This is a genomic window from Sinorhizobium sp. 8-89 (genome assembly GCF_030124325.1).
In the GTDB taxonomy this organism is placed as follows: domain Bacteria; phylum Pseudomonadota; class Alphaproteobacteria; order Rhizobiales; family Rhizobiaceae; genus Sinorhizobium.
The window spans coordinates 741154-798824 of record NZ_JASKLR010000001.1; the positions used below are offsets into that span (position 1 = coordinate 741154).

The 57671-nt window shown below is 60.8% G+C and carries 51 protein-coding genes, 3 tRNA genes and 1 pseudogene (2 of these 55 only partly in view); 43 read left to right on the top strand and 12 right to left on the bottom strand.

Annotated elements, in window-relative coordinates; genetic code table 11:
- Window positions 1–388, top strand: partial view of a COX15/CtaA family protein gene (locus QN219_RS03615; protein WP_283998013.1) — the end only. It extends 716 nt beyond the left edge of the window; the window shows 388 of its 1104 coding nt (coding positions 717–1104); its start codon lies beyond the left edge, outside the window; its stop codon occupies window positions 386–388.
- Window positions 389–456: 68 nt separating this feature from the next.
- Here the strand turns inward: QN219_RS03615 and argC are convergent, their stop codons facing one another.
- The 3 genes from argC to QN219_RS03630 form a co-directional block, all read right to left on the bottom strand.
- Window positions 457–1389, bottom strand: a complete 933-nt coding sequence (gene argC / locus QN219_RS03620; protein ID WP_283975949.1) for an N-acetyl-gamma-glutamyl-phosphate reductase — start codon at window positions 1387–1389, stop codon at window positions 457–459.
- A 190-nt stretch (window positions 1390–1579) separates the two neighbouring features.
- A complete protein-coding gene (speB, locus tag QN219_RS03625; protein ID WP_283998016.1) occupies window positions 1580–2536 on the bottom strand; it encodes an agmatinase in 957 nt (318 codons plus the stop codon).
- A gap of 194 nt (window positions 2537–2730) precedes the next feature.
- A complete protein-coding gene (locus tag QN219_RS03630; protein ID WP_283998017.1) occupies window positions 2731–3522 on the bottom strand; it encodes a phenylalanine 4-monooxygenase in 792 nt (263 codons plus the stop codon).
- A gap of 112 nt (window positions 3523–3634) precedes the next feature.
- On the opposite strand from QN219_RS03630, the gene QN219_RS03635 reads away from it, so the two are divergent.
- Complete coding sequence (locus QN219_RS03635; RefSeq protein WP_173510292.1) at window positions 3635–4108, top strand: Lrp/AsnC family transcriptional regulator; 474 nt, start codon at window positions 3635–3637, stop codon at window positions 4106–4108.
- Between the two features lie 70 nt (window positions 4109–4178).
- Here the strand turns inward: QN219_RS03635 and rpsI are convergent, their stop codons facing one another.
- The 3 genes from rpsI to QN219_RS03650 form a co-directional block, all read right to left on the bottom strand.
- Complete coding sequence (gene rpsI, locus QN219_RS03640) at window positions 4179–4646, bottom strand: 30S ribosomal protein S9 (protein ID WP_173510291.1); 468 nt, start codon at window positions 4644–4646, stop codon at window positions 4179–4181.
- A gap of 2 nt (window positions 4647–4648) precedes the next feature.
- A complete protein-coding gene (gene rplM, locus QN219_RS03645) occupies window positions 4649–5113 on the bottom strand; it encodes a 50S ribosomal protein L13 (RefSeq protein WP_173510290.1) in 465 nt (154 codons plus the stop codon).
- Between the two features lie 226 nt (window positions 5114–5339).
- A complete protein-coding gene (locus QN219_RS03650) occupies window positions 5340–5771 on the bottom strand; it encodes a PaaI family thioesterase (protein ID WP_269276637.1) in 432 nt (143 codons plus the stop codon).
- A gap of 135 nt (window positions 5772–5906) precedes the next feature.
- On the opposite strand from QN219_RS03650, the gene QN219_RS03655 reads away from it, so the two are divergent.
- Window positions 5907–6728 carry an enoyl-CoA hydratase gene (locus tag QN219_RS03655; RefSeq protein WP_283998019.1) on the top strand — a complete coding sequence of 274 codons (822 nt, stop codon included), beginning with the start codon at window positions 5907–5909 and terminating at the stop codon, window positions 6726–6728.
- Window positions 6729–6731: 3 nt separating this feature from the next.
- On the opposite strand, the gene QN219_RS03660 is transcribed toward QN219_RS03655, so the two are convergent.
- A complete protein-coding gene (locus tag QN219_RS03660) occupies window positions 6732–7568 on the bottom strand; it encodes an EamA family transporter (RefSeq protein ID WP_283998021.1) in 837 nt (278 codons plus the stop codon).
- A gap of 198 nt (window positions 7569–7766) precedes the next feature.
- On the opposite strand from QN219_RS03660, the gene QN219_RS03665 reads away from it, so the two are divergent.
- From QN219_RS03665 to QN219_RS03675, 3 genes are read left to right on the top strand one after another with little or no spacing between them, the layout of a single operon-like run.
- Window positions 7767–8195 carry a CoA-binding protein gene (locus QN219_RS03665; protein WP_283998023.1) on the top strand — a complete coding sequence of 143 codons (429 nt, stop codon included), beginning with the start codon at window positions 7767–7769 and terminating at the stop codon, window positions 8193–8195.
- A gap of 21 nt (window positions 8196–8216) precedes the next feature.
- On the top strand, window positions 8217–9500 hold the full coding sequence (locus tag QN219_RS03670; protein WP_283998024.1) for an O-acetylhomoserine aminocarboxypropyltransferase: 1284 nt from the start codon (window positions 8217–8219) through the stop codon (window positions 9498–9500).
- Between the two features lie 47 nt (window positions 9501–9547).
- Window positions 9548–9889 (top strand): cupin domain-containing protein, encoded by a 342-nt coding sequence (locus QN219_RS03675; protein ID WP_283998025.1) that lies wholly within the window; start codon window positions 9548–9550, stop codon window positions 9887–9889.
- A gap of 24 nt (window positions 9890–9913) precedes the next feature.
- Here QN219_RS03675 and QN219_RS03680 read toward each other — a convergent pair whose 3' ends face one another.
- A complete protein-coding gene (locus QN219_RS03680; protein ID WP_283998026.1) occupies window positions 9914–10372 on the bottom strand; it encodes a MarR family winged helix-turn-helix transcriptional regulator in 459 nt (152 codons plus the stop codon).
- Window positions 10373–10481: 109 nt separating this feature from the next.
- Between QN219_RS03680 and QN219_RS03685 the strand changes: the two are divergent.
- Window positions 10482–11304: pseudogene (locus QN219_RS03685) on the top strand (SDR family NAD(P)-dependent oxidoreductase).
- 5 nt (window positions 11305–11309) lie between these two features.
- On the opposite strand, the gene QN219_RS03690 reads toward QN219_RS03685, so the two are convergent.
- On the bottom strand, window positions 11310–12557 hold the full coding sequence (locus QN219_RS03690; RefSeq protein WP_283998028.1) for a cytochrome P450: 1248 nt from the start codon (window positions 12555–12557) through the stop codon (window positions 11310–11312).
- A 216-nt stretch (window positions 12558–12773) separates the two neighbouring features.
- Here QN219_RS03690 and QN219_RS03695 point away from each other — a divergent pair, with 216 nt between their 5' ends.
- From QN219_RS03695 to QN219_RS03725, 7 genes are all read left to right on the top strand, one after another.
- Window positions 12774–13631: an endonuclease/exonuclease/phosphatase family protein gene (locus tag QN219_RS03695; RefSeq protein WP_283998030.1), complete on the top strand. Its 858-nt coding sequence runs from the start codon at window positions 12774–12776 to the stop codon at window positions 13629–13631.
- A 19-nt stretch (window positions 13632–13650) separates the two neighbouring features.
- Complete coding sequence (locus tag QN219_RS03700) at window positions 13651–15210, top strand: phospholipase D family protein (RefSeq protein WP_283998031.1); 1560 nt, start codon at window positions 13651–13653, stop codon at window positions 15208–15210.
- Between the two features lie 251 nt (window positions 15211–15461).
- Window positions 15462–16094 carry an ATP-dependent Clp endopeptidase proteolytic subunit ClpP gene (clpP, locus tag QN219_RS03705; protein WP_283998033.1) on the top strand — a complete coding sequence of 211 codons (633 nt, stop codon included), beginning with the start codon at window positions 15462–15464 and terminating at the stop codon, window positions 16092–16094.
- 287 nt (window positions 16095–16381) lie between these two features.
- Window positions 16382–17659 (top strand): ATP-dependent Clp protease ATP-binding subunit ClpX, encoded by a 1278-nt coding sequence (gene clpX / locus QN219_RS03710; protein ID WP_136504267.1) that lies wholly within the window; start codon window positions 16382–16384, stop codon window positions 17657–17659.
- Between the two features lie 371 nt (window positions 17660–18030).
- Window positions 18031–20451 carry an endopeptidase La gene (lon, locus tag QN219_RS03715; RefSeq protein WP_283998034.1) on the top strand — a complete coding sequence of 807 codons (2421 nt, stop codon included), beginning with the start codon at window positions 18031–18033 and terminating at the stop codon, window positions 20449–20451.
- A 221-nt stretch (window positions 20452–20672) separates the two neighbouring features.
- Window positions 20673–20945 (top strand): DNA-binding protein HupB, encoded by a 273-nt coding sequence (gene hupB / locus QN219_RS03720; RefSeq protein ID WP_136504269.1) that lies wholly within the window; start codon window positions 20673–20675, stop codon window positions 20943–20945.
- Between the two features lie 315 nt (window positions 20946–21260).
- On the top strand, window positions 21261–23456 hold the full coding sequence (locus QN219_RS03725) for an esterase-like activity of phytase family protein (protein WP_283998035.1): 2196 nt from the start codon (window positions 21261–21263) through the stop codon (window positions 23454–23456).
- 88 nt (window positions 23457–23544) lie between these two features.
- On the opposite strand, the gene QN219_RS03730 is transcribed toward QN219_RS03725, so the two are convergent.
- Window positions 23545–24018, bottom strand: coding sequence for a MarR family transcriptional regulator (locus tag QN219_RS03730; protein ID WP_283998036.1), 474 nt, complete (start codon window positions 24016–24018; stop codon window positions 23545–23547).
- Window positions 24019–24353: 335 nt separating this feature from the next.
- Between QN219_RS03730 and QN219_RS03735 the strand changes: the two genes are divergently transcribed.
- From QN219_RS03735 to QN219_RS03745, 3 genes are all read left to right on the top strand, one after another.
- Entirely contained in the window at window positions 24354–25628 is a 1275-nt protein-coding gene (locus tag QN219_RS03735) for an exonuclease SbcCD subunit D (RefSeq protein WP_283998271.1), read from the top strand.
- Complete coding sequence (locus QN219_RS03740) at window positions 25628–29092, top strand: AAA family ATPase (protein ID WP_283998038.1); 3465 nt, start codon at window positions 25628–25630, stop codon at window positions 29090–29092. The genes QN219_RS03735 and QN219_RS03740 overlap by 1 nt, the downstream gene beginning before the upstream one ends.
- Window positions 29093–29153: 61 nt before the next feature.
- Window positions 29154–29552, top strand: a complete 399-nt coding sequence (locus QN219_RS03745; protein ID WP_283998039.1) for a cupin domain-containing protein — start codon at window positions 29154–29156, stop codon at window positions 29550–29552.
- A gap of 64 nt (window positions 29553–29616) precedes the next feature.
- Here the strand turns inward: QN219_RS03745 and QN219_RS03750 are convergent.
- Window positions 29617–29692 (bottom strand) — tRNA-Val (locus tag QN219_RS03750).
- Between the two features lie 450 nt (window positions 29693–30142).
- Here QN219_RS03750 and QN219_RS03755 point away from each other — a divergent pair.
- The 25 genes from QN219_RS03755 to QN219_RS03875 all read left to right on the top strand — a co-directional run bounded on the left by QN219_RS03755 (window position 30143) and on the right by QN219_RS03875 (window position 54285).
- A tRNA-Asp gene (locus tag QN219_RS03755) sits at window positions 30143–30219 on the top strand.
- 74 nt (window positions 30220–30293) lie between these two features.
- Window positions 30294–30370 (top strand) — tRNA-Asp (locus QN219_RS03760).
- Window positions 30371–30677: 307 nt separating this feature from the next.
- Window positions 30678–31043, top strand: coding sequence for an NADH-quinone oxidoreductase subunit A (locus QN219_RS03765; RefSeq protein ID WP_153436574.1), 366 nt, complete (start codon window positions 30678–30680; stop codon window positions 31041–31043).
- Window positions 31034–31612 (top strand): NADH-quinone oxidoreductase subunit B family protein, encoded by a 579-nt coding sequence (locus tag QN219_RS03770; RefSeq protein WP_153436575.1) that lies wholly within the window; start codon window positions 31034–31036, stop codon window positions 31610–31612. Before QN219_RS03765 ends, QN219_RS03770 begins: the two co-directional genes overlap by 10 nt.
- 19 nt (window positions 31613–31631) lie before the next feature.
- Window positions 31632–32237: an NADH-quinone oxidoreductase subunit C gene (locus QN219_RS03775; RefSeq protein ID WP_283998043.1), complete on the top strand. Its 606-nt coding sequence runs from the start codon at window positions 31632–31634 to the stop codon at window positions 32235–32237.
- Window positions 32238–32293: 56 nt separating this feature from the next.
- A complete protein-coding gene (locus QN219_RS03780) occupies window positions 32294–33484 on the top strand; it encodes an NADH-quinone oxidoreductase subunit D (protein ID WP_283998045.1) in 1191 nt (396 codons plus the stop codon).
- Entirely contained in the window at window positions 33484–33738 is a 255-nt protein-coding gene (locus QN219_RS03785; protein ID WP_173512536.1) for a hypothetical protein, read from the top strand. The genes QN219_RS03780 and QN219_RS03785 overlap by 1 nt, the downstream gene beginning before the upstream one ends.
- A 16-nt stretch (window positions 33739–33754) precedes the next feature.
- The gene (locus QN219_RS03790) at window positions 33755–34879 is read left to right on the top strand and encodes an NADH-quinone oxidoreductase subunit E (protein WP_283998047.1); all 1125 of its coding nucleotides are present in this window, start codon (window positions 33755–33757) and stop codon (window positions 34877–34879) included.
- Between the two features lie 11 nt (window positions 34880–34890).
- Complete coding sequence (gene nuoF / locus QN219_RS03795) at window positions 34891–36195, top strand: NADH-quinone oxidoreductase subunit NuoF (protein ID WP_283998048.1); 1305 nt, start codon at window positions 34891–34893, stop codon at window positions 36193–36195.
- Window positions 36196–36201: 6 nt separating this feature from the next.
- The gene (locus QN219_RS03800) at window positions 36202–36828 is read left to right on the top strand and encodes an NADH:ubiquinone oxidoreductase (protein WP_283998049.1); all 627 of its coding nucleotides are present in this window, start codon (window positions 36202–36204) and stop codon (window positions 36826–36828) included.
- 111 nt (window positions 36829–36939) lie between these two features.
- A complete protein-coding gene (nuoG, locus tag QN219_RS03805) occupies window positions 36940–39021 on the top strand; it encodes an NADH-quinone oxidoreductase subunit NuoG (protein WP_283998051.1) in 2082 nt (693 codons plus the stop codon).
- A gap of 20 nt (window positions 39022–39041) precedes the next feature.
- Window positions 39042–40085: an NADH-quinone oxidoreductase subunit NuoH gene (nuoH, locus tag QN219_RS03810; RefSeq protein WP_283998053.1), complete on the top strand. Its 1044-nt coding sequence runs from the start codon at window positions 39042–39044 to the stop codon at window positions 40083–40085.
- Window positions 40086–40149: 64 nt separating this feature from the next.
- The gene (gene nuoI, locus QN219_RS03815; RefSeq protein ID WP_136504284.1) at window positions 40150–40641 is read left to right on the top strand and encodes an NADH-quinone oxidoreductase subunit NuoI; all 492 of its coding nucleotides are present in this window, start codon (window positions 40150–40152) and stop codon (window positions 40639–40641) included.
- A 145-nt stretch (window positions 40642–40786) separates the two neighbouring features.
- Window positions 40787–41401, top strand: coding sequence for an NADH-quinone oxidoreductase subunit J (locus QN219_RS03820; RefSeq protein WP_283998273.1), 615 nt, complete (start codon window positions 40787–40789; stop codon window positions 41399–41401).
- Between the two features lie 28 nt (window positions 41402–41429).
- The gene (gene nuoK / locus QN219_RS03825; RefSeq protein ID WP_034803568.1) at window positions 41430–41738 is read left to right on the top strand and encodes an NADH-quinone oxidoreductase subunit NuoK; all 309 of its coding nucleotides are present in this window, start codon (window positions 41430–41432) and stop codon (window positions 41736–41738) included.
- A gap of 7 nt (window positions 41739–41745) precedes the next feature.
- Complete coding sequence (gene nuoL, locus QN219_RS03830; protein ID WP_283998055.1) at window positions 41746–43740, top strand: NADH-quinone oxidoreductase subunit L; 1995 nt, start codon at window positions 41746–41748, stop codon at window positions 43738–43740.
- A complete protein-coding gene (locus tag QN219_RS03835; RefSeq protein WP_283998056.1) occupies window positions 43740–45251 on the top strand; it encodes an NADH-quinone oxidoreductase subunit M in 1512 nt (503 codons plus the stop codon). The genes nuoL and QN219_RS03835 overlap by 1 nt, the downstream gene beginning before the upstream one ends.
- 19 nt (window positions 45252–45270) lie before the next feature.
- A complete protein-coding gene (nuoN, locus tag QN219_RS03840) occupies window positions 45271–46713 on the top strand; it encodes an NADH-quinone oxidoreductase subunit NuoN (RefSeq protein WP_283998057.1) in 1443 nt (480 codons plus the stop codon).
- The gene (locus tag QN219_RS03845; RefSeq protein ID WP_283998058.1) at window positions 46710–47477 is read left to right on the top strand and encodes a biotin--[acetyl-CoA-carboxylase] ligase; all 768 of its coding nucleotides are present in this window, start codon (window positions 46710–46712) and stop codon (window positions 47475–47477) included. The genes nuoN and QN219_RS03845 overlap by 4 nt, the downstream gene beginning before the upstream one ends.
- A 25-nt stretch (window positions 47478–47502) precedes the next feature.
- Window positions 47503–49170 (top strand): ribonuclease J, encoded by a 1668-nt coding sequence (locus QN219_RS03850; protein ID WP_283998060.1) that lies wholly within the window; start codon window positions 47503–47505, stop codon window positions 49168–49170.
- A 75-nt stretch (window positions 49171–49245) separates the two neighbouring features.
- On the top strand, window positions 49246–49650 hold the full coding sequence (gene mce, locus QN219_RS03855) for a methylmalonyl-CoA epimerase (protein WP_283998061.1): 405 nt from the start codon (window positions 49246–49248) through the stop codon (window positions 49648–49650).
- A gap of 131 nt (window positions 49651–49781) precedes the next feature.
- Window positions 49782–50051 (top strand): DUF1467 family protein, encoded by a 270-nt coding sequence (locus QN219_RS03860; protein ID WP_283975973.1) that lies wholly within the window; start codon window positions 49782–49784, stop codon window positions 50049–50051.
- An 874-nt stretch (window positions 50052–50925) separates the two neighbouring features.
- Complete coding sequence (gene proS, locus QN219_RS03865) at window positions 50926–52254, top strand: proline--tRNA ligase (RefSeq protein WP_283998063.1); 1329 nt, start codon at window positions 50926–50928, stop codon at window positions 52252–52254.
- A 16-nt stretch (window positions 52255–52270) separates the two neighbouring features.
- Entirely contained in the window at window positions 52271–53581 is a 1311-nt protein-coding gene (locus QN219_RS03870) for a lipoprotein-releasing ABC transporter permease subunit (protein ID WP_283998065.1), read from the top strand.
- A gap of 17 nt (window positions 53582–53598) precedes the next feature.
- Window positions 53599–54285 (top strand): ABC transporter ATP-binding protein, encoded by a 687-nt coding sequence (locus QN219_RS03875; protein WP_283998066.1) that lies wholly within the window; start codon window positions 53599–53601, stop codon window positions 54283–54285.
- A 66-nt stretch (window positions 54286–54351) separates the two neighbouring features.
- Here QN219_RS03875 and QN219_RS03880 read toward each other — a convergent pair whose 3' ends face one another.
- Window positions 54352–54819, bottom strand: a complete 468-nt coding sequence (locus QN219_RS03880; protein WP_283998068.1) for a DUF5680 domain-containing protein — start codon at window positions 54817–54819, stop codon at window positions 54352–54354.
- A gap of 668 nt (window positions 54820–55487) precedes the next feature.
- Between QN219_RS03880 and dnaE the strand changes: the two genes are divergently transcribed.
- On the top strand, window positions 55488–57671 hold the 5' portion of the coding sequence (gene dnaE / locus QN219_RS03885; protein WP_283998070.1) for a DNA polymerase III subunit alpha. It continues 1311 nt past the right edge of the window; the window shows 2184 of its 3495 coding nt (coding positions 1–2184); its start codon is at window positions 55488–55490; its stop codon lies off the right edge, out of view.

Below are 57671 nucleotides of genomic sequence, written 5' to 3' on the forward strand. Positions count from 1 at the left end.
CACCTGGCCGCTGATGGACGGCTCGATCGTCCCGCAAGGGCTGTTCGTGCAGCAGCCGGCCTGGATCAATCTCTTCGAGAATCCCAAGACCGTTCAATTCTTGCATCGTGCCGGCGCCTATTTGCTGTTCGCACTGGCACTGATGCACATGATTGCTTCGTTGCGGGCGGCGCCGGAAACGACGCATGCGCGCCGCTCGGTCGTTCTCTTCGCCTTGATGACGATCCAGGCGGTGATCGGCATCACCACCCTCGTGCTGCAGGTGCCGATCGGCTGGGGTGTGCTGCATCAGGCGGGTGCACTGGTCGTGCTCGGTTTCGCAATCGCGCATTGGCGAGGTTTCGTCGGCGAATATCCGAAATCGACGGCGATCGAACTCCGCGCCTGATGGGCCCTGAATGGTCAAAGAAAAACCCCCGGGCTGGAAAGTGCCGGGAGTTCTGTTTTTCTATCCTGTCAGGCTGAAAGCATCAGGTCCATGTTCTGGACCGCTGCGCCCGAGGCGCCCTTGCCGAGATTGTCGAGCACGGCGACGAGATTGACGTGCGTGCCGCCGCTCGTGCCGAAGACGAAGAGCTTCATCGTGTCCTTGCCGGCAAGCTCCGTCGCGTCGATACGCGCGAGTTGCGCGCTTTCGGCAAGTGGAGCGACCTCGACGATCGACTGACCGGCATAGTGCTCGACGAGCGCCGCATGAATGCTTTCAAGCGTCGCGCCGGCGGCGAGATCATCGAGATACAGCGGCACCTGCACGATCATGCCCTGCGGGAATTTACCAACCGACGGCGAGAAGATCGGAGCGCGTTCGAGCAGGCCATGCATCTTCATTTCCGGCACGTGCTTGTGCTTGAGCGTCAGCCCGTAGAGGAAATGCGGCGCGCTGATGTGGTCCGGGTTCTTCTCGTCCTCCATCTGCGCAATCATCTGCTTGCCGCCGCCGGTATAGCCGGAGACCGCATTGACGGTAACCGGGTAGCCGTCCGGCAGGATGCCGGCCTGGCGCAGCGGCCGGATCAGGCCGATGGCGCCGGTCGGATAGCAGCCTGGGTTGGCGACATGGCGCGCTTCGCGGATCTTGGCGGGCTGCGCCTTGTCCATTTCGGCGAAACCATAGGCCCAGTCGGGCGCGACACGATGCGCTGTCGACGTGTCGATGATACGTACCCGGTTGTTGCCGGCGACCATCGACACTGCCTCGCGCGAGGCGTCGTCAGGCAGGCACAGAATGGCGATGTCGGCATCGTTGAGCAGGTCTTCGCGCATCGCGGCGTTGCGGCGCTCCGCTTCCGGGATCGACAGCAGTTCGACATCCGTACGGCCGGCCATGCGGGTGCGGATCTGCAGCCCGGTGGTGCCGTGTTCGCCATCGATGAAGATCTTCGGTTTCATGATTTACCTGTTCCTGCAGACGGTTACGGAAATTTCCGGAATCAGTCTGACATAGAATTGAATCAGTTTCTTGCTGCATGTTTCCTTAAATCGTATCCCATTTTAAGGATAAAAACATGCAGCGATCAAAGTGCTACAGCGTCCTTTGCGCGTCTGATCAGACACGCGGCGCTGTAGCGGTCGCTGCGAATCAGCCGCGCCTTTCCGCGAGCCATTCGGCACGCAGGCCCAGCATATACATGGCGATGGTCGAGCCAGCAATGGCGGTCATGTCGGCGTGGTCATAGGCGGGCGCCACTTCGACTACGTCGCTCCCGGCGATGTAGAGAGCGCCGAGCTTCCGCAACACCGAGAGGATTTTCGCGCTGGACGGACCGCCGGCGACCGGTGTACCGGTGCCGGGCGCGTAGGCTGGGTCAAGGCAATCGATATCGAAGGTCAGGTAGGCGGCCTGGCTGCCGACATGCCGGACGATCGTATCGGCGATCTCCTCGGCGCGCATTTCCTCGATCTCGTAGCCATAGACGATTCTGATTCCGCAATCCTCGGGGGCGTGCGTCCTGATGCCGATCTGGATCGAACGCTCCACGTCGATTAAACCCTCTCGTGCGGCGCGGCCGACAAAGGAGCCATGGTCGAGGCGGCCTTTCTCGTCCGGCCAGGTATCCTGATGGGCATCGAACTGAACGAGGGCAAGGGGACCATGCAGGGCAGCGTGGGCCTTGAGGATGGGATAGGTGACGAAATGGTCGCCACCGAGCGTCAGCAGATAGGCGCCGGATTTCAGGATCTTCGCCGTCTCGCGCTCGATCGTCGCGGGCGTCTTGGCGTGGTTCCCGTAGTCGAGCAGGCAATCGCCATAGTCGATCGTCGCCATGTCGGCAAAGAGATCGCGCTCGAACGGATATTGCGGATCGTTGTCGAAGATGGCGGAGGCTCGGCGGATCGCTTGCGGCCCGAAGCGGGCACCGGGACGGTTGGAGGTCGCTGCGTCGAAGGGAATGCCCCAGACGACGGTGTCTACGCCTTTCAGTTGCTTGGTGTATTTCCGCCGCATGAAGGAAAGCATGCCGGCATGGGTCGGATCGGACGCCGCTGCCGTCAGTGATCTTGCCGTGATCGCGTGGTCGATTGTCTTGTTTGCCATGCCCGTCGCTCGCCAGATTGACGGGACGTTGGACAATCGATGCCGGCAAGGCAATAGCTTGCCGGCAAAATCATGTGCATTCTACAGCGCCGCTCGTCTTTAGACGCCCAAAGGACGCTGTAGCATTTTGAGTTGCTGCATGTTTTTGTCCATAACTCGGGTACGATTTAGGAAACATGCAGTAGGGTAGATCCTCAGGATGCCTTGGCCTCGAAGGTCGGCGCAAAATCACCAAGCCTCTTGGCTTCATTGATCCGAGCCGTGATGTCCTCCTCGATAATCGCTTCGAGCTGGGCGAAGCTGTCGATGACATAGTAGATCGGCTGGACGATATCGATGCGGTAGGGCGTGCGCAGAACACTCATCAGATCGAAGGGGCGGAATTCGCAGTCCATCGTCTCCATCGCATGGCGCGTCTCGCTCGTTGACGAGACGATCCCCGCGCCGTAGCAGCGCCGGCCCTTCGGTGTGTTGATCAGGCCGAACTCCACCGTGAACCAGAAGAAGCGGAACAGGTGCCACGAATAGTCCTTGCCGAGCTTGACCGCCTTTTGGCCGAAGCGTCGGACGAAGTTGGCGTAGCTCCGGTTGGTCAGCAGCGGGCAATGGCCGAAGACTTCGTGGAAGAGGTCCGGTTCCTCGATATAGTCGATGTGCTCCCGCCGGCGCATGAAAGTCGCAAGCGGGAACTTGCCCTGCGACAGGAGTTCGTAGAAGCGTGAAGGCGGAATGAGCGCTGGCACGCCCTCGACGCCGAAGCCCGTGGTTTCGGCGAGCCGCCGGTTGACGTCCTTGAGCTGTGGGACATGGTCCGGATTGAGGCCGAGAGTCCGCACGCCTTCGAGATATTCGTCGCATGCCTTATCGGCAAGCAGCTTCATTTGCCGCCGATAGAGTTCGCCCCAGACCGCATCCTCCTCCGGTGTGTAGAGATAGGTGCCGTCCGGTTCGGGCAGCTTCGCGGTGTAGGTGCTTTGCTTGGTCATGACGGCTCCTCATTCGTCAGAACAGATTGCTGTTGCAATTGTATCCCCAACGGGCTGAGTATTTGTTTCACAGTTGCCGGTTGCCGGCTTCCTGACGGGAGGAAATTTCGAAATGCCGTCAGATTTGAAGGAAACGTTCCAACCGTTGCGCCGATTGCTTCGCTTGATCCAGGCTGACGGCGGCCAGTCGCTCGCGGAGCTGGCGGAAAAGGCCGGGATGTCGCAAAGCTCGGCCTGGCGCCGGCTGCAGGAACTCGAGGCAGACGGCGTGATTCGCAAGCGTGTCGCGCTCCTCGATCCGGCAAAGCTGGACCTGAAGCTGTGCATCATCGCCCATGTGACGCTCGAGGATCACCATGACGAGGCGATCGCCTCTTTCTCGGCCGTGGTCAGGGACAGGCCGGAAATCATGGAATGCTACGCGCTCTCCGGCACGTTCGACTACATGCTGAAGATCCGCGCCGCCGACGTCGAGAGCTACGACGCATTCATGACGCGCTACCTGATGCGCAACCCGCATGTGCGAACGGTGGTGTCGAGCTTCGTGCTGAGGGAGCTCAAGTCGACCACGGAACTGCCGATCTGACTCTTTGAAATCAAGCAACGAAAAAGGCCGGGACATGCCCGGCCTTTGGATGTGCAGTAACTGCCAGCGATTAACGCTTAGAGAACTGGAACGAACGGCGTGCCTTTGCACGGCCGTACTTCTTGCGCTCGACCACGCGGCTGTCGCGGGTGAGAAAGCCACCGCGCTTCAGAACGGAGCGCAGGCCCGGTTCGAAGTAGGTGAGGGCCTTGGCGATGCCGTGGCGAACGGCACCGGCCTGGCCGGAGAGACCACCACCGGCAACGGTCGCGTCGATGTCGAACTGGCCGTCACGGGCAGCGGCGACGATCGGCTGCTGCAGGATCATCTGCAGAACCGGACGGGCGAAGTAAGCCACATAGGGCTTGCCGTTGATGGTGATCTTGCCGGAGCCAGGCTTGACCCAAACGCGGGCAACGGCATCCTTGCGCTTGCCGGTCGCGTAGGAGCGGCCCTGCGCGTCGACCTTCTTGACGTGAACCGGAGCAGCCGGTTCCGCGGTCGTGGCGATATCCTTGAGAGCGGAAAGGTCAGCCATTATCAGGCGCTCCTTGTGTTCTTGCTGTTCAGCTTGGCGACATCGAGGACGGTCGGCTGCTGTGCTTCATGCGGGTGGTTGGAGCCGGCGTAGACACGCAGGTTCTTCATCTGACGACGGCCGAGCGGGCCGCGCGGAACCATGCGCTCAACGGCCTTCTCGATGACGCGCTCCGGGAAGCGGCCTTCGATGATCTGGCGCGCGGTGCGCTCCTTGATCCCGCCGGGATAGCCGGTGTGCCAATAGTACTTCTTGTCGGTGTACTTCTTGCCGGTGAGGACGGCCTTCTCGGCATTGATCACGATGACGTTGTCGCCATCGTCAACATGCGGCGTGAAGGTGGCTTTGTGCTTGCCGCGCAGGCGGTTTGCGATGATGGAAGCGAGGCGACCGACAACGAGGCCTTCGGCGTCGATGATGATCCACTTCTTCTCCACCTCTGCAGGCTTCTGAACGAAGGTTGCCATATCTAAACTCTTTCGTTGGACCCGGAAGCGTAGCGCCGGGCTTTTCTTGTTGCTTGGTTTGACCCGCCGGGGCGGGCCAAAAAAGAAGGCGGCCCGAAAGGGACCGCGATCTGCGCGCAGCTTATACGGAAGTGTGAAAAAACCGTCAAGGGTGTCTTCTTGCGAGACTTAAAAGAATGTGCAGAAAAATCAAGTGGTTATGTGTGTGGTGTGAAAATACCACAATTTAACGCGGCGGAATCGAGTAAGTCGCGGTCGCGTGGGCAACCAGTTCCTCCCCACCGACGGGCGTTATGGAAGCGTCGAGGACGGCAAGCCGTTTGCCGAGTTTCAGGATCCGGCAGGTGCATTCGAGCGGCTCCGGCTCCGGTTTTCTCAGGAAGTTGATGTTGAGGTTCGTGGTGACGGCAAGAGCAATCGGGCCGATATGTGCAATCAATGCGATATAGGCGGATACGTCGGCAAGAGCGAACAACGTCGGCCCGGACACCGTGCCGCCGGGACGAATATGGCGTTCGTTCGGATCGAGCCGCATCGTTGCAAAACCCGGCCCGGTAGCGGTCACGGCGAAAACCTTTCCGTCCGTATGGACCTGCGGAAAGTCGGTATCGAGGAAGCTGTTTAACTCTTCGACTGTCATGATAGGCTGCAGCTTCATCGCTATCCTCCTCTTTCATGCCCTCGTTACAGGATCTTCGTGCCGATCGCGCAAGCCGGAAAATGGTCTTAGGGTTGAAAGAGCGGCCACGGCGGCGTACCACGCGTCACCCACGGATACCATTCGGAGAAGGTCATGGCGGACGTCGTCTCATTCAGGAAGGAAGAACCGAACGGCTTGCTGCTGCGCGAGGCAAACGGCCCGGTCCTGCGGCTGACGCTCAACAATCAGCCGGCGAATGTCCTTTCGATCGCCCTGATGGAAGCGCTTCTGGCCGAGCTCGAGGCGGCCGCCTCCTCAAAGGACATCAAGGTGATCGTGATTGCGGCCGCGGGCAAGCTCTTCTCTGCCGGCCATGATCTCAAGGAAATGACGTTGCATCGCGCCGACGAAGATCGCGGCCAGGCCTTTTTCGAGCGCACGATCCGGCTTGCTGCAGACCTCATGCTGAAGATCACCCGGCTACCGCAGGCGGTGATCGCCGAGATCGACGGTTTGGCGACGGCTGCCGGCTGCCAGCTGGTGGCAAGCTGCGATCTGGCGATCTGCACCGACAGCTCGACGTTCTGCACGCCCGGCGTGAATATCGGTCTGTTCTGTTCGACGCCGATGGTGGCGCTCTCGCGCGCGGTGCACCGCAAGCAGGCGATGGAGATGCTGTTGACGGGCGAGACGATCGATGCCGCCACGGCCAAGGATTTCGGGCTCGTCAATCGCATCGTGCCGCAGCAGTATCTGCGCCAGGTAGTCGACAAATACGCCGCCATCATCGCCTCCAAGTCGCCGCAGGCACTGAAAATCGGCAAGGAAGCTTTCTATCGGCAAGCCGAAATGCCGTTGGCCGACGCCTATGATTATGCGGTCGGCGTGATGGTCGAGAACATGCTTGCCGGCGATGCGGAGGAGGGCATCGGAGCCTTTCTCGGCAAGCGCATGCCGGAATGGAAAGAGGACTGATCGTCAAGCAAGTCTAAGGAGCAGGGCGCCGAGCGCTATGACGGAAGCGGCGGCGATCCGCCAGACGCTGACCCGCTCCTTGAGGAAGACGACAGAGATCACGACCGCGAAGAGGATCGACGTTTCCCGCAGGGCCGCGACCGTTGCAACCGGCGCCTTGGTCATCGCCCAGAGCGCGAGGCCGTAGGCGCCGAGCGATCCAGCCCCGCCGATCAGCCCGCGCCACCAGTGCTGGCGGACATGCCGCAAGACCGGTTTCACCCCGCGCCGGATGAACGCCCAGGTGAAGAGAAGCACGGGCGGCAGCAACGCCATCCACAGCGTGTAGGAAATCGCATTGCCGGAAATCCGCGCCCCGATGCCGTCGACATAGGTGTAGCACGCAATCACGCAGGCATTGGCGAGCGCCAACAGCATCGCGTGCTTGCCGCCCTTGCGGGATTCGAGGGCGAGCGTCAGCACACCGACGGAGATCGTCATGATGCCGGCGACAGCCCCGCTGCTCAGTTCCTCGCCGACAACAATGCTGCTCGTCGAGGCGACGATGAGCGGTGCGACGCCCCGCATCAGTGGATAGACGAGACCGATGTCGCCGGCACGATAGGATGCCGCAACCAACTGAAAATAGACGAACTGGAAGACTGCCGAGGCCAGAATAAAAGGCCACGCCCCGGCATGCGGCAACGGTAGCAGGGGGAGAAACGGAACTGCCACGGCGGCCGCGCCAAGCGCCACCATCGCGGCATCCAGCGACTTTTCCGAGCCCGCCTTGACGAGTGCGTTCCAGGTTGCGTGCAGAAGCGCCCCGAAAAGGACAAGCACGATAACGTCAAGTGGCAAGGTGAACCTCGGCGGGACGATGTGGAACGCTTGGGGGTTGTGGAGCGGTGCCGGACGAAATGCAATGGGATTCCATCAACCGACGGTGAAATGTCGGGACCATTGTTGAAATGGCTACCGATCCTGCCCGCTTCGGTTGACTTGTCGGCGTGCGAGGCCAAGTATCCACGCGTGTGAATGACCCTTGGATGTGCCAGCATGAATCACGATGCCTATCCGGACTATTATCTCGCCGACATCCTGCGCACGACGAAGACCGTCGCGCTGGTCGGCGCCTCGCCGAAGGCCGAGCGGCCGAGTCACCGCGTGATGGCCTTCCTGCTGCGCAAGGGGTACCGGGTGATCCCGGTCAATCCGGGCCAAGCCGGCAGGACGATCCTTGACCAGCCGGTCGTGGCGAGGCTCGCCGATATAAAGGAGCCGATCGACATGGTCGACGTCTTCCGCGCCGCCCACGCGCTGCCAGCGCTCGTCGACGAAATCCTCGAGCTCCCCTCCCTGCCGAAGGTGATCTGGGGACAACTATCCGTTCGCGACGACAAGGCCGCGGCCAAGGCGGAGGGCGCGGGGATCAAGGTCGTCATGGACCGCTGTCCCGCGATCGAATATCCGCGCCTTATCGGCTAACTGGTGGTTCAGGAGGAATGAATGACGAAGGCGGGACCGGGTTTCAGCACGCTTGCAATTCACGCCGGGGCGCAACCCGACCCGACAACGGGCGCGCGCGTCACGCCGATCTACCAGACGACGAGCTTCGTTTTCGACGATACCGACCACGCTGCCGCACTCTTCGGCCTGCAGCAGTTCGGTAACATCTACACCCGCATCATGAACCCGACGCAAGCGGTGCTGGAGGAACGCATCGCAGCGCTCGAAGGGGGCACGGCGGCACTTGCGGTCGCTTCCGGACATGCGGCGCAGCTTCTGGTCTTCCACACGATCATGCGGCCGGGCGACAACTTCGTCGCCGCAACGCAGCTCTATGGCGGCTCCGTCAATCAGTTCGGCCAGGCCTTCAAATCGTTCGACTGGCAGGTTCGCTGGGCGGACTGCGCGGATCCTGCAAGTTTCGATGCCAAGATCGATGAGCGGACCAAGGGAATATTCATCGAAAGCCTCGCCAATCCCGGGGGTACCTTCGTCGATATCGCGGCGATCGCCGAGGTCGCGCGCAGACGCGGTTTGCCGCTGATCGTCGACAACACGATGGCGACGCCTTACCTGCTTCGACCGCTGGAGCATGGCGCAGACATCGTCGTTCACTCGCTCACCAAGTTCATCGGCGGCCACGGCAATTCGATGGGCGGGATCATCGTCGATGGCGGCACCTTCGACTGGTCGATATCGGGCAAGTATCCGCTTCTTTCCGAGGCGCGCCCGGAATATGCCGGTGTCGTGCTGCATGAGGTCTTCGGTAACTTCGCCTTCGCGATCGCGGCGCGTGTGCTCGGCCTGCGTGACTTCGGGCCGGCGATCTCGCCCTTCAATGCCTTCATGATCCTGACCGGCATCGAGACATTGCCGCTCAGGATGCAACGCCATTGCGACAATGCGCTGGCCGCAGCGAAATGGCTGAGGGCGCACGACAAGGTGTCCTGGGTTCGCTATTCCGGTCTGGATGATGATCCGAACAACCCGCTCCAGAAACGCTATTCACCGAAGGGAGCGGGCGCTGTCTTTACCTTCGGCCTCAAGGGCGGCTACGAGGCTGGAAAACGCTTCGTCGAGGGGCTCGAATTGTTCTCGCACCTCGCCAATATCGGCGATACGCGGTCGCTCGTCATTCACCCTGCGTCAACCACCCATCGCCAGCTCACGCCCGAGCAGCAGGTGGCGGCCGGTGCCGGGCCCGACGTCATCCGCCTCTCGATCGGCATCGAGGACATCGCCGACATCGTCGCCGACCTTGAACAGTCCCTGGCAAAGATCTGAAAAAGGCACGGCACGGCGTTCAGGCGCGTTTGCCAGATAGGTGCATCATGAGCAGTTTCTTGAAGTTCGATCTGTCTTCTGCCGAAGCGGAAATTGGAGCGCCGACGCCTGACCGGCTGATTTCCGGAAACCCGCAGTTTCGCACCTGGAACTTGGAGGAGGCGGATGGCCTCTACGCGGGTATCTGGGAGGCGACGCCCGGAAAGTGGCGGATCGTTTATGAAGAATGGGAATATTTCCACGTTCTGTCCGGCCATTCGATCGTAACCGAGGAGGGGCAGGAGTCCGTCCATCTCGGAGCTGGCGACAGCATGATACTCAGGCCCGGTTTCAAAGGAACCTGGGAAGTGGTTGAAACGACTCGCAAGGACTATGTTATCCGGCTGTAATCTTGCCGCGCCGCCCGGTCTGTCTCAGGCGTTTCGAAAGGCATCGGCAAAGCTGCTCCCCGCGATGATGTTCAGGCTCTTGCGGAGCGCGTCGGATTGAGCCTTGCCGTAGCTCTTCTCAAATCGTGTCTGCGCTTCCGTCCACAACGCAAGCGCTTCCTCCTGTTTCCGTGCTCCTAGAGGGGTGAGCTCCACGCGCTTCACACGGCGGTCATTGCGATCTGGCACGAGCTCGACATAGCCGTCGCGAATGAGCGGCTTCAACGTGTGGCCGAGTGCCGAGAGGTCCATGACCATGAGATCGGCGAGCGTCTTAAGCGACGCGTCGCCGCTTCGCCAGATCTGGCTCAGCAGGGAGAATTGCGTGATTTTGAGGCCGCTTGGCGCAAGAACATCGTCATAAAGCTGGCTCAGCTGGCGCGAAGCGCGTCTCAACGCACTGTTGGTGCAGACATCCCACACACCGATATCCTGTTTCGTCACCGATCGCCTCCTGTCGCTTGCACTTTCGTAGCGCCCGACTTGTCGAGCGTCCAGTTGTCGGCTATTTAGTGGTATATGCCAGTAAATTGAAGGGCGAGCGGAGCGAACAATGAGTGCAGCAGTCAACGTCAACAAAGGAACGGCGCTGGTCACCGGCGCTTCTTCAGGTATCGGGGCCACCTATGCTGACCGTCTGGCGCGGCGCGGGCACAACCTCGTGCTGGTCGCGCGCGACGAACAACGCCTGCGCGAACTCGCCGCCCGCCTTGGCGCGCAGTACGGCGTCAAAGTCGATGTCGTCAGGGCGGATCTGACGTCGAAGGAAGATGTGCGCACGGTGGAAGGGACGGTTGCGCGAGGATGAAGCGATCGAGCTTCTCGTTAACAATGCCGGCGTCGGGCCGAGGGGGCCGTTGTTGGACGACGATCCTGATTATCTCGACGCGATGATCGACCTTAATGTCGTCGCGGTAAATCGTCTGGCAGTCGCTGCCGCCCAGACCTTTGCCGAACGGGGCAGGGGAGCAATCATCAATATTGCCTCGGTCGTCGCGCTCATTCCTGAACGCTTCAACGGCACCTATAGTGCCAGCAAGGCATTTGTGCTCAACCTCACTCAGGCGATCGATGCGGAAGTTTCCGGCAAGGGCGTTCAGGTTCAAGCCGTCCTGCCGGGCCTCACCCGCACGGAAATCTTCGAACGCGCGGGCGTGTCCTCGGCCCGCTTCGATCCGTCGATGGTCATGGATGTGACCGATATGGTCGATGCGGCCCTTGCCGGCTTCGACCGGGGCGAGGCGATAACGATCCCCTCATTGCCCGATGCGGGCGATTGGCAGGCGTTCTTTCGGGCGCGCATCGTACTCGCGCCCAATCTCTCCCGCGATCGACCGGCAGAACGCTACGGGGTGCAGCGCGCCGAGGCCGTCTGAGCCGTCTACCAGACGAGATCCAGGCGCTCCAGACCGTGGAAATGGAAGGCGTCCTTGACCTGCGGCTCGTGCTTGAGCCGCATCCCCTGCAGACGCTTGAAAAGGATCGGCAGGGAAAGCCTGAGTTCGAGGCGTGCCAACGGCGCGCCGATGCAGAAGTGCAGACCCGCACCGAACGAAACATTGGGGCCTTCGTCCCGGTCGGGTTTGAACGTATCGGGCGCCGAGAACTTCAGCGGGTCTACATTGGCTGCGCCCAGCATCAGTCCTATTTTGTCGCCCTTCTTGAGGGTGATGCCATCCTCGAGCTCGATATCTGCAAGCGCATAGCGCTGGAAGATATGCAGCGGTGCCGCGAAGCGGAGGCATTCTTCGATGGTCCGTTCGGTCGTTCCCTCGCTTGCGAAGAGTTCAGACGGCGAAAGACCAGATTGAAGGATCGTCCGCACCGCATTGCCGATCTGGTGGACCGTCGCCTCATGGCCGGCATTCAAGAGCAGGACCGCCGTCGAGGTCAGCTCGGCGTCCGACAGTCGTTCCCCGTCCTTTTCGGACGTGATCATATGCGTCAACAGGTCGTCGGCCGGATTGGCGCGCTTTTCAGCGATGATGTCTGTCAGATAGCCGGCGAATTCCGCCGACGCTCGATTGGCGTCGAGCTCGGTTTCGAAGGTCGGATTGAACACGTACATCCGGACCATGCGATGAGACCAGTCGAGAAGGCGAGGGGCCGCTTCCACCGGAATACCAAGCATGCGCGCGATGATCGTCACCGGGATCGTCTCGGCGTAGGTCTTCAGCAATTCCACCTCGCCGTTCTTCTCGAAACCATCGATGACGGCATGCGAGAGCGCCTCGATCTCCGGTCTCAGCTGCTCGATCTGCCGCGACACGAAAGCGCGGTTGACGAGCGTCCTCAGCCGCGTGTGCGCCGGCGGCTCCAGTTCCAGCAGCGAATGCGCCTCCAGTGCATCGAAATCCTTCAGATGCGGTTTCGGCTCGGGCATCCCGAGTTCGTCGCGCATCGCGACATGCAGGATCTGGCGGCCGAAACGGCGGTCGCGCAGAAGGCCGTTCACCTGGTCGTAGCCCGCAAAATACCATTGCTGCGGCTCTTCCCAGAAGAAGGCGGGACATTGCGCATGCAGCGCTGCATAGGCGGGGAGCGGATTGCGGAAGAAATCCGGATTGCGAACGTCAAGAGAAACGCGCCGGGTGGAAATGTCGATGGAGATACCGGGAGTTACGGGCATGACTCAACTCTTCACATAAGGATAGGGTCGCTGCTTCATCTGCATCTCTATTGCGCCGGATGCAGGTACCGCAAGCGTAATCAGCTGGCGAACGTGCGTGCGGCTCCCGACGGGAGCCCGCGATCCGGAGGGAAGGAACAACATGCAGGATCCGGACTTTTTCAGTGGCACGGGGCGACTTATTTGAGCATGATGCGGCAGCAAGCAGGGAGCGGCATGGCAAAAGTACAGAACAGTTTATCCGCGGGCATTCTTGCGGCGATCCGCAAACGACGGCCCACGGTTATTGGACGCGATGCGGCGGTGGAACGCGGAGACATCGTCATAGCCTCCTACAATATCCATAAATGTGTCGGCACCGACGGCCGATTTGATCCGGCGCGCACGGCCCAGGTCATCAGCGAGATCGGTGCGGATATCGTCGCCCTGCAGGAAGCGGATCAACGTTTCGGCGAACGCGCCGGGCTCCTCGACCTTGAGCACCTGCGGCGCGAGGCCCATCTGGTTTCCGTGCCGATCTCACCGTTTTCAGCCAAGGGGCACGGCTGGCACGGCAACGTCCTCTTGCTGAGAGAAGGGGCGGTTTCCGATCTCCGCCAGTTGAAGCTGCCCGGTGTCGAGCCGCGCGGCGCCCTGGTCGTCGACCTCGACCTCAAGGCCGGGCCGCTGCGGGTGATCGCCGCTCACCTCGGCCTCTTGCGCCACTCCCGGGCGCGGCAGGCCGAAGCCATTCTGCGTGCCGCAGCCGACGGGGTCGGGGGGCCGACGCTGCTTATCGGCGATCTCAACGAATGGCGCATGGGCAAGCGTTCTTCGCTCAGTTTTCTGAGCCCGATCTTCGATCCTTCCCATGCGGCCGTCGCCAGTTTTCCGTCGCGTTTTCCGCTGCTGCCGCTCGATCGGGTGCTTGGCAATCCGCATCATCTGGTGACGTCCGTGGCGGTCCATGACACACCCCTGGCGCGCGTTGCCTCGGACCATCTGCCGGTCAAGGCCTCGATCGACCTGAAGGCGGCTCACAAAAGCGATAACGATCCGGTTCGCGCCGAGCTGATCGGGACCGGCTCGGCGTAGCAGGCTGAGGCGGCGTGCGATGGTCTCCTGGTTTGCGGTCTCTCTTGCCGTTCTGATCGCCCTCGTCGGCGCGATGATCCTCTATGTCTACGGACGGCTCGGACGCCGTCCCCAGGCACAGCCGTCCTTTGCACTGCCGGTCGCCGAGAACGAAACCGCGATCGACCTGGATATCGGCCAGATCCTGCTCGACCATCCCCATCAAAGCGGCGTCGCGCTGATATCCGACAGCATAGAGGCCTTTGTCGCGAGAGCGCACTCCGCGCGGCGAGCCGGGCGCAGCCTAGACCTGCAATATTATTACTGGAAGGACGATCTGACCGGTTTTCTGCTGACGCGCGAACTCGTCATGGCCGCCGACCGCGGCGTGCGCATTCGATTGCTGCTCGATGATATCAACGCAGGGATCCATGACCGCCTGTGCATCTCGCTTGACGCGCACCCGAATATAGACGTGCGCCTGTTCAATCCGAGCCGCGCGCGAAGGGACCGCTTTCGGCGGGGCTTCGAGATGGCCATCCGCGCTTTCAGCGCGACACGCCGCATGCACAATAAGCTTTGGATAGCGGACGGCCGACTCGCGATCGCCGGCGGGCGCAATATTGGCGATGCCTATTTCGACGCTGCCGAACTCTCGAACTTTCGTGATCTGGACGTCTGGATGATAGGGCGGGTCGTCGATCAGGCGACGGAGATGTTCGATCGCTATTGGAACAGCGCCTCCGTCCTGCCGATCGCGGCTCTGCGCACGCCGCGCAAGCAATATCTGCCTGCGCTGCGTGAAACGCTCGATGCGCTCGCCCGAACCGCCGCCGCGCGTTTCTATCTGGAACAGGTAGGCAAGGCCGTCGCTGAGAAGGGTTGCTTTCGGGGCAGCCGTCCGCTCCACCGGAGCGCCGATGTCCGCATCGCTTTCGATCCGCCTGAAAAGGCGCTGATGCAGAAGCGCCAGAATTGGCTGCTGCGTGAACTCTTTCCGCTGATCAACGCCGCCAAGCGCGAGCTGCGCATCATCTCGCCATATTTCATACCGGGCGCCGAAGGAACGCGCGAACTGACGGCCCTCGCCAGGAAGGGGGTGAAGGTGGCCGTGCTGACGAATTCGCTCGCGGCGACGGACGTCGCTGCCGTGCATGGCGGCTATATGAAGTATCGCAAAGGGCTGCTGCGCGGCGGGATCGATCTTTTCGAACTCAAGGAACGCGGAGATTTCATTGACCGCCACCGCATGTCGTTGTTCGGCGCCCGCAACGCGAGCCTGCACACCAAGGCCTTCGTTATCGATGGGATGATCGGATATGTGGGCTCGATGAATTTCGATCCGCGCTCCGCCTCGCTCAACACCGAGATGGGTGTCGTGTTCTCGGATGAGGCGCTGGCCGCAGAGCTGCAATCGATATTCGACGACGAGACCTTGCCGGAGACGAGCTACCGCCTGGCATTGGAGAACGGCAGACCGGTCTGGCGCGATCGCGCGAACGGAACGGAAAGATTGCTGCGGCGCGAGCCGGATGCCGGCATCCTTCGGCGGTTGATTGCCGGCGCAATCCGCTTCTTGCCGCTGGAATCCCAACTTTGAAGCGCGCGCTCTTCATGCGCGGGCGCGATTTACCGATTGTTTACTGACGCATTGGGAATGCCTGTGAGCAATCCTGCAAGGAGGGCGTGTGCAGGAGAGCGGACCTTGAGGCGGATAGCCCGCGACCATTATGCCTATCGAATGTTCGCGACTTGAAGTGAAGGGCATTGACACTCTATGTAAGGGTAGAGGCTTATCCGATGATTCCCGGCCCGCGAAGGGATTGCGGGCCCGATTGATGAAGGTTCGATATGAGAAATCCAGTTGATACGGCCATGGCGTTGGTGCCGATGGTTGTTGAGCAGACCAACCGCGGCGAACGTTCCTACGATATCTATTCGCGTCTGCTCAAGGAGCGGATCATCTTCCTGACGGGCCCGGTCGAAGATCATATGGCAACGCTCGTCTGCGCCCAGCTGCTTTTCCTCGAGGCCGAAAACCCGAAGAAGGAAATCGCGCTCTACATCAACTCGCCGGGCGGCGTCGTTACGGCCGGCATGGCGATCTACGATACGATGCAATTCATCAAGCCGGCGGTCTCGACACTCTGCATCGGACAGGCGGCATCCATGGGTTCGCTGCTGTTGGCGGCAGGCCACAAGGACATGCGTTTTGCGACGCCGAATTCCCGCATTATGGTGCATCAGCCCTCCGGCGGCTTCCAAGGGCAGGCATCCGACATCGAGCGGCATGCAAAAGACATTCTGAAGATGAAGCGCCGGCTGAACGAGGTCTATGTCAAACACTGCGGACGGACCTACGAAGAGGTCGAACAGACGCTCGATCGCGACCATTTCATGAGTTCTGACGAGGCTCTGGACTGGGGGCTGATCGACAAGGTGATCACGTCGCGCGAGGCCGCTGAAGGCGTCGAACCGGCTTGACATCAAGCGTTTGTGTCGCCACCGATGCAATTGTGACACATTTGTAATTGCTAAGGGGCTTTATCGGCAGGGTAAAGCCGTTAATATGAACCAAAGCGCTGTGTTTGAGTTTGGGAACATAGTGTTCGGGTTTCGGCGGGAGAGTCGTTGCGGCCGAAATTCAGGCGATTGCCTGTACGGTGAGTACTCCCAAGAACCTTGCGAAGAGCGATGAGCCGCGCGTAAGGCGAATTGAGTGGTCCGGGATATCTTTCCGAAGGTGTCCGGCGTGCTGGAAGGAAGTGGAAATGAGCAAGGTCAGCGGTAGCAACGGCGGTGACTCGAAAAATACCCTTTATTGTTCGTTTTGCGGCAAGAGCCAGCATGAGGTTCGCAAGCTGATCGCAGGGCCGACCGTATTCATCTGCGATGAATGCGTGGAACTTTGCATGGACATCATCCGCGAAGAGAACAAGACCTCGATGGTCAAGTCGCGCGATGGCGTTCCGACTCCGCAGGAAATCATCAAGGTTCTCGACGAATACGTCATCGGTCAGCAACAGGCCAAGCGCATCCTGTCGGTCGCCGTGCACAACCACTACAAGCGCCTCGCGCATGCCGCCAAAAGCAGCGACGTGGAACTGGCGAAGTCGAACATCATGCTTGTTGGCCCGACCGGCTGCGGCAAGACCTATCTGGCCCAGACGCTGGCCCGGATCATCGACGTTCCCTTCACCATGGCCGATGCCACGACCTTGACGGAAGCGGGCTACGTCGGTGAGGACGTCGAGAATATCATCCTGAAGCTGCTGCAAGCGGCCGACTACAATGTCGAGCGCGCGCAGCGCGGCATCGTCTATATCGACGAGGTCGACAAGATTTCGCGCAAGTCGGACAATCCTTCGATCACCCGCGATGTGTCGGGTGAAGGCGTGCAGCAGGCGCTCTTGAAGATCATGGAAGGAACCGTGGCGTCCGTACCGCCGCAGGGCGGCCGCAAGCATCCGCAGCAGGAGTTCCTGCAGGTAGACACGACCAACATCCTCTTTATCTGCGGTGGCGCGTTTGCGGGCCTCGACAAGATCATCTCGGCCCGCGGTGAAAAGACGTCGATCGGCTTCGGCGCGACCGTCCGCGCTCCGGAAGATCGCCGCGTCGGCGAGGTATTGCGCGAGCTTGAGCCGGAAGATCTCGTCAAGTTTGGCCTTATCCCCGAGTTCATCGGGCGTCTGCCGGTTCTGGCGACGCTCGAGGATCTCGATGAGGACGCATTGATCCAGATTCTTTCGGAGCCGAAGAACGCTCTGGTCAAGCAGTATCAGCGCCTGTTCGAAATGGAGGACGTCGAACTGACGTTCCACGAGGACGCTCTGCGCGAAATCGCTCGACGCGCCATCGTGCGCAAGACCGGCGCTCGCGGGTTGCGTTCGATCATGGAAAAGATCCTGCTCGACACGATGTTCGAGCTGCCGACGCTGGAAGGCGTTCGCGAGGTTGTGATTTCCGATGAAGTGGTCAAGGGAACCGCGCGGCCCCTCTACATCTATTCGGAGCGGTCCGAAGAGAAGACCAACGTTTCGGCCTAACGGCGCCATCACGATTGTTTGAAAAAGCCCGCCGCGTGCGGGCTTTTTCATATTGTACAATAGCTGTTGAGATACGGGCGCGGCCCGTTCGATTTAATGAAACGGTTGTTGCTAAAGTGCGGCAACAACGCGATGATGCGACGATTCAGTGAAGGCTCGTTTGCTGCCTGTCGTTGATGTTTCAGCGTCCCACCGCAAGGTCCGCAACAGCGTCCGGGCATAGGGATCGGAAACTATCCGTGAAGGAGGAGGCTGCGCCGTACCTTGAAAAGGCCGCTCTTGCTCTCCACTTTCATGTAGAAAATATGACAGCCGGGAGTGCCGTAGGGCTCCCGGGAACGGGCCCGAATTCGGGACGGAAAGGAAATGATATGACGAACAAAACGTCCTCGGCGACTGAAAGCGCGACCTATCCGGTTCTGCCGCTGCGTGACATTGTGGTCTTCCCGCACATGATCGTGCCGCTCTTCGTCGGGCGGGAGAAGTCGATCCGCGCGCTGGAAGAAGTTATGGGCACCGACAAGCAGATCATGCTTGCCACCCAGATCAACGCCACCGACGACGATCCGGAACCTTCCGCCATCTATCACGTCGGAACCATCGCCAACGTATTGCAGCTGCTGAAGCTTCCCGATGGAACCGTCAAGGTCCTCGTCGAAGGGCGCGCGCGTGCGGAGATCGATCGTTATACGCAGCGCGAAGAATTTTATGAAGCGCAGGCCCATATGCTCCTCGAACCGGAAGAAGATCCGGTCGAGATCGAAGCGTTGAGCCGCTCGGTGGTGTCCGAGTTCGAGAGCTACGTAAAGCTCAACAAGAAGATTTCTCCCGAGGTCGTCGGCGTCGCAAGCCAGATCGAAGATTATTCGAAACTTGCCGACACGGTCGCATCGCACCTCTCCATCAAGATCGTCGAAAAGCAGGAAATGCTGGAGACGACCAGCGTGAAGATGCGCCTCGAAAAGGCCCTCGGCTTCATGGAAGGCGAGATTTCGGTCCTCCAGGTCGAAAAGCGTATCCGTTCGCGCGTCAAGCGCCAGATGGAGAAGACCCAGCGCGAGTACTACCTCAACGAGCAGATGAAGGCGATCCAGAAGGAGCTTGGCGACAGCGAGGACGGCCGCGACGAGATGGCCGAAATCGAAGAGCGCATTGCCAAGACCAAGCTCTCCAAGGAAGCACGCGAGAAGGCTGATGCGGAGCTGAAGAAGCTGCGCCAGATGAGCCCGATGTCGGCGGAAGCCACGGTCGTGCGCAACTATCTGGACTGGCTGCTCGGCATGCCCTGGGGTAAGAAGTCGAAGATCAAGACCGACCTTAACCACGCAGAGAAGGTTCTCGACACCGATCACTTCGGCTTGGACAAGGTCAAGGAACGCATCGTCGAGTACCTTGCAGTACAGGCGCGCTCCTCGAAGATCAAAGGCCCGATCCTGTGCCTCGTCGGCCCGCCCGGCGTCGGCAAGACCTCGCTCGCCAAGTCGATCGCGAAGGCAACGGGCCGCGAATATATCCGCATGGCACTCGGTGGCGTTCGCGACGAGGCCGAGATCCGCGGGCACCGTCGGACCTATATCGGCTCGATGCCCGGCAAGGTCGTTCAGTCGATGAAGAAGGCGAAGAAGTCCAACCCGCTCTTCTTGCTCGACGAGATCGACAAAATGGGCCAGGACTTCCGCGGCGATCCGTCCTCGGCGCTTCTGGAAGTGCTCGATCCGGAACAGAACTCGACCTTCATGGATCACTACCTGGAAGTCGAATATGACCTCTCGAACGTGATGTTCATCACCACCGCGAATACGCTGAATATTCCGGCGCCGCTGATGGACCGCATGGAGGTGATCCGGATCGCCGGTTACACCGAAGAGGAAAAGCTGGAGATCGCGAAGCGGCACCTGTTGCCGAAGGCGATACGCGACCACGCGCTGCAGCCGAAGGAATTCTCGGTGACCGACGATGCCCTGATGGCCGTCATCCAGACCTATACGCGTGAAGCCGGCGTCCGCAACTTCGAGCGCGAACTGATGAAGCTCGCCCGAAAAGCTGTGACGGAGATCCTCAAGGGCAAGACCAAGAAGGTCGAAGTGACGGCGGCGAACATCAACGACTATCTCGGCGTGCCGCGGTTCCGCCACGGCGAGGCCGAGCGCGACGATCAAGTCGGCGTTGTCACCGGACTGGCTTGGACCGAGGTCGGCGGCGAACTGCTGACGATCGAGGGCGTCATGATGCCCGGCAAGGGCCGCATGACGGTCACCGGCAACCTGCGCGACGTCATGAAGGAATCGATTTCGGCAGCGGCATCCTACGTCCGTTCGCGTGCGATCGATTTCGGCATCGAGCCGCCGCTTTTCGACCGGCGTGACATCCACGTGCACGTGCCCGAAGGTGCGACACCGAAGGACGGACCGTCGGCCGGCGTCGCCATGGCGACCGCCATCGTCTCGGTGATGACCGGCATACCGATCTCCAAGGATGTCGCCATGACCGGCGAGATCACCTTGCGCGGTCGTGTGCTGCCGATCGGCGGCCTGAAGGAAAAGCTGTTGGCGGCTCTGCGCGGCGGCATCAAGAAGGTGCTGATTCCCGAGGAGAACGCCAAGGATCTGGCCGAGATCCCGGACAATGTGAAGAACAGCCTCGAAATCATCCCGGTTTCGCGGATGGGCGAGGTGCTAGAACATGCCCTGATGCGTCGCCCCGAACCGATCGAATGGGATCCGGCGAACCAGCCTTCGCCGGTCGCAGCGGTCGATTCGCAGGACGAAGCGGGCGCTTCGATCGCGCACTGATCAAGCGCCGGAAGGGGCGCGGGACTGTGTCCCACTTGCGCCCCTGGCCAGAAAAACAAGGAAGACCGGCCTTTTGCCGGTCTTTTTTGTTGTAAAAGCCTTCCGCAAGCCTTGCATTCCAAGGGATTAGGCGCAATTGGGAATGGCAAGACGTGGGCGATGCGCAAGCCGCCCCGGCTTAAGAAGACAGTCGTTTCGAACCATATGAAAGGGGTGGAAACATGAACAAAAATGAGCTCGTGTCTGCCGTTGCTGAGAAGGCCGGACTTTCCAAGACCGATGCATCTTCTGCAGTTGATGCAGTTTTCGAGACCATCCAGGCTGAGCTGAAGAACGGTGGCGATATCCGCCTCGTCGGTTTCGGCAATTTCTCCGTGACCCGCCGCGAAGCCTCGAAGGGCCGCAACCCGTCCACGGGCGCGGAAGTTGACATCCCGGCCCGCAACGTGCCGAAGTTCACGGCCGGCAAGGGCCTGAAGGACGCTGTCAACTAATCTGGTGTTCGCGGGTTCGAGAACCCAAGGAACATCGCACTCTGTCTTGCCCGTTTCCCTCGTGAGAACATAGGCAGCAGAGAGGTTCATGTTTCATCTGCCGCGGAGCCGCTTGATGGCGGAAGCACGCAAGCAGATCAATTGAGGCCCGGTCCGCCCGGGCCTCTTTTCGTTTCTATCTCCTGTCATTGAGCTGTTACAGGACGGTTGCAAAAGCCTCCCATCCGGCGCGTGAAACGATCGAGCGATTCCGGATGCCAACAGCGGCGCATGCGCGAGGGATATTTGCCCATGTGTCGCGACACGGAGGGACACATGAAGACATTTTCAATCACCGCAGCATTGGCGGCAGCACTCGCCGCGTCGACGGCGTCAGCCGTGCAGGCAGAACAGGTTTTCAACCGCATCGCATCCTTTGCCGTCGCCGACAATCTTCCGGAAGGCGCGGACCGCAAGGCCGCGACCTCTGCCGAAATCATAACGGCAAGCGAAGATGGCAACACGCTCATCTACTCTGACAGCCCCGGCAAGCGCATCGGCTTCATCGACATCACCGATGCCAAGGCACCGAAATCGGGCGGCATCGTCTCTTTTGACGGCGAACCGACATCGGTTGCTGTCGCCGGCGCGAAGGCCCTCGTTGCCGTCAACACGCGCGAAAGCTTCACCAAGCCCTCCGGTCTTGTCGCCGTCGTCGATCTCGCGACGAAGAAGATCGATGCGAGTTGCGACCTCGGCGGCCAGCCGGATTCGGTTGCGATCAACAAGGACAAGACGCTTGCCGCAATTGCGATCGAAAACGAGCGCGACGAAGAGGTGAACGACGGGGAGATTCCGCAGATGCCGGCGGGCGATCTCGTCATTCTTTCCTTGAAGGACGGTGTTGCCGATTGCGCGAGCATCAAGCATGTGGCGCTGACCGGTCTCGCCGATGTGGCCGGCGAAGACCCGGAGCCGGAATTCGTTGCCTTCAACGGCAAGGACGAAATCGCCCTGACGCTGCAGGAAAACAACCACATCGTCATCATCGACGGCAAGTCTGCGAGGGTGAAGACGCATTTCTCCGCTGGCACCGTCGACCTCAAGGGTATTGATACCAAGCGTGACGGCGCCATGTCCTTCGACGGCGAACAGGCCGGCGTCAAGCGGGAGCCGGATGCCGTGAAGTGGCTCGACGACAACCGACTGGTTGTTGCCAACGAGGGCGACTACGAAGGCGGAGCGCGAGGCTTCACGATCTTTGATACGACCGGCAAAGTGCTTTTCGAGTCCGGCGCGGGCTTCGAGCATGCGATTGCGGCGATCGGCCACTATCCGGACAAGAGATCATCCGCGAAAGGCGTTGAGCCGGAGGGTCTCGAAGCGGCGCGTTTTGGTGACGACAATCTCTTCTTCGTTCTCTCGGAGCGCGCCTCGATCGTCGGCGTCTACAAGGATACCGGCGCCGAACCCGAACTGCTTCAGCTTCTCCCCTCCGGAGTATCGCCCGAAGGCGCAGTCGCGATTCCGGGTCGGGACCTGTTTGCGACGGCGAACGAGGTCGATCTCGTCGAGGACGGCGGCGCGCGCGCCCATGTCATGATCTATGAACGCGCGGAAGGTGAAGCCGCCTATCCGCAGATCCGCTCCTCGGCGAAGGACGGACTGCCTATCGGCTTCGGCGCTCTTTCGGGGCTCGCTGCGGTCGAAGACAAGCCGGGCTTCCTGCGCGCCGTCAACGATTCGGTCCTCGCGTCTCAGCCGACGATTTTCACGATCGACGCCTCGCAGAAGCCGGCCGTGATCATCGAAACTCTGCGGATCACCCGTGACGGTGTGCCGGCTCAGAAGCTCGACGTCGAAGGCATCGCCAATGATGGCGAAGGCGGCTTCTGGCTCGCCTCGGAAGGCAACTCGGACAAGCTTTACAGCCACGCGATTTTCCATGTGAACAAGAAGGGCGAGATCAAGGAAGAGATCGCACTGCCAGAAGCGCTGCGCGCGAACGAGATCCGCTATGGCTTCGAAGGCATCGCGACGGTCGGCGAGGGCGACGGTCAGGTTCTCTGGATGGCGGTTCAGCGCGAATGTAAGGATGACGAGAAGGGCTTCGTCAAGCTCGTCTCCTACAATCCGGCGACCAAGGAATGGGGTGGCGTGCGGTATCCGCTCGACAAGTCCGAAGATGGCTGGGTTGGCCTTTCGGAAATCTCCGTCCACGGCAGCTACGCCTACATCATCGAGCGCGACAATCTGATCGGTGAGGCGGCTGGGCTCAAGAAGCTTTATCGCGTTGCACTTGCTGATCTGAAGCCGGTTGCACTCGGCGGCGAGCTGCCGGTCGTCAAGAAGGAAGAGGTGCGTGACCTCATTCCGGAATTGAAAGCGCTGAACGGCTATGTCGTCGATAAGGTCGAGGGCTTCACCGTCGATGCGGCTGGCAACGGTTATGTGGTCACGGACAACGACGGCGTCGACGATTCCTCCGGCGAAACCCTGTTCTTCTCCATCGGCGCCATCGACGCAATGTAAGCGCAACGCCTGGAGAAAATGAAAGAGGCCGGGACATGATGTTCCGGCCTCTTTCTGATTTCTGAGAACTTCGTGGATGGTGGGCGGTCTAGCGCGCGACGGCCACCTCAGCCTCGTCGGCTTCTTCCTTGCGTTTGCGAATTTCGTCGGTCTTCTCCACGAGTTTGCTGACGATGTCGTAAAGCTGGTCCAGTTGCTCGTCGTCGAGTGCCGAGAAGATTTCCTCGATAAGCTGCTTGCGCGGATGTTCGGCCGCTTCGAGCACTACTCGGCCGGTCTCGGTGATGGAGACGATTTTGGCGCGACGGTCCTCGGGATCAGGCTTCCTCATCACCAGACGGTCGCGCTCCAGCCCGTCGATCGCCTCGGTGACCGTGCGTGGCGCGAAGTTGAGTGCGCAGGCGATATCGGTGGATCGGCAAGGGCCGAGCTTGCTTAGAAAGAACAGGAACTTGCTTCGGGCAAGCGATACGCCTTCCTCCGTCATCGACTCGTTCACCAATCGATGAACGCGATGATAAAGTTCGAACAGCTTCTCGGAAACTTCGATTGTCTTCTTCATGACCGTCATAGATATATGTTGAGGTGCCATGTCAAATGGCAGTAACACTATTGATAGTTACAATTGGCACATTTGTCGACAAAAACCTCCTAATTCTTAAGGTGCGCTTGTTCAGCAAAAGGAAACGGCCCGCGTTGTAGAGGGCCGTCTATGTTGTGAGGCGAAGAATTGCTGTTTGCGGTTGTACAGGTCGACGCAATCGGCTGCGCGATCCCTTGAAAGAAGAGCGATCTTGTTGATGAGGCCCAACGACGTTGGGGATGGTGACCGGATCGCCTGTGGTCGAGTGATTGGCGCCATTGACGGGTGAGGCAACGCCGGGCCATGGTCCGGCCATGCCCTTCCGCTTCGTCCACACCGCAGACCTCCACCTCGATTCACCCTTGCGAAGCCTGGCCCTCAGGAATGCGGAGCTCTCCGATCTCGTGCGCGGCGCCACCCGAGGCGCATTGGCAAGCATCGTCGACCTGTGTATCGCCGAAAGCGTCGACGCCCTGTTGATCGCCGGCGACCTCTATGACGGCAGCCAGACCTCCATGAACACGGCGCTTTTCCTCGCCGGCGAGCTGCGTCGCCTGGACGAAGCCGGCATCAGGACGTTTCTCATTCGCGGCAACCACGACGCCCAGTCCCAGGTAACGCGCGAGCTGACGCTGCCACCTTCGGTTCACGTCTTCCAGGGGCGGAGCAAGCCGACGCTTGCCAAGACACTGGCGAACGGGAGGACGGTTCATGTTCACGGGGTGAGCTTCGCCAATCCGCACGCACCGGAGAGCCTGCTGCCGTCCTTCCATCCGCCGGTCGCCCAAGCGATCAACATCGGCATTCTGCACACGAGCCTTTCCGGTTCGGAAGGGCATGATCGCTATGCGCCTTGCAGTGTCGCCGATCTCCAACGGCATGGCTTCGACTATTGGGCGCTCGGCCATGTTCACCAGCGCCAGGTGCACAGCGCGCAGCCCTTTGTCGTCATGCCGGGCATGCCGCAGGGTCGCGACATCAACGAAGCGGGTGCAAAGGGCGTAACCGTCGTCACGATCGACGATCACGGGCGCGTCGAGATCGAGGAGCGTCCTATCGGCGCGGCCGTGTTTGAGCGGCTTTCTGTGGATATCACCGGCGCCGTGGAATGGCGCGACGCATTGGATCTGGTGACGCGTGGACTCGCCCGACTCCGGCACCAGATATCGGCGGAGAACCTCATTCTGCGTTTGTCGCTGACGGGCGCTTCTCCGCTTGCCTGGCGCCTGAGAAGAGACGCGGATCTTTTGGAAACAGAGCTCACGAACATTGCTGCTGGGCTCGGTGGATGTTGGGTAGAGAAAATTGAGCTTCACTGCCAGGAGCCGCGAGATGCATGCCATCGGCCTTCGCGAGAGCCGGTGGAGGAACTTGCCGCCCTTGTCGAGAACGAGGTCCTACCGGGCTTCGGCTTTCGGAAGGAAATAAGAGCTGTCGCCGAAGAGCTCTTGCAGCAGCTGCCGCTTGAGCTGCGACAGACGCTGGCGCCCGATGAAAGCGCGTTCGAAAAACTGGTGATGGGTGCCGGGCTGATGGGGAGCGCGGATGTGCTGGCACATCTCCACGGCGCCGCCAAGGTTGGCGATTGATGCGGCTCCAGCAACTCGACCTTGTGCGCTACGGCAAGTTCACCGGGCGGAGCCTCGATTTCGGCGATGCCAAATCCGGGCAACCGGACTTTCACCTTGTCTACGGTCCGAATGAGGCCGGCAAGTCGACGTTGTTTGCCGGTTTTCTCGATCTGCTTTTCGGGATCGAGCGCCTCAGCCCCTATGGCTTTTTGCACCCATACCAGACGATGCGTGTCGGTGGCATCGTCGAAACCGGCGGTCGGCGACATCACGGCTACCGCATCAAACGAAACGCAAACAGCCTGATCGGTCCCGATGAACAGCCGCTGCCGGAAAATCTCTTTTCGGCCGCCCTCGGCTCTATCGATCGCGCGACCTATCGAATGATGTTCTCGCTGGACGATGACAGCATTGAACAGGGCGGCGAAAGCATTCTGAAGAGCGAAGGCGAGCTTGGTTCGCTCCTCTTCTCGGCGAGTTCCGGCCTGCCGGATAGCAGTGCCGTGTTGGCGAACTTGCGGACCGAGGCGGATGCCTTCTACAGGCCGCAAGGGCGAAAGCACGGACTCGCCGAATTGAGGGGCGAGCTCGATGCGCTGAAGGTCGAGCGCAACGCAGTCGACATCAACGCGCGCGAATATGCGTCGCTTCGCAAGACGCTGGCAAGCGCCCGCGAGCGCCATGACAGGGCGTCCGCGCAGCGCACGGAACTGCGCGTTGGCCGGGACCGGGTGCGCGCACAGCTCGACTGTCTGCCGCTTCTCGGGCGGCTGCGCGCGGCGCAGGAAGAACTCGCGCGACAGGAAGCTCTGCCGCTGCCGCCTTCGGAATGGTGGAGCGAACTGCCGGCGCTTCGTAAAACGGAAGCGGAAATTGCCGCCCGGCTTTTACAACTGAATGAGGAATTGCACCTCCGGCGCGAAGCGCTGGAAGACCTGCCGCTGGACGATCTGGCACTGACGCTCGCGGACCGCTTCAAGGTGCTTCGCGAAACCGCGCTCGACGCCCGCTATCTGACGGCCGCGCGGGATATGCCGTCTCGCCTTGACGAGCTTGCCGTCACGTCAACCGGGATCGAGGCCTGTCTCGTCCGTCTCGGTGAGGCAGGCAATCCCGATCCCATCGCACTCCTCTTGCCCGCCGCAGTCGGCGCCCGGCTGCAGGATCTCGTCCGGCGACATGCGATGCTCGCCGAAAGGCTGTCATCCGCGCGCGAGGAGACAGGGAAAGCGAAGCGGCAGTGGCAGGAGGCCGACCGCAATCTTTCCGGGCTGGGGGGAGGCGGGAAGGACCTCAGCCATCTCGCCGAACGTCTGCAGCTGGCGCGCCATAACGATTGCCTGCTTCGTCAACACGCAGCAAGACGCGAGGTCGACCGACTCGAGGCGGAACTCTCCGACAAGCTCGACGCGCTGCGGCCGTTTGACGGAAATGCCGACGAGCTTGCGGCGGTTTGCGTTCCGGCGCCTGGCATGGTCGAGGCCTGGCGGGCGGAGGCAGCGCTGCAGGCGGACCGGCGGTTGCGCCTCGACGCGAGGATTGCAGATGAAAGCGAGCGTCAGGCCGGAGATGAAGCGCGTCTTGCGGCGTTCAACTCTTTCGGCGGTGCTGTGGACGACACGGCCGCGGGCGAGTTGCGCCAGCGGCGCGATCTGGCGTGGCAGGCGCACCGCCTTCGGCTGGATGACGTCACGGCCAGCGCCTTCGAGACGCTGCTGAAGGAGGATGATCGAGTCACCACCTTCCGTTTGAGGCAGGCGGAACGGCTCGCAGAGATACGCGGCCTGACATGTGCGGTTGCCGAACGGCGCGCCCGCTTGCAGGAACTTGAAGAGCAAAGAAGAGCAGCGGTTAGGGCGCGCGGGGAGTTGGATGCGGCGGTGGGTGAGGCCGCGAGCGCCTGCGGTTTACCTAACGTCATGCTGTTGCCGCAACTGGACGCCTGGTTGGCGACGCGTGCCGCCGCCTTGGAAATACGGGTGGCTTTGCGTGCGGCGCGCCAGCAGCACGAGCGGGCGGCCCGCGAAGAAGCGACAGCCGTCAGCACGCTTCAGGACGAACTTGCTGGGGTTGGAGTGACAGAGAACGTGCCAGGACGTTTGGACGGCCTGCTGGCGGTCACCGAGCGTGTCGTCTCCGAGGCGCAGACGGCCGCCGCCGCGCATCGTGCTGCTGTTGAGCAGCATCGCTGGGCTTCGGAATCGCTGGAAGGCCGGGAGGCGGCGCTTGCAATCGTCGAGGCCGAGATGGCCGCGTGGCAGCGGGAATGGGACGAGGCGCTCGCAGCGACCTGGCTTGCTGGCCGGATCGAGCGGCCTGTACCACAAGAGATTGGGCCTGTGCTCGCCGTCTTGCAGGATTTCGACAAGCTGATGCAACGCAAGGCTGATCTCGACCATCGAATCGCCGGCATGCGCAAGGATAAGGTTGCGTTCTGCGACGCGGTTTCAAATCTGTCCGAAGCATTCGGGATGAAGCAGACCGCAAGCGATCCGCTGGTCCTCTTCGCATCCTTGCGCGACCGAATCAGTGCTGCTCATCAGCAGCAAGAGCGCCGCGGGGTGGTTCTTGCCAGCATAGAGCGAATGGAGGAGAACCTAACAGCGCTGCGCGCGGAGGAGCGACTCCATCTCTGCGCAAAACAGGTCATTCTCGATTTCTTTGGATGCACAACGCTTGACGACGCCGGCGCTTGCCTTGACGCAGTGCGCGAGCAGGAGAGATTGCGGCAAAGGCTCGCCGAGCTCGAGAATGATCTTGTCACACGGCTTTGCGTGGCCACATGCGAAGAGGCCGAGACAATCCTCGCAGCGGTCGACGAGACGCAATTGCGCCACGACCTCGCCAGGTTGGAGGAGGCGATTGACGCTGCCGATCGCGATGTCAGCGAACTGCATGCGGAGGTGCGGAGCGCCGAAAAGGCGATTGCCGGCGTCGAAGGCGGGGACGGGGTCGCCGAATTGGAGCAGCGGCGCCGGACGTTGCTTCTCGACATCGAAAACAGGGCGATCGGTTATTTGCGACTGAGGGCCGGCGTGGTTGCCGCCGAGCAGGCGCTACGGCTGTTTCGCGAGCGCCATCGCAGCGCCATGATGCAACGCGCTTCCCGAATGTTCATGCAGATCAGCGGCGGCGAATATTCCGGCCTCTCCACGCATGCGGACAAGGGGCAGGAATACCTGATCGCGAACGTCGCCTCGGGTGGGTCGAAGCTCGCCGGCGATCTTTCGAAAGGCACGCGGTTTCAGCTCTATCTCGCTCTCAGGATTGCCGGCTACCACGAGGTTGCTGCCGCCAGGGAGGCGCTACCGTTTATCGCCGACGACATCATGGAAACATTCGACGACGATCGCGCCGGCCGCGCCTTCGAGCTGATGGCGGACATGGCGCGAGTCGGGCAGGTGATCTATCTTACCCACCACGAACATTTGTGCGATGTCGCGCGGGACGCGTGCCCGTCAGTAACCATTCACAGGCTTTAACCGAAGCGCGCCCGCTTCACGCTGTCTTGGATATTGGATCGACAACACGGAGGACTCCCCGATGGAAATCATGGAATGCGGATCGCGGCCTTCTGTGCGCGGGGCGACGGAGTACTTCACTGGATCGGTGCGGCAGGATCCCGTGATGGAGGCACCTGAGCCGGCGCGCGTTCGCGCCGTCACCGTGACGTTCGAGCCCGGCGCACGCACGGCCTGGCATACGCATCCGCTCGGCCAGACCTTGATCGTGACAGCTGGCCGTGGACTCGCACAAAGCTGGGGCGGGGCGCTGCGTGAGATTCGCGCGGGCGACGTCGTGTGGTTTCCGCCGGGCGAAAAACACTGGCACGGTGCCGGGCCGAACACGGCCATGACCCATATCGCGATCCAGGAAGCACTCGACGGCAAGGTCGTGGATTGGCTCGAACACGTGACGGTTGAGCAGTATAGCGGAACGTGACGAGGAGATGTTCTTAGAGAGGCAGTGCCGTTGCGCTCAAATCGTCGACGATACTGGGATGAAATGGTGGGCGATGAGAGACTCGAACTCCCGACATCCTCGGTGTAAACGAGGCGCTCTACCAACTGAGCTAATCGCCCTTTCGCGTTTCGAACACGTGTCCGCCGCGTCGGTGGGCGTGATCTATGCGCAACCGGGAAAAACCGCAAGAGCATTTGCGAGGTTTTTTCGATTTTTTTTATGAACACCGTTTTCGCGCGCCGGAGCGCATCCCCGCCGCCTGTGGACAACCTCCCGCGCGTGTGGCGGTGTCGTCAGACAAGGCACGGCTATCTCGTTGAGGTATCCGGCGGCGGGCGCAGCCGTCGGCGAAGAAAGTGTGCGGAGGCGACAGGTCACCCATTGGCGTCTCGTTCAGTATCTGATTTCGTGTCGCGAAGTCGGCTGTGGATCAAAATTCGCTCCGTCACGGATTTGTCTTCAAACACGCTTGACACCCAAATGCGAACCGCTTAGTTAGCCGCTCATCGAACGGCAGGGCCGCTTTGATGCGGGGCGTACGAAAGTCGCTCCGGCCTAGTCAAGATAATGCGGGTGTAGCTCAGTCGGTTAGAGTGCCGGCCTGTCACGCCGGAGGTCGCGGGTTCGAGCCCCGTCACTCGCGCCACTCTTGAAAGGCAAACCAGCGGCATTCTCAAAATGTGCCGATGATGTAATAATGACCACGCGTGGTCATGATGCGCGGGTGTAGCTCAGTCGGTTAGAGTGCCGGCCTGTCACGCCGGAGGTCGCGGGTTCGAGCCCCGTCACTCGCGCCACTTCTCCTGTCCTTCGATCGGTTCTGATGGTCCGGACTTTGGCATTTTTTGCATTGCGGCAATCTGTCTCGGTGCGCCATTGTCTACGGCAAGGTTCGTCGATTCCCGCAAATGCGCGTTTTGTCGTTGCTGCGCCGAATAATGCCGCTTCATCCGGTGTCGCGAAGCGGTTTAAATGCCCCTTCAAGGCTTGCGCGCGGGCGCGGGCTGCGCTAACCACTCTGGCGTTGCAACATATTTTTCGGCCTGCGAGATTTGTTGTTCAAGTGCCTCTCCGGCGCTCTCCCGCAGGCAGGGACGGATAACAATGACTGAACTTCTCGGTTCCTATGTTCCGATCGCGATTTTCATTGGAATCGCTCTTGTGATCGGCCTCGCACTCTTGGTCGCCCCTTTTGCAGTCGCCTTCAAGGCGCCCGATTCGGAAAAGCTCTCGGCCTACGAATGCGGCTTCAACGCGTTCGACGACGCCCGCATGAAGTTCGACATCCGTTTCTATCTCGTGTCGATCCTCTTCATCATCTTCGACCTGGAAGTGGCGTTCCTCTTCCCCTGGGCTGTTTCGTTCAGGGAAATGGGCTGGTTCGGCTTCTGGTCGATGATGGTCTTCCTCCTGGTGCTGACGGTCGGCTTTATCTATGAATGGAAGAAGGGAGCGCTGGAATGGAACTAACATCCGGCACCACGCTCGTTGCGCCACAGCCGAAGGGGATCATCGATCCCTCGACCGGCAAGCCGATCGGCAGCAATGATGCCTTCTTCGGCGAGATCAACAATGAGCTCGCCGATAAGGGTTTTCTCGTTACCTCGACCGATGAGCTGATCAACTGGGCGCGCACCGGTTCGCTGATGTGGATGACCTTCGGCCTTGCCTGTTGCGCCGTCGAAATGATGCAGATGTCGATGCCGCGCTATGACGCCGAACGTTTCGGCTTCGCGCCGCGTGCCTCGCCGCGCCAATCCGACGTCATGATCGTCGCCGGTACGCTGACCAACAAGATGGCGCCCGCGCTTCGCAAGGTCTACGACCAGATGCCGGAGCCGCGCTATGTCATCTCGATGGGCTCCTGCGCCAACGGTGGTGGCTACTATCACTATTCCTATTCGGTCGTACGCGGTTGCGACCGTGTCGTGCCCGTCGACATCTACGTGCCAGGCTGTCCTCCCACAGCAGAAGCGCTGCTCTATGGCGTGCTTCTGCTGCAGAAGAAGATCCGCCGGACCGGCACGATCGAGCGCTAAGGGCAGGGGGTTCTTTGACATGAGTGAAGCCCTGAACGAGCTTGCCTCCTATCTTCGCGAGACGCGCGGCGCGCTGATCGTCGACGCAGCCATCAGCTTCGGCGAACTGACGGTGACGACCAAGGCGGAAAACGTCGTGGCGCTGCTGACGTTCCTGCGCGATGACGTGCAGTGCGCCTTTATCAACCTGGTCGACGTCTGCGGCGTCGACTGGCCGCAGCGGCCCGATCGTTTCGACGTCGTCTATCACCTGCTCTCGCCGCGGCAGAACCTGCGCATCCGCGTGAAGGTCAAGACTGCGGAAGGCGAGCCTGTGCCGTCTGCGACGGCTGTTTACCCGGGCGCAGACTGGTTCGAGCGGGAAGCCTACGACCTTTACGGCATTCTCTTCACCGGCCATCCGGACCTGCGGCGCATCCTGACGGATTACGGCTTCGAGGGCCATCCGCTGCGCAAGGACTTCCCGGTCACCGGCTTCGTCGAAGTTCGTTACGACGACGAGGTCAAACGCGTCGTCTATGAGCCCGTCGAATTGAAGCAGGAATTCCGCAACTTCGACTTCCTCTCGCCATGGGAAGGGACCGAATACGTCCTGCCCGGCGATGAAAAGGCGAAGGCACGCTGAGTTAAGTCGGCCCGTGACGATCCGCCGAGGATGTCATCCGGCCTGGAGCAATCGGTATGACCGAACACAACGTCCGCAACTTCAACATCAACTTCGGTCCGCAGCACCCGGCGGCGCACGGCGTTCTACGCCTCGTGCTGGAGCTCGACGGCGAGATCGTCGAGCGCGTCGATCCGCATATCGGCCTCCTGCATCGGGGCACCGAGAAGCTGATCGAGACCAAGACCTACCTGCAGGCGATACCTTATTTCGACCGGCTCGACTACGTCGCGCCGATGAACCAGGAGCACGCCTTCGCGTTGGCCGTTGAAAGGTTGACAGGCACGCAAGTGCCGATCCGGGGCCAGCTTATCCGCGTCCTCTATTCGGAAATCGGCCGTATCCTTTCGCATCTTCTCAACGTGACGACGCAGGCGATGGACGTCGGCGCGTTGACGCCGCCGCTCTGGGGCTTCGAAGAGCGCGAGAAGCTGATGGTCTTCTACGAACGCGCCTGCGGCGCCCGCATGCACTCGGCCTATGTCCGTCCGGGCGGCGTGCATCAGGACCTGCCGCACCAGTTGGTCGAGGATATCGGCAAGTGGATCGACCCGTTCCTGAAGACTGTTGACGATATCGACGAGCTCCTCACCGGAAACCGCATCTTCAAGCAACGCAACGTCGATATTGGCGTCGTCAAGCTGGAGGATGCATGGGCCTGGGGCTTCTCCGGCGTCATGGTGCGTGGCTCGGGTGCCGCCTGGGATCTCCGCCGTGCGCAGCCCTATGAATGCTATTCCGATCTCGAATTCGACATCCCGGTCGGCAAGAACGGCGACTGCTACGACCGCTATCTGATCCGCATGATCGAGATGCGCGAGGCGGCAAAAATCATGCGCCAGTGCGTGAACCGTCTGCTCGGCGACGCGAAGGCGGGGCCGGTCTCGTCGATGGACGGCAAGATCGTGCCTCCGAAGCGCGGCGAGATGAAGCGCTCTATGGAGGCGTTGATCCACCATTTCAAGCTCTACACCGAGGGCTACCATGTACCGGCCGGCGAAGTTTACGCCGCGGTCGAAGCGCCGAAGGGCGAGTTCGGCGTCTATCTGGTCTCCGACGGCTCCAACAAGCCGTACCGGTGCAAGATCCGCGCCCCGGGCTACGCGCATCTGCAGGCTATGGACTTCCTCTGTCGCGGACACCAGCTTGCCGACGTCTCGGCTGTGCTGGGCTCTCTGGACATCGTTTTTGGCGAGGTAGACCGCTGATGCGTCTGGCGCCGCTTGCCGTTCTCGGGCTTCTTGCGTTCACTTCTGCGGCATCGGCCCAGGAGGAAGTGGACAGCGCGTCGTCCCAGGCCCTGCGCGGCGGCTCCATGTCCGCACTCCTTTCGAAGGGCTATGAGATCAAGGCCGCGGTCGCCAACGGCACGCGCTACATCGTATTTTTGCAGAAAGACCAGTCAGCCTATGCCTGCGAATTCGTCTCGGTGGCGAAATCGCGGTGTGGTTCGATTAACTGATAAGGTGTCCACTAGAATGTCCGTTCGTCGACTAGCCGAAGACACTGTCCAGCCAGCGAGCTTTGCATTTAACAAAGAGAATGCGGCCTGGGCCAAGGCAACGATCAAGAAATATCCGAAGGGCCGCGAGCAGTCGGCAGTCATTCCCCTGCTGATGCGCGCTCAAGAGCAGGACGGGTGGGTGACGAAGGCGGCGATCGAGTCGATCGCAGACATGCTTGGCATGCCCTATATCCGCGTTCTCGAAGTTGCGACTTTCTACACGCAGTTCCAGCTGAAACCCGTCGGCACGCGCGCGCATGTGCAGGTTTGCGGAACGACGCCGTGCATGCTGCGGGGCGCCGAGGATCTGATCAAGGTCTGCAAGAGCAAGATCGCTTCGGAACCCTTTGCTCTGAACGAGAGTGGGACGCTGTCGTGGGAAGAAGTCGAATGTCAGGGCGCCTGCGTGAACGCTCCGATGGTGATGATCTTCAAGGATACTTTCGAAGACCTGACGCCTGAGCGGCTGGAACAGATCGTCGACGCTTTCGAAGCAGGCAAGGGCGCGGAGATCAAGCCCGGCCCCCAGATCGATCGCTTCTATTCCGCGCCCGTTGGCGGTCCGACGACATTGCTCACGGCGGATCCGCCGATTAAGAACAGCCCCGCTCGGGCAAAGAAGGCGTCGAGCGAGCCGGCCGTCAGCGTGCCGCCGGCGAACGCGGGAAGGCCGAAGACCGCAAGCGCCGTCACCAACCCGACATTGAAGACTCCGGCGACCGCGAGAAAAGAAGCGGCCGCAATCGCCAAGGCCGAGGGCGAGACGGTTGACAAGTCCAAGCCGGCGAAGCCTGCGGTCACGGGCCGGCCCTCTCTCGAGGACAAGGACCGCCCTGCAGGCATTGAGAAGCCGCCTGTCGTCGACGACCTCAAGCTGATCTCGGGCGTCGGTCCGAAGGTCGAAGGCATCCTGAACGAGCTTGGCATTTACACCTTCGCCCAGGTCGCTTCCTGGAAAAAGGCCGAGCGCGAATGGGTCGACGGGTATCTGAATTTCAGGGGCCGCATTGAGCGCGACGATTGGGTCAAGCAGGCCAAGGCGCTCGCCAAGGGCGGCGAAGCCGAACACATCAAGGTTTTCGGCAAGAAGCCGCGGTAAAGAGGTGAACCATGCTAAAAGATGAAGATCGCATCTTTACCAATCTCTACGGCCTAAAGGACAAGTCCCTGAGCGGTGCCATGGCGCGCGGTCATTGGGACGGCACCAAGCAGATCCTTGAAAAGGGCCGCGACTGGATCATCAACGAGATGAAGGCTTCCGGCCTTCGCGGCCGTGGCGGCGCAGGCTTCCCGACAGGCCTGAAGTGGTCCTTCATGCCGAAGGAAAGTGACGGCAGGCCGCACTATCTGGTCGTCAATGCCGACGAGTCGGAGCCGGGGACCTGCAAAGACCGAGACATCATGCGCCACGATCCGCACACGCTGATCGAAGGCTGCGTGATTGCGAGCTTCGCCATGGGTGCCCACACTGCCTACATCTATGTGCGCGGCGAATATATACGAGAGCGCGAGGCGCTGCAGGCTGCGATCGACGAGTGCTATGACGCGGGCCTGCTCGGGAAGAACAACAAGCACGGCTGGGACATGGACATCTACGTCCATCACGGCGCCGGTGCCTATATCTGCGGTGAGGAGACCGCGCTGCTCGAAAGCCTCGAGGGCAAGAAGGGTCAACCGCGCCTGAAGCCGCCATTCCCGGCGAACATGGGTCTCTACGGCTGCCCGACGACCGTCAATAACGTCGAGTCGATCGCGGTTGCCCCGACGATCCTGCGCCGCGGCGCCGGCTGGTTCTCTTCGATCGGTCGGCCGAACAACGTCGGCACGAAGCTGTTCATGATTTCCGGCCACGTCAACAAGCCGTGCACGGTCGAAGAGGCGATGGGCATCACGTTCCGCGAGCTGATCGAAAAGCACGCCGGCGGCATCCGCGGTGGCTGGGATAACCTCCTGGCCGTCATCCCGGGAGGTGCGTCGTGCCCGGTGGTCAAGGCCGAAGACATCATCGACTGCCCGATGGACTTCGACGGCCTGCGCGAGGTGAAGTCGTCCTTCGGCACCGCTGCCGCGATCGTCATGGACCGGTCGACCGACATCATCAAGGCGATCGCCCGCATCTCGGCATTCTTCAAGCACGAGAGCTGCGGTCAGTGCACGCCGTGCCGGGAGGGCACGGGGTGGATGTGGCGCGTGATGGAGCGCATGGTGCAGGGCCGCGCGCAGAAGCGCGAGATCGACATGCTTTTCGACGTGACGAAGCAGATCGAGGGGCACACCATCTGTGCGCTCGGCGATGCGGCCGCCTGGCCGGTTCAGGGCCTCATCCGCAACTTCCGTCCGGAGATCGAAAAGCGCATCGACGAATACACACGCAACGCGACGTCGCACGGCGCGGTGCTCGAAGCAGCGGAGTAACGATCGATGGCCGGGATACGCAAAGACGGACAGAGCAGCGAAAAGGTCGGCGTAGCCATTCCATTCGCGGCGCCCCTCGACGTCGACCCGGCCGATCCGTTCGGCATGGCCGAATGGATGAAAAACATGCCGAATCTCTCGTCGTACCCGCTAATGGCGCATCCGGCGGCGGCAGTTGCCGCAGCAACGGCGCTTGGTTTCGGCCTGTCCAGTCATATCGCCGGCATCATGTTCGGCGCCATGCAGGGCGCTGTCGGTGCCATGCAGAAAGGCATCCCGGCGCCGGTCGAGCCGGTGCCAACGGCTGCACCGGCCAGACAGGCGGTGCAGCAAGCGCCAGAAGCTTCGTCACCCCCCGTTGTTGCGCGGTCTTCCAAGGTATCCAGGCCGAAGGCGAAAGCGAAGGCGCCCGCCAAGGCGTCGAGGCAGGTTGCGGCCGATGACCTCAAGCGGATTTCCGGCATCGGCCCGAAGCTTGAGCAGGTCTTGAACGCCAGGGGCATTCGCCGCTTTGCGGACATCGCCGGCTGGAGCGAGGCGGATGTGGCGCGGCTGGATAAGGAACTCGGCTTCGACGGCCGCATCCTGCGTGACGACTGGGTGGGGCAGGCGAAGGCGCTCAAGGGCGCGTGATGAGAGATGAGGCGATGACCCTCAGCGGCCATCGCCAGCAAGCGGCATCGCTATAAAGGAATTGTCTGCCGCCGAGAGGCAGGCGGACGGAAGACAGGATTGAGTGCGAAGATGGCAAAGCTGAAAGTCGACGGAAAAGAGATCGAGGTCCCGGATCATTTCACGCTGCTTCAGGCGTGTGAAGAAGCCGGCGCCGAGGTTCCGCGCTTCTGTTTCCATGAGCGGCTTTCGGTTGCCGGCAACTGCCGCATGTGTCTGATTGAGGTGAAGGGCGGGCCGCCGAAACCGGCCGCTTCCTGCGCCATGGGCGTGCGCGATCTGCGCCCCGGCCCGAACGGCGAAGTGCCGGAAGTCTTCACGACCACGCCGATGGTCAAGAAGGCACGCGAAGGCGTCATGGAATTCCTGCTGATCAACCATCCGCTCGACTGCCCGATCTGCGATCAGGGCGGTGAGTGCGACCTGCAGGACCAGGCCATGGCCTTCGGCATCGACAGCTCGCGCTATCAGGAGAACAAGCGCGCGGTCGAGGACAAGTATATCGGCCCGCTGGTGAAGACGGTAATGAACCGCTGCATCCACTGCACGCGTTGCGTCCGCTTCACGACTGAAGTCGCCGGCATTGCCGAACTCGGTCTCATAGGTCGCGGCGAGGACGCCGAGATCACCACCTATCTCGAGCAGGCGATGACGTCCGAGTTGCAGGGCAATGTCGTCGACCTCTGCCCGGTCGGCGCCCTGACCTCCAAGCCATTCGCCTTCACGGCACGCCCGTGGGAACTGAACAAGACCGAATCGATCGACGTCATGGACGCGCTCGGCTCGGCGATCCGCGTCGACACGCGCGGCCGCGAAGTCATGCGCATCATGCCGCGCGTCAACGAGGACATCAACGAGGAATGGATCTCCGACAAGACCCGTTTCATCTGGGATGGCCTGAAGACACAGCGCCTTGACCGCCCCTACGTCAAGAAGGACGGCCGCCTTCAGCCCGCAAGCTGGAGCGAGGCGTTCCAGGCGATCAAGGCTGCCGTTGCGAAGACCTCGGGCGACAAGATCGGCGCGATCGCCGGCGATCTCGCTTCTGTCGAGGAAATGTACGCGCTGAAGGAACTCGTTTCGTCGCTCGGCTCGCAGAATATCGACTGCCGGCAGGATGGTGCAGCGCTCGACCCGTCGCTCGGCCGTGCGAGCTACATCTTCAATCCGACGATCCAGGGCGTCGAAAGCGCTGATGCGCTGCTTATCATCGGCTCCAATCCGCGTTTCGAAGCGTCCGTGCTCAATGCACGCATCCGCAAGCGCTACCGCATGGGCAACTTCCCGATCGCCGTGATCGGCGAGCAGGGCGAACTGCGTTACGAATACGAATATCTCGGTGCCGGCAGCGAGACGCTGGCCGAACTTCTTTCCGGCAAGGCCAAGTTCTTCGCGACCCTGAAGAAAGCGCAGCGCCCGCTGATCATCGTCGGCCAGGGCGCGCTGGCAGGGGAGAGCGGTGCGGCCGTTCTCGCAAACGCCGCGAAGCTCGCGGTCGCTGTCGTCGCGGTCGGCACAGACTGGAACGGTTTTGCCGTTCTTCATACGGCTGCCTCCCGCGTCGGCGCGCTCGATCTTGGCTTTGTCCCCGGCGAGGGCGGCAAGTCGGCAGGCGATATGGTCGGCAGCGCGGAAGTGCTGTTCCTGCTCGGCGCGGACGAGCTCGACCTTTCGGCGCGCAAAGGCGGCTTCACCATCTATATCGGTTCGCATGGCGACAACGGCGCACATGCAGCCGATGTCATCCTTCCGGGCGCGACCTACACCGAAAAGTCCGGGATCTGGGTGAACACCGAAGGGCGGGTACAGATGGGCAACCGCGCCGGCTTCGCCCCTGGCGATGCGCGCGAAGACTGGGCCATCATCCGGGCGCTTTCCGATGTGCTCGGCCGAAAGCTGCCCTTTGATTCGCTTGGTGAATTGCGCGCGAAGCTCTATGCGGCTCATCCGCATTTCGCGGAGAATGACGCGATTGCAGCGGGCAGCAGCGATGAAATTGCCGCACTCGCACAAAAAGCCGGTGAGATGGCGAAATCCGTGTTTGCGTCTCCGGTCAAAGACTTCTATTTGACGAACCCGATAGCGCGCGCATCCGCCGTGATGGCCGAATGCTCGGCTTTGGCACGCAACAATTTCAAAGCTGCGGCGGAATGAGCGCGAGGGAATAGAGTATCATGGACGCTTTCGTTTCGACCTATCTCTGGCCTGCGATCATCATGGTCGCCCAGTCGCTACTGCTGCTGGTCGCGCTGCTGCTCTTCATCGCCTACATTCTGCTCGCCGACCGAAAGATCTGGGCGGCCGTGCAGCTTCGCCGCGGCCCGAATGTCGTCGGTCCCTGGGGATTGTTCCAGTCCTTCGCCGACCTCCTGAAATTCGTCTTCAAGGAGCCGGTCATTCCGGCCGGCGCCAACAAGACGATCTTCCTGCTTGCGCCGCTGGTCTCGGTGACGCTTGCTCTCGCCGCCTGGGCGGTCATTCCGCTCAACGCGAACTGGGTGATCGCGAACATCAACGTCGGTATCCTGTTCGTCTTCGCCATATCTTCTCTCGAAGTTTATGGCATCATCATGGGCGGTTGGGCGTCGAACTCGAAGTATCCCTTCCTTGGCGCGTTGCGTTCCGCCGCGCAGATGGTGTCCTACGAAGTCTCGATCGGCTTCGTCATCGTCACGGTTCTTCTTTGCGTCGGCTCGCTCAACCTAACGGACATCGTCATTGCCCAGACCGACGGCATCGGAACGATGATTGGCCTGCCAGCCTCCTTCCTCGACTGGCACTGGCTGTCGCTCTTCCCGATGTTCATCGTGTTCTTCATCTCGGCCCTTGCCGAGACGAACCGTCCGCCCTTCGACCTGCCCGAAGCCGAATCCGAACTCGTCGCCGGCTTCATGGTCGAATACGGCTCCACCCCGTACATGATGTTCATGCTCGGCGAATATGCGGCGATCTGCCTGATGTGCGCGCTGACGACGATCCTGTTCCTCGGTGGCTGGCTGCCCCCGGTTGACATCTGGCTGCTGAACTGGGTCCCAGGAATCGTCTGGTTCGTGCTCAAGGCCTCGTTCGTCTTCTTCATGTTCGCGATGGTCAAGGCGTTCGTGCCGCGCTACCGCTACGATCAGCTGATGCGCCTCGGCTGGAAGGTCTTCCTTCCGCTGTCGCTCGCCATGGTCGTGATCGTCGCATTCGTTCTGAAGCTGATGGGATGGGCTTGATGTCCGCTCAAGCTTCGCTGAATACCGCCGGTGTCTTCGATGCCGGCAAGTTTGGAGGTAAATGATGGCCGGTCTTTCGCAAGCCGTCAACTCGCTGTTTCTCAAGGAATTCGTCGGCGCATTCTTCCTGTCGATGCGCTATTTCTTCAGGCCGAAGGCAACCGTGAACTACCCCTTCGAAAAGGGCCCGGTCAGTCCGCGGTTCCGCGGCGAACATGCGCTTCGCCGCTATCCGAATGGGGAAGAGCGCTGCATCGCCTGCAAGCTGTGCGAGGCGATCTGTCCTGCCCAGGCAATCACCATCGAAGCCGGCCCGCGCCGCAACGACGGCACGCGTCGCACGGTGCGCTACGACATCGACATGGTGAAGTGCATCTATTGCGGCTTTTGCCAGGAGGCCTGTCCGGTCGACGCCATCGTCGAGGGGCCGAACTTCGAATTCGCCACCGAAACGCGTGAAGAGCTTTACTACGACAAGGAGAAGCTGCTCGCTAACGGCGACCGGTGGGAACGCGAAATCGCGCGTAACATCGCGATGGACTCGCCCTACCGCTGAGGCTATCCGCGTAACGCTGCATCGCGCCGCTTCCGAGCGGTGCATGTGAAACAGGTATTGGGCATTTGGCCGGACCGTGTCCGGCATTGCCCGTGGAGTGGGGGCAGGCGCCTTCACGCCGAGCAAGACGAAAAAGGCACCGATCATGGGTCTGCAGGTTCTTTTTTTCTATCTCTTTGCCTTCATTGCGGTGGCATCGGCATTCATGGTCATTGCGGCTAAGAATCCGGTTTACTCCGTTCTGTTCCTGATCCTGACCTTCTTTAACTCGGCAGGGCTCTTCCTGCTGACGGGGGCCGAGTTCCTCGCGATGATCCTGCTCGTCGTCTATGTCGGCGCGGTGGCTGTTCTGTTCCTGTTCGTCGTCATGATGCTCGACATCGATTTCGCGGAACTGCGTGCGGGTGTTCTTGAATATGCGCCGATCGGCGCGCTGATCGGCTTGATCCTTGCGGCCGAGCTCATCATCGTCGTCGGCGGCACCACGTTCTCGCCGGAAATCGCCAAGGGCATCTCGATGCCGATCCCGCCGGCAACCGAGCGGACGAATACCGCCGCACTCGGCGACGTTCTCTACACCCACTACATCTACTTCTTCCAGATCGCGGGGCTCGTGCTGCTCGTCGCCATGATCGGCGCCATCGTGCTGACGCTCCGTCACCGCCAGAACATCAAGCGCCAGAGCATTCCGCGCCAGGTTGCCCGCACACCGGAGACGGCCGTCGAGGTGGTCACGGTCAAGCCCGGGCAGGGCATCTAATCCGGACGCGAGGTCGAGGAACTACAACATGGAAATCGGAATTTCCCACTATCTGACCGTCAGCGCCATCCTGTTCACGCTCGGCGTCTTTGGCATCTTTCTCAATCGGAAGAACGTCATCGTCATCCTGATGTCGGTGGAACTCATCCTGCTCGCGGTCAATATCAACATGGTGGCCTTCTCGGCCTTCCTCAACGACATCACCGGTCAGGTCTTCGCGCTGTTCATCCTGACCGTGGCGGCCGCCGAGGCGGCCATCGGGCTTGCAATTCTCGTCGTCTTCTATCGCAACCGCGGCTCGATTGCCGTCGAAGACGTCAACATGATGAAGGGCTGATCGGGCTATGGACACCATTATCAAGGCTATCGTCTTTTTGCCTCTGATCGGCTTTCTCATTGCGGGTCTTCTCGGCACGCAGATCGGTGCGAAGGCATCCGAATACGTGACAAGCGGATTGATGATCATCGCGGTCGCGCTGTCCTGGTTCGTTTTCTTCGACGTCGCGCTTGGCGAAGAGGAAATGATCAAGATCTCGGTGTTGCGCTGGATCCAGTCCGGCAGCTTCGATGTCGAATGGGCCTTCCGTGTCGACACCCTGACCGCGGTCATGTTCGTGGTGGTCAACACGGTTTCGACGCTCGTGCACGTCTATTCGATCGGATACATGCATCATGATCCGCATCGGCCGCGCTTCTTCGCCTATCTGTCGCTCTTCACCTTTGCGATGCTGATGCTGATCACGTCGGACAACCTCTTGCAGATGTTCTTCGGCTGGGAAGGCGTGGGCCTGGCGTCCTATCTCTTGATCGGCTTCTGGTACAAGAAGCCTTCCGCCAATGCGGCGGCGATCAAGGCCTTCATCGTCAACCGTGTCGGCGACTTTGGTTTCTCGCTCGGAATCTTCTGCGTCTTCGTGCTCTTCGGTTCGATCAACCTCGAAACCATCTTTGCCGCCGCACAAAGCTACCTGCCGGCAGAAGGCGCCGAGGCAGGGGAACCCGTCATCACGCTGTTCGGTATGCAGCTCGACAAGGCGCATGCCTTGACCGCCACCTGCCTGCTGCTCTTCATGGGCGCAATGGGCAAGTCGGCGCAGTTCCTGCTGCACACTTGGCTGCCGGACGCGATGGAGGGACCGACGCCAGTGTCGGCCCTCATCCATGCCGCAACCATGGTCACCGCCGGTGTCTTCCTCGTTGCCCGCATGTCGCCGCTGTTCGAGCTCTCGCCCGATGCGCTGACGGTCGTTACCCTGGTCGGTGCCATCACGGCATTCTTTGCCGCAACCGTCGGCCTCGTGCAGAACGATATCAAGCGCGTCATCGCCTACTCGACCTGCTCGCAGCTCGGTTACATGTTCGTGGCACTCGGCGTCGGCGCCTATGGTGCCGCTATCTTCCACCTCTTCACGCACGCCTTCTTCAAGGCGCTCCTGTTCCTCGGCGCCGGTTCGGTGATCCACGCCGTCGATGGAGAGCAGGACATGCGTTACATGGGCGGATTGCGCACGCACATCCCGGTCACCTACTGGATGATGTTCATCGGTACGATCGCGCTGACCGGCGTCGGCATTCCGGGGACCGTCATCGGCACGGCCGGCTTTTTCTCGAAGGATGCGATCATCGAATCCACCTTCGCCTCGCATGGTGCCGTTTCCGGCGTCGCATTCATCCTTCTCGTGATCGCCGCTCTGTTCACGAGCTTCTATTCGTGGCGTCTGACCTTCATGACGTTCCACGGCAGGCCGCGGGCTTCTTCGGACGTCATGCATCACGTCCATGAGTCACCGCAGGTGATGCTGGTGCCGCTCTATATCCTCGGCGCCGGCGCGCTCTTCGCGGGCTTCCTGTTCCATGATTATTTCTTCGGCCATCACTATGTCGAGTTCTGGCAGGGCTCTCTCTTCACACTGCCTGAAAACGAAATTCTCGAGGAATACCACCACGTTCCGCTTTGGGTGAAATGGAGCCCGTTCGTGGCCATGGCGCTTGGTCTCTACACCGCCTGGTACATGTACATCCGCTCGCCGGAAACACCGAAGTATCTCGCACAGCAACACCGTGGTCTCTACCAGTTCCTGCTCAACAAGTGGTATTTCGACGAACTGTACGATTTCCTCTTCGTCCGCACCGCAAAGCGTCTCGGTACCTTCCTCTGGAAGGAGGGTGACGGCCGGGTCATCGACGGCGTCGGACCGAATGGTGTTGCGGCACGCGTTCTCGACGTGACCGACCGCGTCGTCCGGTTGCAGACCGGTTACCTCTATCACTACGCGTTCGCCATGCTGATCGGCATCGCTGCGCTCGTTACATGGATGATGCTCGGGAGTTCCTTCTGATGACCGATTGGCCCGTACTTTCCGCGGTCACCTTCATGCCGCTCGTCGGCGTTCTGCTTCTCTTGCTGACAAGGGAAGACAGCGTCTACGGCCGCCGCAACATCCTGAACGTGTCGCTGCTGACGACGATCTTCACCTTCGCCGTATCGCTCTACATCTGGTATCAGTTCGATGCCTCGAACCCCGGCTTCCAGATGGTCGAGAAGCGCGAATGGCTCGGCGCCGGCATCTCCTATCATCTCGGCATTGACGGCATTTCCGTTCTGTTCGTGCCTCTGACGGCACTCTTGATGCCATTCTGCGTGCTCGCAAGCTGGTTCACGATCGAGAAGCGCCTGAAGGAATACATGATTGCGTTTCTGATACTGGAAACGCTTATGCTGGGCGTCTTCGTCTCGCTCGATATCGTGCTCTTCTACGTGTTCTTCGAAGCGGGCCTCATTCCGATGTTCATCATCATCGGCGTCTGGGGCGGCAAGGATCGCGTTTATGCGAGTTACAAGTTCTTCCTTTACACGTTGCTTGGCTCGGTGCTGATGCTGCTTGCCATCATGGCGATGTACTGGCAGGCTGGCACGACCGACATCACGGAACTGCTCGCCTACAAGTTCCCACGCGGGATGCAGACCTGGCTATGGCTTGCCTTCTTCGCCTCCTTCGCGGTGAAGATGCCGATGTGGCCGGTTCACACCTGGCTTCCGGACGCGCACGTCCAGGCTCCGACAGCGGGTTCCGTGATCCTGGCCGGCATCCTGCTGAAGCTCGGCGGCTACGGCTTCCTGCGCTTCTCGCTGCCGATGTTCCCGCTCGCGTCGGACTATTTCGCGCCGTTCGTCTTCACGCTCTCGATCATCGCGATCATCTACACCTCGCTGGTGGCGATGATGCAGACCGACATCAAGAAGCTGATCGCCTATTCCTCGGTGGCGCACATGGGCTATGTGACCATGGGCACGTTCGCCGCCAACACGCAGGGCGTTCAGGGTGCCATCTTCCAGATGTTGTCGCACGGCGTCGTCTCCGGCGCGCTCTTCCTTTGCGTCGGCGTCGTCTATGATCGGCTGCACACCCGCGAGATCGCTGCCTATGGCGGCCTCGTCAACAACATGCCGAAATATGCGGTCGCCTTCATGGTCTTCACCATGGCGAACGTCGGCCTTCCCGGCACCTCCGGTTTCGTCGGCGAAGTGCTGACGCTGGTTGGCGCCTTCCGCGCCAATACCTGGGTCGCCTTCTTCGCGACGACCGGCGTCATTCTGTCGGCCGCCTATGCGCTCTGGCTCTACCGTCGGGTGATCTTCGGTGCGCTTGAGAAGGAGAGCCTGAAGGCGTTGCTCGATCTGTCGGCGCGCGAGAAGCTTATTCTTTACCCGCTGGTGATCCTGACGATCTTCTTCGGTGTCTATCCGGCACCGGTCTTCGATGCGACGGCGGCTTCCGTGGATCTGCTCGTCAACAACTACTCCGCAGCCCTGCAGGCAGCGCAAGACGTTGCGCTTTCGGTGCAATGACCACAGGACGTGACTGGACATGACTGCTGAAACCCTCTTTGCAAGCCTGCAACTCTCGGTCCCTGAACTGATCCTCGCGGTCGGCGCGATGGTACTGTTGATGATCGGCGTCTTTTCGAGCGAACGGTCCACACCGACGGTAACCGGGCTTGCGGTCGCACTGCTGATCATCGCGGGGCTGTGGCTAGTCCTGAAGACCGGCGAGGGCGCGGCCTATGGCGGCGCCTTCCTCTCCGATCCCTTCGCCAAGTTCATGAAGGTCCTGGCGCTGATCGGCTCCATTACTGCGATGGTGATGACCGTCGGTCACGCCCGCTCGGCCCAGATCGACCGTTTCGAGTTTCCGGTGCTCCTGGTTCTGGCGACCCTCGGCATGCTGCTGATGATCTCCGCCAACGACCTGATCTCGCTCTACCTGTCGCTGGAACTGCAGTCGCTCGCCCTCTACGTCGTAGCGGCGATCAATCGTGACAGCATCCGTTCGACGGAAGCCGGGTTGAAATATTTCGTTCTGGGTGCCCTGTCGTCGGGCATGATGCTTTACGGCATGTCGCTTGTTTACGGTTTCACCGGCCATACCGGCTTCGACGAGATCGCTGCGGCGCTGACGGCGGAAGGCCGGTCGCTCGGGCTGGTCTTCGGCCTGGTATTCATCCTCGCCGGCCTCGCTTTCAAGATTTCCGCGGTTCCGTTCCACATGTGGACGCCGGACGTTTACGAGGGCGCGCCGACCCCGGTCACGGCCTTCTTCGCCGCCGCTCCGAAGGTCGCGGCGATGTCGATCCTCGTTCGCATCGTCATCAACGCCTTCGAACCGGTGGTGGCCGACTGGCAGCAGATCATCGTCTTCATCTCGATCGCTTCCATGCTGCTCGGTGCCTTCGCGGCAATCGGCCAGAGGAACATCAAACGGCTGATGGCCTATTCTTCGATCGGCCACATGGGCTATGCCCTGGTCGGCCTTGCGGCCGGCTCGATGGCCGGAGTGCGCGGCGTGATCCTCTACATGCTGATCTACATGATCATGACGCTCGGTACCTTTGCCTGCATTCTCGCCATGCGCCGCAAGGAAGGCGAGCACGTCGAGAACATCGATGATCTTGCCGGCCTCTCGCAGACCAATCCGTTCATGGCAACGGTGCTGACGATCCTGATGTTTTCGCTGGCCGGCATTCCGCCGCTCGCAGGTTTCTTCGCGAAGTATTTCGTGTTCGTCGCCGCAATCGAGGCGCATCTCTACGCGCTCGCGATCATAGGCGTGCTCGCGTCCGTCGTCGGCGCCTATTATTACCTCCGTGTGATCAAGGTCATGTGGTTCGATGAAGCCAAGGGTGAATTTGCCCGCACTGCCGGCGAACTGCGTCTTGTCTTCGGCCTTTCCGGTCTGTTCGTTCTCGGTTACGTGCTGATCGGCGGCCCGCTCGGAAGCGCCGCGGAAGTTGCGGCCCGGACCTTCTTTTGACCGGCGGAAAGGGCGGCGGCCGGATTTCGCTTGACGACTTCCGGCACGTCGCGCTTGCCGAGACCGTCTCGACCAACAGCGAGTGCCTGGCGAGGGCGCGCGAAGGCGATCCAGGTAATCTCTGGATCACCGCCCGGCGCCAGACGGGCGGTCGCGGCCGTCGCGGCCGCGCCTGGTTTTCCGAGCCTGGCAATCTCTACGCATCGCTGCTTCTCATCGATCCGGCACCGGTCGCGCGACTGCATTCCCTGCCTCTTGCAGTCGCGGTGGCGGCGCACCGCGCGATCCGGATGGTGATGCCGCCGGCGGCAGCGCCCGTTGAGATCAAATGGCCAAACGACATCCTCATCGACGGAAAGAAGGCATGCGGCATTCTTCTCGAAGGGGAGGAGCTTGCCGATGATCGGCGGGCGCTGGTCATCGGCTTCGGAGTGAATGTCGGTGTCGCGCCGGAGGGGGCGCTCTATCCTGCGACATCGCTTCGTCGCGAAGGGGCGTCGGCGTCGCCCGAGGAACTGTTCGCACATCTTTTTCTCGCCGTGGCCGAGATGCTCGCGCTCTGGGATCGCGGCACGGGTATCGGCAAGATCACAGAACTTTGGCGTTCGGCGGCGCGCGGCATTGGCGAGACGATCACTGTCAACCTGCCGGATCGATCGCTTTCGGGCCGTTTTGTCGGTATTGACCACGACGGCAGGTTGTTGCTCGATACCGGCGCCGGCACGCAGCAGGCGATCGCCGCCGGTGATGTATTTTTTGGATGATTGAAGAATAGGGGCGCGCAAAGATATGGCGCAGGAAGAAGAACTGGTGTTCTTGCCGCTCGGCGGCGTCGGCGAAATCGGCATGAACCTCGGCCTTTATGGCTACGGTCGGCCGGGCAACCGCCAGTGGATCATGGTTGACTGCGGCGTGACCTTTCCGGGCCCGGAACTGCCCGGCGTCGAGCTCGTCTTGCCGGATATCGCCTTCCTCGCGGAGGAGCGCCGCAATCTGAAGGCGATCATCATCACGCATGCGCACGAGGACCACTATGGTGCCTTGAACGATCTTTGGCCCGGCCTGAACGTGCCGGTCTATGCCTCGCCCTTCACCGCCGGCATGCTTGAGGCGAAGCGCGATTTCGAAAAGAGCCGCGGCGAAATTCCGATCACGATCTTCAAGCAGGGTGACCGGATCAATGTCGGCCCCTTCAGCATCGAGGCGGTCGGCGTCAATCATTCGATCCCGGAACCGATGTCGCTCGTCATCCGCACGCCGCTTGGCACAGTCGTACACACGGGCGACTGGAAGATCGATCTCGAGCCGTCGCTCGGCCCAATCACGGATGAGGCGCGCTTCCGCCAGGTTGGCGAAGAAGGCGTGCTGGCGCTCGTCTGCGACTCCACCAACGCACTTCGCGATGGGGTTTCGCCTTCCGAACAGCAGGTTTCCGAAAGTCTGGCGAAGATCATCACCAACGCTGAAGGTCGTGTCGGCATCACCACGTTCTCCTCGAACGTCGGCCGCATTCGCTCCGTCGCGGAAGCGGCTGAGGCAGCGGGCAGGGAGGTCCTGCTGCTAGGCAGTTCGATGAAACGGGTCGTGGACGTAGCGAAGGACCTGGGCCTTATGGAAGGGCTGAAGCCGTTCCTGGCGGAGGACGAGTTCGGTTACATTCCTCGCGATAAGGTCGTCGTGATCCTGACCGGCAGCCAGGGCGAGCCCCGGGCAGCGCTTGCCAAGATTGCCCGGGACGAGATGCGCAATGTGGCGTTTTCTGCCGGCGACACGATCGTCTTCTCGTCGCGAACGATCCCCGGCAACGAGAAGGCCATCAACGATATCAAGAACGGTTTGATCGAACAGGGCATTCACATCATCACCGACAGTGAGGCGCTGGTGCATGTTTCGGGTCACCCGCGGCGCAACGAACTGCAGCAGATGTACCAGTGGGTCAAGCCGCAGATCGTCGTGCCGGTCCACGGCGAGGCAGCCCACCTGACGGCGCATGCCGAACTGGCGCTGCATTCCGGGGTCGCCAGTGTACCGCGGCTGCGCAATGGCCAAGTCTTGCGCCTGGCTCCGGGCCCGGCGGAAGTGATCGACGAGGCGCCACACGGCCGCATCTACAAGGATGGAATCCTGATCGGCGATTTCGACGAGATGGGCATCGGCGAGCGGCGCAAGCTTTCCTTCGCCGGCCACGTCTCCGTCAATGTCGTGCTCGACAACCGCTATGATTTCCTCGGTGATCCCGTTGTCGTGCCGATCGGACTTCCGGAGTTCGATGATGAGGGCGAGGACATGAATGACACGCTCTATGACGCGGTGCTGGGGGCAGTGGAAAGCATTCCTCGGGCAAAGCGGAAGGACTTGGCCATGTTGCAGGAAGCGGTTCGCCGCGCCGTGCGCAGCACCGCCAATCAGGTCTGGGGCAAGAAGCCGGTGGTCACGGTCTTTGTCACCAAAGTCTGATTTCCTCGCCACCAAGGTACGATGTAAACGGACACGCAGCCATCGGCTTTGGTCTTCGAGCGAAGGGAGCATTCGATGTTGGGAAGGGTAAACCACGTGGCGATCGCCGTGCCGGATCTGTCTTCGGCCGCTGAAAGCTATCGTTCGACGCTCGGTGCAAACGTCACCGAGCCACAGGCGCTTCCCGAACACGGTGTCACGGTCGTGTTCGTGACACTCCCGAACACGAAGGTGGAACTGCTGGAACCGCTGGGCGAGGCATCTCCGATTGCCGCTTTCCTTGCGAAGAACCCGGCGGGCGGCATGCACCACATTTGTTATGAGGTAACGGATATCATCGCGGCGCGCGACCGGTTGAAGCAGGCCGGCGCGCGGGTGCTCGGCGATGGAACGCCGAAAATCGGCGCCCATGGCAAACCGGTCCTGTTCCTCCATCCCAAGGATTTTCAGGGTACTCTGATAGAGCTGGAACAGGTGTGACAGTCGGGCGCGGCCCACTTATTTGCCGGCTGGGCTGAGGGACGCTATAAGGCGGACGCGATAGCCTTGGCGGCAGTTCCGGCGGAAACGCCGGCGCTCGGCCTGTCCAGCGATTTGAATTGAGACCCGCAATGTCCGCTTTTTCGACCCTTGCCATCTACTTCATCATTTGGTGGCTGACGCTGTTTGCCGTTCTGCCGCTGGGAGTCCGGACGCAGGCCGAGGAAAACGATATCGTGCCCGGCAGTGTCGAAAGCGCTCCGGCGCGGTTTCGTGCACTCCGTGTCGTTTTGCTGACCACTGTCATCGCTGCGGCCATTCACCTCGGTTGGTACGTCGTTTCTGTCAAACTCGGATACGGGATCGATTCCATCCCGCGGTTCGCGCCGGAATTTTACTGAACGGTCGCCGGCCTGCCGAGTTCATGCCAAAAACATGCCAAGGTCAGAAGCCCACAGCCGTGTCGCCCATTCTGCCACGACATCTCGTGACGGCTCTACAGGCCCGCGCGTCTCATCAGACGCGCCAAAAGGAGCGTGTAGCACTTTGAATTGCTGCATGTTTTTATCTTAATCGATTAACATACAGTGGGATTCGAGGAAACTTGCAGCAGGAGGTGCGGGTAGCATTCCTGCCAGCCCTCGGTGCCGACGGGGAATTCGCGGGCTTGACAACCGAAGAATTGACATTTTTTAAAAAGTGCTTCGGTTCTGGGTTATCGTGAAAAAGCAAAAAAAAACAAGGCGTAAAGCCTTGTTTTTAAGTTTCGCGTGATCTTTAAGCCGTTTCCGGCGGCAGCGAACGAGCGCGCCTAAGATCTTATCCTCCCAAGACTTGACCGCGAATTTCGGCAAGAATTTGGTCTTCTTGCCTGTTTTGTGAGCCGAAATTAGCTCAAACATTGGGCGCTGTCATCTGCTTTTTTTGCATTTTTGCTACAGTCTGACAAAATTTTCCCGTTGACAGGAGCCGTCATTGTCCTGTTACTACCGTGCTCTTTTGACGCAGGCGAGCTCGGCGCATTTCCTGGCAAATCCCATCTGTTATGTGGCTTTCTTCCCGCCGCGGCAGGGTTTTCTTCCGCTCGCGAAGCGGTTATGAACGCTGAGCTCGAATGCTTTCCACACCGGCGGTGCCGGAGGAGAAATTCAAGAGTACGATCGCAGTAAGGCAAAGCCGCTTCTCCCAGCTTGCAGGTGAACGGCGGCCGAAGCACAACGTCATTTCGCCCGAATCCGCCGATAGTGCGAAGTCCACCAAGTTCTGGAACCCGTCATGCGCCTGTCCCGCTATTTCATGCCCATCTTGAAGGAAAATCCGAAGGAAGCGGAAATCGTTTCCCACCGCCTGATGCTGCGGACGGGCATGATCCGCCAGCAGTCTGCCGGCATCTACACCTGGTTGCCGCTCGGCAAGCGCGTGCTCGACAAGGTCAACGCGATCATTCGCGAAGAGCAGAATCGCTCCGGCGCGATCGAGCTGCTGATGCCGACGCTGCAGTCGGCAGAGTTGTGGCAGGAGAGCGGGCGCTACGATGCCTATGGCAAGGAAATGCTGCGCATCAAGGACCGGCAGGACCGGCCGATGCTCTATGGTCCGACGAACGAGGAGATGATCACGGACGTGTTCCGCTCCTATGTGAGGTCCTACCGCGACCTGCCGCTGAACCTCTATCATATTCAGCTGAAGTTCCGCGACGAGATCCGTCCGCGCTTCGGCACGATGCGTTCGCGCGAGTTCCTGATGAAGGATGCCTATTCCTTCGATCTTAACCGCGAAGGGGCGGAACATGCCTATAACAGGATGTTCGCCGCCTATTTGCGTACTTTTGCCCGCATGGGCCTGCGCGCCATTCCGATGCGCGCCGATACCGGCCCCATCGGCGGCAATCTCAGCCACGAGTTTATCATTCTCGCCGACACCGGTGAGTCCGAAGTGTTCTGCCACAAGGACTTCCTCGGTTTCGATATTCCGGGTGAGGATACCAATTTCGATGACGTCGCCGGCCTGAAGACGATCTTCGAAAAGTGGACATCGCGCTATGCGGCGACGTCGGAAATGCATGACGAGCCGGCTTTCAACGCGATCCCCGAGGGGGAGCGTCTTTCCGCGCGCGGCATCGAGGTTGGCCACATCTTCTATTTCGGTACAAAATACTCCGAAGCGATGGGCGCGAAGGTGCTTGGGCCGGACGGCAAGGAGCACGTCGTGCATATGGGCTCCTACGGCATCGGTCCGACGCGTCTCGTGCCGGCGATCATCGAAGCGTCGCACGACGAAAACGGCATCATCTGGCCGAAGTCGGTCGCCCCGTTCGATGTGGTGGTGATCAACATGAAAGCGGGTGATGCCGCTTGCGATGCAGCCTGCGGCACGCTCTACTCGGATCTCGGCAAGGCTCGATTCGACGTGCTTCTGGACGATACCGATGATCGCGCCGGCGCGAAATTCGCGACCGCCGATCTCATTGGCGTTCCGGTTCAGATCATCGTCGGCCCGCGTTCGGTCGCGAATGGCGAGATCGAGGTCAAGGACCGCAAGACCGGCGAACGCGAGACGATGACGATCGAAGCCGCGATCAACAAGCTGGTTGCGACCAGATAGAGACGAAGGAAGCGAGATGACCGCGGCGACGGAAGACCAGGTGCAGGCTGCCGCTCCGTCTGGGGCGCCTTCCAGTCGTCCCTTTTCTGCGTTCGAGCGCATGGTGGCCTGGCGCTATCTGCGCTCGCGACGGAAGGAAGCCTTTATCTCGGTCATCGCCGGCTTTTCCTTCATCGGCATCATGCTGGGCGTGGGGACGCTGATCATCGTCATGGCGGTGATGAACGGATTCCGCACCGAGCTTATTTCGCGCATCCTCGGCATGAACGGCCATATCATCGTTCAGCCGCTCGATGGTCCGCTCACCAACTATGCCGATCTCGCCACCAAGTTTTCCGCGGTCCCCGGCGTCACCATGGCGATCCCTATGGTCGAAGGGCAGGTTCTCGCCCAAGGGCTGGGTGACGCGTCAACAGGAGCCCTCGTGCGAGGTGTCCGTGCCGACGACCTCTCGAAGATGAAATCCATCTCGGACCACATTCAGTCGGGCGATCTTGTCGGTTTTGCGTCGGGCAGCGGCGTCGCCATTGGTTCGCGCATGGCCGAACAACTGGGCATCCGTGTCGGTGGCACGATCACGCTGACCTCGCCGAATGGTGATGTGACGCCCATGGGCATGAATCCGCGCGTCAAGGCCTATACGGTCTCGGCGATCTTCGAGATCGGAATGTCGGAATACGACGCAACGATCGTCTTCATGCCGCTTGAGGAGGCGCAGCTTTATTTCAATGCGGAAGGTCTCGTCCAATCGATCGAGATTTTCGCCGAGCATCCGGACGCCGTGGACGCCTTGCGCAAGCCCCTTGAAGACGCGGCCGGCCGGCAAATCTTCATCAGCGACTGGCGCGACCGCAACAAGACCTTCTTCTCCGCGCTCGAGGTCGAGCGGAACGTCATGTTCATGATCCTGACGCTGATCGTGCTGGTGGCGGCCCTGAACATTATTTCCGGCCTCATCATGCTGGTGAAGGACAAGGGCAGCGACATCGCGATTCTCAGAACGATGGGTGCGACATCCGGGTCGGTGATGCGCATCTTCTTCATGACCGGGGCTGCCATCGGCGTCGCCGGCACCATCGCCGGGGTGCTCCTTGGCGTCGTTGTCTGTCTCAATATCGAGTCGATCCGTCAGTTCTTCTCCTGGATTTCGGGAACGACGCTCTTCAATCCGGAACTTTATTTCCTGAGCCAGCTTCCCGCGGATATGAATGCCGACGAGACCGTCGCCGTCGTCATCATGGCGATTGCCCTTTCCTTCCTTGCCACGATCTTTCCAGCCTGGCGCGCCTCGCGCCTCGATCCGGTGCAGGCCCTGCGATACGAATAACAAGGACAATAACGCAAATGAATGCGCGTGTGGCACTGCAGCTCTCCGGCATCGAGCGGCACTATGGCGAGGGCGACACCTACCTCCCGATTCTCAAGGGCGTCGATCTCACGCTGCGGGCTGGCGAGACGGTCGCGCTCGTGGCACCCTCCGGAACCGGAAAATCGACGCTCCTGCATATAGCCGGCCTGCTTGAGCACCCGGATGCGGGTGAAGTCGTCGTGAGCGGGTTGGCCTGTAACGGGCTCAGCGATGACCGGCGCACAGCGATCCGCCGCAAGGAGATCGGCTTCGTCTACCAGTTCCATCACCTTCTGCCTGAATTTTCGGCGCTGGAAAACATCATGATGCCGCAACTGATCGCCGGTCTTTCCAAGGCGGAAGCGGCGGAGAGAGCGACGGCGTTGCTCGATTACATGCGCATCGGGCACCGGGCCAGTCATCGGCCGACCGAACTTTCCGGCGGCGAGCAGCAGCGTGTCGCGATCGCCCGCGCCATGGCCAATGCGCCGCTCGTTCTCCTGGCCGATGAGCCGACCGGCAATCTCGATCCCGAGACCGCAGGCTATGTGTTCGAGGCGCTGGAGGCCTTGGCACGACAGTCGGGGCTCGCCGCACTGATCGCGACGCATAACCACGAACTCGCCTCGCTGATGGATCGCCGCGTAACGATCGAGGATGGCAAGGTCGTCGAACTGAAGTAGCCATACGGCAATTCAATGCGTTACGGCGACTTTTGCGTGTCCGAGGAGACGCGTAGCGTTGTCGCGTCAGGGAACGATGAGCCCGCCGCGATATTCAAGCTCATAGGCTTCTTCGCCATCGACGAAAATCACTTCGCGGCCGGAAAAGTGATCTGTCGCGCCGCGGCTGCTATCGACATAGCAACCATAGGCGTGCTGATACTCCATGCCGCCGAGGAAATGGCGCTTCTCGCGATACATCGTCTGCAGCGCGGCCTTGATAACCGCGCCGGCTCGTTCAGCATCGATCAGGTCCGGACGAACGATGCGGCCGAAGTAATTCATGGCCCAGCGCGGATTGCCATCATGCCAGACCGCCTCCTGGCCGGCAAAATCCGTTCCGCCAAAATAGCTGTCGAGATAGCTCCACGCGCCGCGCTGATGTCCGATATCGCGAGAGCCGGGTCTGCAGGCGGGAAGCTCGGCACCGTTGCCGACATAGGTCTTCGATTTCGCCTCGACGATGAAGTCGGTGAGTTCCTGTATGCTGAACATGAGCGTGCTCCCAATTCGGCCACAGAGGATGCCGGAACATTGCCGGCATGTAAAGAACAAAACAGGAACATGTGTTCTGAATCGCGTAGCTACGAGTTGCCTGTCTCGGAGTCGACCCTTGAGGGAAGCCGTGAGTCCTTGATGCGCTTGGTTTGCCTCCCTTGGCCGAATCCGCAGCGGCATAGTCGCGGCGCCACGCTGGCTACGCTGGCGCATTAACCATGAAAGCTGAATAGCGGGATCTTTTATGCAGCCTTGCTTGACTATGGAACAAAAAAGGAACAAAAGAAAAACAATAGCGGAAAAGGAGCCATGTTATGACTGATTTCGTTCGTGATCTCGCCGCCTTCGCCTCGATGAGCCTCTTCATCGCCAGCATTTCCGTGATTGCGCTCGGGTTGTAACCCTCCTGCTTCGGTGTGGTCTCGCAGGATAGAACCGCGCCGGGTCTGCGCTTCCTCGGATGCAGTGTTGAAAAAGACGGCGGTTCCGGTCGTTGCGCTGGACATGAGGGGCCGGAAACGGGATATCCTCTGCTCCTACCTAGAGCGCTGCGCGTCTGCCAGACGCGTAAAAGGACGCTGCAGCACTTTGAATTACTGCATGTTTTTGTCCCTGAATCGGCTACGATTGAGCAAACAGGCGGTAGCGCGAATCGGAGTACGACGATGGCGAATGACGAAAGCGTTGGGCAGCGGGCAACTGCGACGGATCCGCAGTTTGTTCACTTGCGGGTGCATTCGGCCTTTTCGCTGTTGGAGGGTGCGCTGCCGTTGAAGAAAATCATCGGCAAGGCTGTCGCGGATGAGCAACCGGCCATAGGCATTTCCGACACCAACAATCTCTTCGCGGCCCTCGAATTTTCACAGAAGGCAGCGGATGACGGCTTGCAGCCGATCATCGGCTGTCAATTGTCGATCGACATGGAGGACGAGGCAGAAGGGGAGCGGCGCGGCCACCATCACCAGCTTGCGAAGCTGCCGTCGCTCGTGCTGATTGCCGCAACCGATGACGGCTATGTCCGGCTCGTCGACCTCGTCAGCCGCGCTTATCTGGATGGCGAGGGCAGCCAGGCCGCGCGAATTACACGGTCATGGCTGGCTGAGGGCGGGACCGATGGTCTGATCGCGCTGACGGGCGCGGCCAGCGGCCCGATTGACATGGCGCTGAAGGCGGGTTCGTCGGCTCTGGCGGAGACGCGTCTGAAGGCGTTGATCGAGCTCTTCGGCGACCGGCTCTACCTGGAACTGCAGCGGCACGGCAACTATGACCGGCGCCATGAGAGCCGCCTGGTTGAACTCGCCTATCGGTTCGATGTGCCGCTGGTGGCGACCAACGAGGCGTTCTTTCCCTCGCCGGCTGACTATGACGCGCACGACGCACTGATGGCGGTCGCGCACAACGCGATGGTTTCGGATGACAGCCGTTTCCGGCTGACGCCGGATCATTATCTGAAGAGCCGCAAGGAAATGGCCGCGCTCTTCGCCGATCTCCCCGAAGCGTTGCAGAACACGATCGAAATCGCCCGGCGCTGCTCCTTCATGCTGAAGACCCGCGGGCCGATCCTGCCGCGATTCACCGGCGCTTCGGATGATCCGGAGGAGGCCGAGCGCGCGGAGGCGGCGGAGCTTCGCCGGCAGGCGGAGGAGGGGCTTGAGGACCGTCTGGCGAAGCTCGGTATGGCGCCGGGCTACAAGGAAGAGGATTACCGCGAGCGGTTGGCGTTCGAACTCGGCGTCATCGAGCGGATGAAGTTTCCGGGCTACTTCCTTATCGTTTCGGACTTCATCAAGTGGGCCAAACAGCATGGCATTCCCGTCGGACCGGGCCGCGGCTCGGGTGCCGGGTCGCTCGTTGCCTATGCGCTCACGATCACCGACGTCGATCCGATGCGTTTCTCGCTGCTGTTCGAACGCTTCCTCAACCCTGAGCGCGTGTCGATGCCCGACTTTGATATCGACTTCTGCCAGGACCGGCGTGAAGAGGTCATCCGTTACGTCCAGGGCAAATACGGCCGCGAGCAGGTGGCGCAGATTATCACCTTCGGATCGCTGCAGGCGCGTGCGGCTTTGCGCGACGTCGGCCGCGTGCTCGAAATGCCCTATGGCCAGGTCGACAAGATCTGCAAGCTCGTGCCGAACAACCCGGCCAATCCGACTCCGCTTTCGAAAGCGATCGAGGAGGAGCCGCGGTTGCAGGAGGAGGCGGAAAAGGAGCCGGTCGTGGCTCGCCTTCTCGATATCGCCCAGAAGATCGAGGGCCTCTACCGCCATGCCTCGACGCACGCCGCCGGCATCGTCATCGGCGACCGGCCCCTCTCGAAGCTGGTGCCGATGTACCGCGATCCGCGCTCGGATATGCCGGTCACCCAGTTCAACATGAAATGGGTGGAGCAGGCCGGTCTGGTCAAGTTCGACTTCCTCGGCCTGAAAACGCTGACGGTACTGAAGACCGCGGTCGATTTCGTCGCCAAGCGCGGCGTTGACATCGATCTTGCGAGCATTCCGCTGGACGACACGAAGACTTACGAGATGCTTTCCCGCGGCGAGACGGTCGGCGTGTTCCAGGTGGAAAGCGCCGGCATGCGCAAGGCGCTGATCGGCATGCGGCCGGACTGCATCGAGGACATCATCGCGCTTGTCGCGCTCTACCGTCCCGGCCCGATGGAAAACATCCCGGTCTATAACGCCCGCAAACATGGTGAGGAAGAGATCGAGTCGATCCATCCGAAGATCGACTATCTGCTAAAGGAGACGCAGGGCGTCATCGTCTACCAGGAGCAGGTGATGCAGATCGCCCAGGTTCTGTCGGGCTATTCGCTCGGCGAGGCCGATCTGTTGCGCCGCGCCATG

Excerpts from the sequence above, each read along its gene's own strand:
- QN219_RS03635 (WP_173510292.1), top strand. The coding sequence starts at position 3,635 with ATGCCGTCAGATTTGAAGGAAACGTTCCAACCGTTGCGCCGATTGCTT.
- QN219_RS03745 (WP_283998039.1), top strand. The coding sequence starts at position 29,154 with ATGGAAATCATGGAATGCGGATCGCGGCCTTCTGTGCGCGGGGCGACG.
- QN219_RS03740 (WP_283998038.1), top strand. The coding sequence starts at position 25,628 with ATGCGGCTCCAGCAACTCGACCTTGTGCGCTACGGCAAGTTCACCGGG.
- QN219_RS03675 (WP_283998025.1), top strand. The coding sequence starts at position 9,548 with ATGAGCAGTTTCTTGAAGTTCGATCTGTCTTCTGCCGAAGCGGAAATT.
- speB (WP_283998016.1), bottom strand. The coding sequence starts at position 2,536 with ATGGCAAACAAGACAATCGACCACGCGATCACGGCAAGATCACTGACG.
- QN219_RS03785 (WP_173512536.1), top strand. The coding sequence starts at position 33,484 with ATGCGTCTGGCGCCGCTTGCCGTTCTCGGGCTTCTTGCGTTCACTTCT.
- QN219_RS03850 (WP_283998060.1), top strand. The coding sequence starts at position 47,503 with ATGGCGCAGGAAGAAGAACTGGTGTTCTTGCCGCTCGGCGGCGTCGGC.
- mce (WP_283998061.1), top strand. The coding sequence starts at position 49,246 with ATGTTGGGAAGGGTAAACCACGTGGCGATCGCCGTGCCGGATCTGTCT.
- QN219_RS03725 (WP_283998035.1), top strand. The coding sequence starts at position 21,261 with ATGAAGACATTTTCAATCACCGCAGCATTGGCGGCAGCACTCGCCGCG.
- nuoN (WP_283998057.1), top strand. The coding sequence starts at position 45,271 with ATGACTGCTGAAACCCTCTTTGCAAGCCTGCAACTCTCGGTCCCTGAA.
- QN219_RS03870 (WP_283998065.1), top strand. The coding sequence starts at position 52,271 with ATGACCGCGGCGACGGAAGACCAGGTGCAGGCTGCCGCTCCGTCTGGG.
- rpsI (WP_173510291.1), bottom strand. The coding sequence starts at position 4,646 with ATGGCTGACCTTTCCGCTCTCAAGGATATCGCCACGACCGCGGAACCG.
- QN219_RS03700 (WP_283998031.1), top strand. The coding sequence starts at position 13,651 with ATGGTCTCCTGGTTTGCGGTCTCTCTTGCCGTTCTGATCGCCCTCGTC.
- nuoI (WP_136504284.1), top strand. The coding sequence starts at position 40,150 with ATGGCCGGTCTTTCGCAAGCCGTCAACTCGCTGTTTCTCAAGGAATTC.
- QN219_RS03770 (WP_153436575.1), top strand. The coding sequence starts at position 31,034 with ATGGAACTAACATCCGGCACCACGCTCGTTGCGCCACAGCCGAAGGGG.
- QN219_RS03800 (WP_283998049.1), top strand. The coding sequence starts at position 36,202 with ATGGCCGGGATACGCAAAGACGGACAGAGCAGCGAAAAGGTCGGCGTA.
- nuoK (WP_034803568.1), top strand. The coding sequence starts at position 41,430 with ATGGAAATCGGAATTTCCCACTATCTGACCGTCAGCGCCATCCTGTTC.
- QN219_RS03775 (WP_283998043.1), top strand. The coding sequence starts at position 31,632 with ATGAGTGAAGCCCTGAACGAGCTTGCCTCCTATCTTCGCGAGACGCGC.
- QN219_RS03630 (WP_283998017.1), bottom strand. The coding sequence starts at position 3,522 with ATGACCAAGCAAAGCACCTACACCGCGAAGCTGCCCGAACCGGACGGC.
- QN219_RS03780 (WP_283998045.1), top strand. The coding sequence starts at position 32,294 with ATGACCGAACACAACGTCCGCAACTTCAACATCAACTTCGGTCCGCAG.
- QN219_RS03875 (WP_283998066.1), top strand. The coding sequence starts at position 53,599 with ATGAATGCGCGTGTGGCACTGCAGCTCTCCGGCATCGAGCGGCACTAT.
- QN219_RS03690 (WP_283998028.1), bottom strand. The coding sequence starts at position 12,557 with ATGCCCGTAACTCCCGGTATCTCCATCGACATTTCCACCCGGCGCGTT.
- nuoL (WP_283998055.1), top strand. The coding sequence starts at position 41,746 with ATGGACACCATTATCAAGGCTATCGTCTTTTTGCCTCTGATCGGCTTT.
- QN219_RS03695 (WP_283998030.1), top strand. The coding sequence starts at position 12,774 with ATGGCAAAAGTACAGAACAGTTTATCCGCGGGCATTCTTGCGGCGATC.
- QN219_RS03735 (WP_283998271.1), top strand. The coding sequence starts at position 24,354 with ATGCCCTTCCGCTTCGTCCACACCGCAGACCTCCACCTCGATTCACCC.
- QN219_RS03860 (WP_283975973.1), top strand. The coding sequence starts at position 49,782 with ATGTCCGCTTTTTCGACCCTTGCCATCTACTTCATCATTTGGTGGCTG.
- hupB (WP_136504269.1), top strand. The coding sequence starts at position 20,673 with ATGAACAAAAATGAGCTCGTGTCTGCCGTTGCTGAGAAGGCCGGACTT.
- nuoG (WP_283998051.1), top strand. The coding sequence starts at position 36,940 with ATGGCAAAGCTGAAAGTCGACGGAAAAGAGATCGAGGTCCCGGATCAT.
- clpP (WP_283998033.1), top strand. The coding sequence starts at position 15,462 with ATGAGAAATCCAGTTGATACGGCCATGGCGTTGGTGCCGATGGTTGTT.
- QN219_RS03665 (WP_283998023.1), top strand. The coding sequence starts at position 7,767 with ATGAATCACGATGCCTATCCGGACTATTATCTCGCCGACATCCTGCGC.
- nuoH (WP_283998053.1), top strand. The coding sequence starts at position 39,042 with ATGGACGCTTTCGTTTCGACCTATCTCTGGCCTGCGATCATCATGGTC.
- nuoF (WP_283998048.1), top strand. The coding sequence starts at position 34,891 with ATGCTAAAAGATGAAGATCGCATCTTTACCAATCTCTACGGCCTAAAG.
- QN219_RS03880 (WP_283998068.1), bottom strand. The coding sequence starts at position 54,819 with ATGTTCAGCATACAGGAACTCACCGACTTCATCGTCGAGGCGAAATCG.
- QN219_RS03820 (WP_283998273.1), top strand. The coding sequence starts at position 40,787 with ATGGGTCTGCAGGTTCTTTTTTTCTATCTCTTTGCCTTCATTGCGGTG.
- QN219_RS03730 (WP_283998036.1), bottom strand. The coding sequence starts at position 24,018 with ATGAAGAAGACAATCGAAGTTTCCGAGAAGCTGTTCGAACTTTATCAT.
- clpX (WP_136504267.1), top strand. The coding sequence starts at position 16,382 with ATGAGCAAGGTCAGCGGTAGCAACGGCGGTGACTCGAAAAATACCCTT.
- QN219_RS03835 (WP_283998056.1), top strand. The coding sequence starts at position 43,740 with ATGACCGATTGGCCCGTACTTTCCGCGGTCACCTTCATGCCGCTCGTC.
- proS (WP_283998063.1), top strand. The coding sequence starts at position 50,926 with ATGCGCCTGTCCCGCTATTTCATGCCCATCTTGAAGGAAAATCCGAAG.
- lon (WP_283998034.1), top strand. The coding sequence starts at position 18,031 with ATGACGAACAAAACGTCCTCGGCGACTGAAAGCGCGACCTATCCGGTT.
- QN219_RS03650 (WP_269276637.1), bottom strand. The coding sequence starts at position 5,771 with ATGAAGCTGCAGCCTATCATGACAGTCGAAGAGTTAAACAGCTTCCTC.
- QN219_RS03790 (WP_283998047.1), top strand. The coding sequence starts at position 33,755 with ATGTCCGTTCGTCGACTAGCCGAAGACACTGTCCAGCCAGCGAGCTTT.
- argC (WP_283975949.1), bottom strand. The coding sequence starts at position 1,389 with ATGAAACCGAAGATCTTCATCGATGGCGAACACGGCACCACCGGGCTG.
- QN219_RS03655 (WP_283998019.1), top strand. The coding sequence starts at position 5,907 with ATGGCGGACGTCGTCTCATTCAGGAAGGAAGAACCGAACGGCTTGCTG.
- QN219_RS03765 (WP_153436574.1), top strand. The coding sequence starts at position 30,678 with ATGACTGAACTTCTCGGTTCCTATGTTCCGATCGCGATTTTCATTGGA.
- QN219_RS03670 (WP_283998024.1), top strand. The coding sequence starts at position 8,217 with ATGACGAAGGCGGGACCGGGTTTCAGCACGCTTGCAATTCACGCCGGG.
- rplM (WP_173510290.1), bottom strand. The coding sequence starts at position 5,113 with ATGGCAACCTTCGTTCAGAAGCCTGCAGAGGTGGAGAAGAAGTGGATC.